Here is a 55,094-nt window from a genome sequence, read left to right as displayed (position 1 = left end):
GCACGCTGCCCACTCCGCCGTTGCGCGCCGCCGCTGCCGCGCTGCCCGGGACGTAACCGGAAGGCGCGTCGAGCTCGTGCAGGGCGCCGCCGTAACCCGCGACCCTGGCCAGGACCGCGGCGGCGTCCCGCAGCCGGACCGCGCGGCCGGTGCCGATGTTGATGGCGCCCTGTGCGGCGGAGAGCGAGGCGGCGTGCACGGCGCGCGCCACATCGCGTACGTCGACGAAGTCGCGCTGTACGCCGAGGCCGCTGAGCTTCAGCTCGCCGTCCCCGGACTGCATCGCGCGGCGCATCGCCTCGGCGAGCCGCCCGAGCGGCGAGCCGGCGGGCGTTCCGGGGCCGACCGGCGAGAAGACCCGGAGCACGACGGCGTCGAGCCCGGAGCCGAGCACCAGCTCCGTGGCGGCGAGCTTGCTCACGCCGTACGGGCCGCCGGGGCGGGGCACGGCGTCCTCGGCGGTGGACGACCCCGGCTGCGAGGGCCCGTACTCGGCGGCACACCCGAGCTGCACGAGCCGCGCTCCGCAGCCGCTGCGGCGCAGGGCCTCGCAGACGGTCGCGACGGCGACGGTGTTGTGCCGGGTCAGGTCGCGGGCGCCGCCGCGGGTGGCGCCGGCGCAGTTGATGACGACTCCGGGGTGTACGGCGTTCAGGAAGCGCGTCAGCGCGCCGGGACTGCCGGTGGCGAGGTCGAACCGTACGTCGGCGTCGTCGCCCCGCCCGAGGGCGGTGAGCTGGACGGCCGGGTCGGCGAGCAGGCGGTCGGCGACGAAGCGGCCGAGATATCCGTTGGCACCCAGCAGCAGCACCCTCATCGCGCGTCCCCTCGGTGCCGACCGGCTGAAGTTGGGGGTTGGGGGGTCATGTTCACGTTCTCCTTCGGGATGGGGCGGTGATGCGGCGAGTGCTGCGGTGTACGCCCGCTGCGTCGGCTCCGCGGGAGGCTGAGGCGGATCGGTGCGGTCAGTGCGGCCCGGGCGGCCCGGGCGGCGCCGGCGCCTTCGTCTGCGCCTTGTGGGGGTCGGCGGCCCCGGTCCGGCCGGCGTGGGCCGAGGCGCGGGAGAGCGCCGCGGTGGCGTGGACGAGCAGGGCGAGCGCGGCCACGGCGCAGGCGACGGCGGGGACGGCGCCCGCGCCGCCGGCCTCCACGAGGTACTCGACGGGCGAGGCGACGAAGCCGCAGCCGGGCAGGCGGGCCGCGAGTACGGCGCAGAGCGTGGCGGCCTGGAGGGCGGCCGCGGTGGCGAGCCCGGCGGACGCGGACCGGTGGAAGCCGTGGACGGTGAGCAGCCGGGCGAGGAAGAGGAGGGCGCCGAGGGCGACCCCGGCCGCCAGGTCGGCAGCCCGGCCGCTGCCACCGGTCGCGCTTCCCACCGCGATCTGGAGGCAGAGGAGTACGCCCACGAACAGCCCGGTGACGCCGAGCAGGAGGGGGCGGGCCGCCGCCGCGAACTCCTCTGTGCCACGGCTCGCGGTGAGTTTGCGCCGCGCGTGTACGGCGAGGAGGTACGCGCACCAGGCGGCGGGCGCGAGCGCCGCGGCGAGGGCCACCAGCGTGGTGGTCTCCATCGGCCAGGCCCCGTCCGGACCCCCGGCGATCACCTCCCCGAGCAGCCCGTCCCCGAAGGCGGCGTACCCGAGCAGCCAGCACACCCACAGGCGCGCGGCGGGAGCGGTACGCCCCTCGGCGCGCAGGGGCCCGTGGCGCAGGCACAGGGCGAGCGCGACCGCGACAACCAGCATCCCGGTCAAGCCGATCGCCAACCGCCCACGCCCGCCGGCGAGTTCGAGCCCGGCAACCGTAACGACGCACGCGACGCCGGGCAGCAGCGCGTACGCGACCCAGCGGGCGCGCGGGGAGTCCTCGCGCGCCGGGGCCCGCCCGGCGCTGTCACCGACGCGCGGCACGCGTGCGTACAGCTCCTCGGCGAGCGCGAAGACGTCCCGGTGACGGAACCGCGCGGCGGTCCTGTCGGTCACCCCGTGCGCTTCGAGCCCGGCGGCGATCTCCAGCGGATCGACGGCCCGCTCGCACAACTCCCGGTGCCGGTGCATGAGTGCCCGCACCGGGTCGGCGGGCCCCCGGCGCGCCGGGGCGGCAGCCTCGGCTCGTCCGGACACGGCGGGCGCGAGCGCCGCCGGTGGCTCGTCGTCCCACCCGCCGGGACTCGCGGGAGTACGGGGCGCGTCCCAAGCGCCCCCACGGGGAACAGCCGGCGTACGGGATGCGCTCATCGACCTGCCTCCTGCACTGACGGTCGTAACTGCCGTAACTGCGCTCCTGACCTCGGCCGCCGGGATCGCGGTCGCTGCGGCCCTCATCCCGGCCACAGCCGGCCCGGCCGGGGCCCCGATCGCCTCGGCCACGGGCGGCGCAGCCGTCACGGCACTGCTCGCCGCCGCCTCAGCCGCTGCGCCGCTGGTCGCCGCAGTCGTGGTCGCCGAGTCGCTCGCGGTCGCTGTCTCGATCGCGGTGGTGGTCGCCACCGTGGTCACCGACCGTCTTGCCGGGTCCTGCCGGCTGCGTCGCTCAGGCATGGCGTTCTCCCAGCCCGGCGCCCGCGCCCACCGTTTGCGACGGAGTTTGCGACGGATCCGCGGCAGCCGTCCCCGCCCAGCTCGGCCCGGACGGCCCGCTGCCCGAACCGCCCCCCGCCCACCGCCCCGGCACATGCGTCTCCGCCGGGTTGGCGAAGAGCAGGGGTTCGCCGTCGAGGCCCACGGGCTCGCGGCGCACCGGGCAGTGCGAGATCAGCTCCAGGTAAATGCCTCGAAATGCCGCGAGGTTCTGCTCGACGGTGAAGAGTTCCAGCGCGCGAGCCCGCGCCGCCGCGCCCAGCCGATCCCGTCGCTGCGGATCGCGCATCAGCGCCACGCACGCGTCGGCCAGTGCGCGGGGATTGCGCGGCGGGACCACCAGGCCCGTACCGCCGATGACTTCGACGACCGCGCCGACGTCCGTCGATACCGTGGCGCGCCCGCAGAACATCGCCTCGACCAGGCTGATCGGGAAGCCCTCGACGACGCTGGAGAGGACGACCACACTCCCCGCGGCGTACGCGTCCGTCAGGTCCGGCACCTCGGGGCCGCCGATCTCCTCGAAGGAGACGGGGTTTTCGCCGACGGCGTGCGCGTCGGCGGCTTCGTCGGGGAAGAGCTGGGCGGCGAGCGCCTTGCAGTGCGCGAGGTAGGCGGCGGCCTCGGTGGCCTGCCCGGGCTGCTGGTTGTGCACGATCCGCAGCCGGGCCTGCGGCTCGTCCTTGCGGACCTCCGCGAAGGCGTGCAGCAGCGAGATCAAGTCCTTGGCGGGCTCCACGCGGCCGACCCAGACCAGCGTGCGGGGGTCGCCGCCGTCGTCCCCCTCCCCCAGGGCCGCGAAACGCTCGGCGTCCATGCCGGGGTAGACCGTACGCAGCTTCGCGCGATCGGCGCCGCACCGCTCCTGCCAGCGCCTGGCGTGCGTATTGCCCGGCGTGATGAGCGTGGCCCGGTCGTACACCTCGGCGGCGAGCTTGCCGTGGAAGGCGGCCAGCAGCGCCCGCACCGGCGAGCTCCGGGCGGTGTCGCCCGCGGCCAGGTACTGCGCCCGCAGATGTACGCCGTACTCGGTGACCAGCAGCGGTACGCCGAAGAAGCGTTTGCCCAGCAGCCCCGGCAGGGCGGCGGACCCGCCGGAGGCCGCGTGACACAGGTCGACGGCGCCAAGGCCCTCGGCGCCGTCGTACCAGTCCAGCGAAAGGGGCCGCAGGGCGCGCTCCAGCAGGTCGACGAATTCGAGGTAGTCGGGGACCTTCGCCGCGTGTACGGCGCGGCCGGCGCCGGGGGCACGGCAGGCGGATTCCAGCACGCGCACGGCGATTTCCGAGCGCAGGGCGGCATACAGCCCGCCGCACTCCCCCGCCAGCTCCGCGAGCCCGTAGAGACCGGCGGCGAAGCGGCCGCCCGCGCCTTCCTCGTCCGGTGCGCAGATCGCGCCGGCCAGCTCCCCGAAGTGCCCGGCGAAGCGGCGCCGTTCGCGCCGGCCGTACGTACGACCGTCGTCCGCCGGCGCCCACAGCGGCGCGGTACGCACCCGCCGCACCTGCGGCGGCAGCTGGAGCCGGCCCTGCGCCTCCTGGCGGGCGCTGCGGCTCAGGGCGTAAATGTCGAATTCGTACTGTGCGAGCCCGCGCACGAGCCGGTCGCACCACACCCTGGACTCACCGGTCGCATAGGGATAGCCACCCTCCGTAAGCAGTCCGATCCGCACGAGCGCACCCCCGATCTCCCTTGTGGGCGGCCGCCGTTGGTCCGGCGACTCCAGCGGGACCGACCGTATGCGGACATGCCGGTGACGCGACGGACGGTTGTCCATCGCGCCACCAAAAGGGGTGAACACGCGTAACTTTCGCCGCGCGGTAGCGTTCTGTCGCGCTAAGGAGCTTTTCGGTTACGTTCTGTCAGGCTGCGGCCAGCGCGCCGCAGAGCCTCAACTGCCGGGAAACACCCACGCGTTGGGCTTGCACCTGACGCCGCCGATGTCCAGCGACTTCGTCTGCTGCTGCATGATCGGCGCCAGCTCGCCCGGGGTCTCGCAGTTCTTGTGACCGTGCCCGAGCCGGTGGCCCACCTCGTGGTTGATGAGCATCTGCCGGTACGTGAACATCTTGTCCTTGCCGAACGTCTCGGCCCCCTGCGCCCACCGGTACGCGTTGATCATCACGCGCTCGGTCGCCGCCGAATCGCACGAGACATTGCCCGAGAGCGTGTCGAGACCTGACTTCGCACACCACACACCGGTGGTGCCCGGGCTCGCGAGCGTGACGACGAAGTCGGGCCGGCCGGAGGAGATCCGCTCGAACGTCATGGCGCCGTTGTGGGCCCAGCTCCGGTCGTCGTTGAGGGTCTCCTGCACGGCACGGGCGAAGACAGCGCCGTCGAGGCCGAGCCCCTTCTCGACATCCACCCGGTACACATACTTCTGCCCCTTGCCCGGGGCCTTGTCGAACCCGCCGATCGCCTGGAAGTCGCCCCGGCCCGTCAGCTTCGGGTCGATCGGGTACGTCCTGGCCATCTGCTGCTCGTACGTCGCCGGGGCGGCCGCCACTCCCCGCGACGGCGTCGGCCGGGAGTCCGAGCGCGAGGCGTCGCTCTCACCGGTGTTCCTGTCCCCGGCGGCCGGGGAGGCCACGGGGTCCTTGTCGCCCTGAGCGACCTGCCCGGCCACGACAACGGCGAGCACGGTGGTCACCGCGGCCGCGGCGATCCCGGTGAAGGCCCGCCCCTTGCCGCCTTTGGCAGGGGCGTCGCGAACGTCACCGCCATCGCCGTCATGAGCGTCATCAGCGGTCTCGTCGCGTTGCCCGTCGGTGACCGAGCCGGACGGACCGGCCGCGGACGGAAACCTGGGCGGAGCGTCGAACGCCTCGACGAACTCCTGCCGCGGTCCCGGTATCCGGGCTCCGGCCGCCGCGTACCGCGCCTGAGATTGCGCCTGCGCCTGCGGCCCCGGCCCCTGCGGCGCACGAGGCGCCCCCTGCCAGTCGCCGTACCTGCCGTCGGGCGCTACGCCCCAGCCGCCGCCGGACTCCCGCTGCTCGGGGTGCCCGCCGCGCACGTGCGGCACCCCATGAGCCGGAGTGCCGCCGTACTGCTGATGCTGCTGGGGGCGCTGTCTGCGCCGTACGCCCGCCGCGTCCGGACCTGCCGCGACTCCCTCACCCGGGCCCGGTATGGCGGGTTTTTCGGCAGCCCCCTTGGGTGCGGGGCCTCGGCGACTATGACGTCCCACGCGCCGGATCAGCTCCTACCGCAGTCATCGATCAGTTCCCGGACAGCGCTGGCGACCGCCTCCGGATATTCCATCATCGCCACGTGCCCGGCGTCGGGCAGGGTCAGCAGCCGCGAATCGCGGAACGCCGCCGCCGCCCTGCGCGCCATACGGTACGACACGAGCTGATCCCGCCCTCCGTACACCAGCAGCGTCGGCGCGAGCACCCGCTCCGCCTGCCGCCACAGACCGTGCTGTCCGCCCAGTGTGTACGCGTCGACGATCCCCCGCGCCGAACGCGTCATCGCGTCCCAGAAGTACGGCAGTTCCAGCCGCCGCTCCATTTCCTCCACGGCGTGCCGGAATGCCTCGGGCGTAACCGCCTGCGGATCGCCGTAACAGAGCGCCATCACGCCGCGCGTGCGCTGCTCGGCCGTCCAGTCCTTGCTGAGCCGGGCGAACAGCGAGGCGATCCCCGGCAGCGCGAGCAGCGCCGTCGGCACCGCCGTGCGCTGCACCCGGAGCTCCGGGAGGGCCGGCGAGACGAGCGTGAGCGTGCGCACCAGGTCGGGCCTGACGGCCGCGATGCGCGTGGCGACCGTGCCGCCCAGCGAGTTGCCGAAGAGGTGCACCGGTCCGCGCCCGCTCGCGTCGAGCAGCCGGATGCAGGCGCGCGCCTGCCCGCTGACCGAATAGTTGCCGTCGTCCGGTGGCGGGGAGTCCCCGAAACCGGGCAGGTCCACCGCCTCGCCGTCCAGGCGGTCGGCGAGCAGCGGCATCAGGGCCGACCAGTTCTGCGAGGACCCGCCGAGACCGTGCACGTACAGCGCGGGCGGGAGCCCGGTACGCGCCGGAGGCCGGGTGCGTACGTTCAGCGTCAGCCCGGGCAGGCTGACGGAGCGCAGCTTCTCCCCGTCGGCGACCCGCACGGCACTGACCCGTGGCACCGCGGTGGCGGCGGCGAGGCTGGGCCCGGGCAGCTCGGTCGAAGACATGCGGCAATGTTACGAGACGATCACGCACTGAATCGTGTGTTCGCCGTCACAGATCTACCCTCGGAGCAAAGGGGCGTACGCGCCGGCTCGAGTTCTCACTCTGAAAGGCAGCCACGCATGTCTGTCGATCCGACCGACCCGGACACCTTCGCAGCGGAGGAACCGTTCGACAACAACCAAGAACCCGACGAACTCGACAGCGACGCCTCCGAGGCGGACGCCGCGGAGCAGCGCACGGAGTGGCAGGAGACTCACGACGCTCCTCCGACCGGCATCGACCGCGGGGAGGCGACCGACGGCGACGCCGCGGAACAAGCCCGCGTCGTAGCCCTTGACGAGGACGACTACCGCTGATCCGACGCTACTGAAGGCGCTGGTCAGCCCCCGATCGGCCTTCCGCAGGCGTCCGGTCCGTGAAATTCTCCGTCCGCACCGCGCGCACCCGGGTTACCCAAAAGTACGATGGCGGGCGCGGCGCACACGGCGCACGGAACGGCCGTGCTGTTGAAAGGTCGCGAAACTGAAAGACATGGGAGGCGGCGTGACAGCCACCGAGCAGACAGAGGCGGCACGCCCACGCGGCACACGCCTGCCCCGCCGAGCCCGACGCAATCAACTTCTGGGCGCGGCGCAGGAGGTCTTCGTCGCGCAGGGGTACCACGCGGCGGCGATGGACGACATCGCCGAGCGGGCCGGCGTGAGCAAGCCGGTCCTGTACCAGCACTTCCCGGGAAAGCTGGAGCTGTACCTGGCCCTCCTGGACCAGCACTGCGAGTCGCTGCTCCAGGCGGTACGTACGGCCCTCGCCTCGACCACGGACAATAAGCTGCGCGTGGCCGCGACGATGGACGCCTATTTCGCGTACGTCGAGGACGAGGGCGGCGCGTTCCGTCTGGTCTTCGAGTCGGACCTGACGAACGAGCCGGCCGTGCGCGAGCGCGTCGACCGCGTGTCGCTCCAGTGCGCCGAGGCGATCAGTGAGGTCATCGCCGAGGACACCGGACTGTCCAAGGACGAGTCGATGCTGCTGGCCGTCGGTCTCGGCGGCGTGTCGCAGGTCGTCGCGCGCTACTGGCTCTCCAGCGGCAGCACGATTCCGCGCGACACGGCGGTGCAGCTGCTGACGTCGCTCGCCTGGCGCGGCATCGCGGGCTTCCCGCTGCACGGCAGCGAGCACTGACGCGGCGCGTGCTCGCGGAATGTGTTCCCGGCGCGTGTTCGCTTCCGGCATGCGTCGTCGGCGCGTTCCGTGTCCCCTCACCGGGCTAATGTGTGCTGCGTACAGCGCGGCTGACCGCGCACCGCAGCACTGGATGACCGTCGGAGGGACATAGCCGTGGAGGTCAAGATCGGCGTGCAGCACGCGCCCCGGGAGATCGTTCTGGAGAGCGGGCAGTCCACCGAGGAGGTCGAGCGCGCGGTTTCCGACGCGCTGGCCGGCAAGGCGCAGCTGCTCAGCCTCAAGGACGACAAGGGCCGTACGGTCCTCGTTCCCGCTGACCGGATCGCCTACGTAGAAATCGGCGAGCCGACGACGCGCAGGGTGGGCTTCGGCGCGCTGTAGGCGTCGGCAGCACCGCAGCACAGCAAACGGAACCGGCCCGGTGGGATCTCCCACCGGGCCGGTTCCGTTTGTTCATTTCGCAGGCCCGTTCGCAGGACCCGGGGAGGGTTGCCTTCCGCGAGGCGGGGGTAGTACGGGCTACGACCCATTTGCACCCTGGCTGCGCGGGAGGAAACCACGTGATCTTGGAAGCTCTCGGCTCCATTGCCCTCGGCTTCGCCCTTGCCTGGGCGGCTGCCCACCGGCTCGCGGACCGGCTGCCCTCACGGCGCCTGGTCCTGGCCGCGGGCCCGCTCGGGGCCCTGTTCGGTGCGTACGTCACGCATTCCGCACTGGGGCCCGGTCATGTCGTCGCGACACTGATCGGCGCGGTGGCGGTGGGAGCGGTCCTGCTGTCGCTCCTCATCCGCCCCAGGGGTCACATCCGCCGTTCGGCGGCGGCGTAACGCCCGGTCGCTCCGTCGGTCCGTCGGTCCGTCGGTCCGTCGGTCCGTCTGCGGGGTTACGCCGCCAACCCGAGCGCCGCCATGCGCTTGGTGTGAGCCTCGGTGATCCGGGAGAACATCCGCCCCACCTCCGCCAGGTCGAAACCGTCGGCGACGCCGCCCACGAGCATCGTGGACAGCGCGTCGCGGTCCGCCACGACCCGCTGCGCCTGCGAGAGCGCCTCACCCATCAGCCTGCGTGCCCAGAGCGCGAGCCGGCCGCCGCAGCGCGGGTCGGCCTCGATCGCGGCGCGTACCTTCTCCACCGCGAAGTTCCCGTGCCCCGTGTCGTCGAGCACGGCGAGCACGAGCCCGCGCGTGTCCGAGTCGAGCCGCTCCGCGACCTCGCGGTAGAAATCACTGGCGATCGAGTCGCCGACGTACGCCTTGACCAGCCCTTCGAGCCAGTCCGACGGCGCCGTCTGGCGGTGGAAGTCGTCCAGGGCCTTCGCGAAGGGCTCCATCGCCGCCGTCGGCTCCTCGTCGATCGCGGTCAGCCGGTCCCGCAGCCGCTCGAAGTGGTGGAACTCCGCCGACGCCATCTTCGCCAGCTCCGCCTTGTCGGCGAGCGTCGGGGCGAGCTTCGCGTCCTCGGCGAGGCGCTCGAAGGCCGCCAGCTCTCCGTACGCGAGCGCGCCCAGCAGGTCCACGACCGCGGCGTGGTAATTCGGCTCGGTGGACGCCGTCGCCCAGTCCTGGGCGGCGATACCGGTCCGGGGCGTCTCTTCGGGTGCAGTGGCGTTGTCAGGCGTCTCCATGAACCGCACAATAGCCCGCTCTGTGCGGTGCGTAAGGGCCTGGTCAGCCACTCATGTCACACCGATCCGGGAAATCCTCCCAACACACATGCGCGAATCCGGGGTACAGTGGTAATGCGCCTCGCAGAGTGCCCATGGCATTACGCGGCGCATTTGAATGAGGATGCCCGGTCGGTGGCCCGATCGGCTCCGACCCGACAGCCCTCCACGCGGGGCGTACCAAGGCGTACGACCGCAAGATGAGGGGCCCCCTCAGCGGCACGAGCGCTTGAGCGATGGCACGTGGTCCCGCGCCTCCCGGCCCATTTTTTGGCCGGACGAACACCAGGCACGGTACGACCCCCTTCGTTCGCGTCGCGTCGCGTCTCACAGAAGAGGCAGCACCCTGACTACGTTCCGAGACCTCGGGATCCTTTCCGAGACCGCCGAAGCCCTTGAGGCCGTCGGCATCATGTCCCCCTTCCCCATCCAGGAGATGACGCTCCCCGTCGCGCTCTCCGGCAGTGACGTCATCGGCCAGGCCAAGACCGGCACCGGCAAGACGCTCGGCTTCGGCCTTCCGCTGCTCGAGCGCGTCACCGTCCCCGCGGACGTCGAGGCCGGCCGGGCAGCGCCCGAGAAGCTGACCGAGGCCCCGCAGGCGCTCGTCGTCGTACCGACCCGTGAGCTGTGCCAGCAGGTCACCAACGACCTGCTGACCGCCGGCAAGGTCCGTAACGTCCGCGTGCTCGCCATTTACGGCGGCCGTGCGTACGAGCCCCAGGTGGAGGCGCTCAAGAAGGGCGTCGACATCGTCGTCGGTACGCCCGGGCGTCTGCTCGACCTGGCCGGCCAGAAGAAGCTCGACCTTTCTCATGTACGTTCGCTCGTCCTCGACGAGGCCGACGAGATGCTCGACCTGGGCTTCCTGCCCGACGTCGAGAAGATCATGAAGATGCTGCCGCCGAAGCGCCAGACGATGCTGTTCTCGGCGACCATGCCGGGCGCCGTCATCGGCCTCGCCCGCAAGTACATGTCGCAGCCGACGCACATCAGCGCCACGTCGCCCGACGACGAGGGCGCGACCGTCGCGAACATCACGCAGCACGTCTTCCGCGCGCACAACATGGACAAGCCGGAGCTCGTCTCCCGCATCCTCCAGGCCGACGGCCGCGGACTCGCGATGATCTTCTGCCGTACGAAGCGCACCGCCGCGGACATCGCCGAGCAGCTCGAGAAGCGCGGCTTCGCCTCCGGCGCGGTCCACGGTGACCTCGGCCAGGGCGCGCGTGAGCAGGCGCTGCGCGCGTTCCGCAACGGCAAGGTCGACGTGCTGGTCTGCACCGACGTCGCCGCGCGCGGTATCGACGTCGAGGGTGTGACCCACGTCATCAACTACCAGACGCCCGAGGACGAGAAGACCTACCTGCACCGCGTCGGCCGCACCGGCCGCGCGGGCGCGAAGGGCATCGCCGTCACCCTGGTCGACTGGGACGACATCCCGCGCTGGAAGCTCATCAACAAGGCGCTGGACCTGCCGTTCGACGAACCGGAGGAGACGTACTCCACGTCTGCTCACCTGTACGAGATCCTGTGCATCCCCGTCGGTACGAAGGGCATACTGCCCCGGGCCGACCGGACGCGTGCGGGTCTGCGCGCGGAGCAGGTCGAGGACCTCGGCGAGACGGGTGGCCGCGGGCGCAAGTCCGCACCGGCCGCTGCGGCTGCCGCGCCGGCCGTCGTTGAGGAGCGTGCCCCGCGTACGCCGCGTCAGCGTCGTCGTACGCGCAATGGGGCGCCGCTTTCGGCGGACGAGGCGACGGTTACTGCGGGTTCGGCGCCCGTTGAGGCGCCGGAGGCCGCTACGGCCACCGACGCTCCTGCCGAGCCGCGCACTCCCCGCCGCCGTCGCCGTACCCGTGCGGCCGACGCCGTCGTGGAGACGGTGGAGGCCCTGGTTCCCGCCCCCGCGGCGGAGCCCGAGGCTCCGACGAAGCCCCGTCGCCGTACGCGCGCCGCGAAGCCGGTCGAGGCCGCCTCCGAGGCAACCGCCGAGGCAACCGCGACCGCTGAGGCCGAGGTGGAGGCCGCTCCGGCCAAGGCACCGCGCCGCCGCACCCGCGCGGCCGTTGCCGTCGACACCACCGAGTTCCAGATCGCCCCCGCGGCGGAGCCGGAGGCTCCCCGTCGCCGTACGCGCACCGCCAAGACGGCCGAGGTCACGGTGGACGCTTCCGCCGAGGCCGAGGCCGCCCCGGCCAAGGCACCGCGTCGCCGCACCCGCGCCGCCGCCGTGGACACCGCCGAGGCCCAGGTCCCCGCCCCCGCGACGGAGACCGAGGCCCCGAAGGCGCCCCGACGCCGTACCCGCGCCGCCAAGCCGGCCGAGGTCACGGTGGACGCCTCCGCCGAGGCGGAGGCCGAGGCCGCTCCGGTGAAGGCACCGCGCCGCCGCACCCGCGCGGCCGTTGCCGCCCAGCCGGAGAGCTGAGCGAACCACTCCTGATGGCCCGGTCCCCGTTCGCGGGGGCCGGGCCATCAGCCGTTAGCCTCGTCGCATGAGCAGGCCGCCGACGTTCACCCCGCCCCCCGGTACCCGCGCGCTCCCCCTGCGCACGTCGCGCGGCGTATTCGCCGCCCTCGAAGCGCGGCCACCACGCGCGGAGCCCAGGGGTACCGCGCTCCTGCTGCCCGGCTACACCGGGAGCAAGGAAGACTTCATCGCGATGCTGGTGCCGCTCGCGGACGCCGGCTACCGGGTCGTCGCGGTCGACGGGCGCGGGCAGTACGAGTCCGAGGGCCCGGACGGCCAAGAGGCTTACGCACAGCGGCAGTTGGCGCTCGATGTCCTCGCGCAGGCAGAAGCTGTCGGTACGCCCGTACACCTCGTCGGGCACTCCCTCGGCGGTCAGGTCTCCCGTGCGGCCGTACTCATCGACGCCTCGCCGTTCGCGTCGCTGACCCTCATCTCGTCGGGCCCAGCCGAGGTTTCGCCCGCACAGCAGCAGAAGATCGCACTGCTGACACAGGCCCTCGGCGCCATGACCATGGCGCAGGTGTGGGAGGCCATGCAGCAGCTCGACCCGCCGGAGGACGCCGACCTCGACAGCAGCCCCCTGCGCGCACGCTGGCTGCGACACGCCCCCGCGCAGCTCGTCGCCACCGGCAGGCAGTTGACCGGCGAGCCGGACCGTGTGGACGAACTCGCCGCGGTGGGACTGCCGGTGCACGTGGTGTCGGGGGCTGTGGACGACACCTGGCCCGTGCCGCTGATCGACGCGATGGCCGAGCGGCTGGGCGCGTACCGGACCGTGATCGAGGGCGCCCAGCACTCACCGAACACCGACCGCCCGGAGGAGACCGCCAAGGCGCTGGCGGGGTTCTGGGACGCTCTTTAGCCTGTCCGTCAGCCCCGTCGCAGGCTCAGTACTGCGCCTGGAGGTGCTGCCAGAAGCCGTCCCGCAGCGCTCGGCGCAGGTCCGCGTGGCCGCGCAGGGATCGCTGGAGCAGCCGCTCCGCCTCCACCAGGAGCTCCTGGTCCACCGATCCCGGCAGGTAGGGGTGGCCAGGCAGCAGGTCGGCCAGCGATTCGCGGCCCCGCGCTCCCAGCCACGCCGCCGCGATCTGCGCGCCGATGAAGCGGACGTCCTCGCGGGTCGGCCGCGGGGTGCCCTCGTTCTCGTACGTCGTCACCGGGCGCCGCGTGACGTACGGCTTGCAGAAGTCACGGTCGAAGGTGCGCTGGCTGTCGACCTCCCACAGGAGCGGTTCGGCCTGGTTGCGGCCCTCGCCCGCCTCAATGCCCCACAGGTGGACGCGTGCGCCGTACCCCTGGGCCGCCTCGACCGCCGACACCAGGTCCTCGTCCCCGCCCACCAGTGCCGCGTCGCTGATCGCGCGGTGCCTGGCCAGCGATTCCAGGTCCGTACGGATCAGGGAGTCGACACCCTTCTGCTGGTTGTTGGCGTTGAGGTTGCCGAGGCGGACCTTGACGTCGGGCAGCTCGGCGATCGTCTGCTGCTCGGGGGTGTGGATGCGCCGCCTGGCCCCGTCGTACCAGTACACCCGCAGCAGCCTGCTGTCCGCGAAGATCGTGCGGGCCTTGTCGATGAAGGCCTCGATGATCCCTTCCGCGTCGAGGTCGAAGGACCTGCGGTCCTCGGTCCCGGTCACCAGCAGGCCCGCCGCCGCGTACACATACCCGGCGTCGACGAAGATCGCATGGGTGGAGGGGGTCTTCGCCACCTCGGCGAGCATGCGCTGGAGCAGCTCGTTGGTGCGTTCCAGGCGGGCGGTGACCCTGGCCAGTTCAGTGGGGCCCGAAGGCTGTGCGTCGTCCATACGGCTCTCATTGTCCGTGGCGTGAGCGAGCGGGCACAACCGGTCCCGCTACCAGTGAGTATTTAGAGAGCCGAAAGTTTTCTTTAGCGTAGGGAATGACTGTGGCGTGCACACCGTTGTAACCCATAGAGAACGCGGGGCGCCTAGCCTCGCGTTCCCACACATAGTTCTCCAGCAGGAGGATCAGACGAAGGGAGAAGCCTTGCGCTTCGAAATCATGCGCCTGGACGACGTCGACGGCTCCGCCGTTGACAGCACCGTCGTGGACGCCGCCTCCGTCAACCGGATCGTGCAGCAGGCCGCCTCTGTCGGCCAGCGCATCTATATCCGCCCGGCCGAGACCTCGGCTTCATAACACTCAGCAGTAGTGGTTTCAGTGAGAGGTAAGCGCCCCCGTACACCGTGTACGGGGGCGCTCGTGCGTCAGGGGCGGCCCGTCAGCTGCCCTGGATCACCTGGGTGACTCCGTTGATGATCTGCTGCACCGCGATCGCGGACAGCATCATGCCCGCGAGCCGCGTCACCAGGACCACGCCGCCGTCCTTGATCACGCGGATGATCAGCAGCGAGTAGCGCATGGTCAGCCACAGGACCACGTGCATCACGACGATCGCCGCCCACACCGAGACCTGCGCCTTGACGCTCTCCGCGTGCTGTACGGCGAGGATCACCGAGACGATCGCACCCGGACCCGCCAGCAGCGGCATCCCCAGCGGTACGAGCGCGACATTGACGTCCTTGGTCTGCGTCGGCTCGTCGGTCTTGCCGGTGAGCAGGTCGAGCGCGATCAGAAGCAGCAGCAGACCACCCGCGATCATCAGCGCGGGAACGGAGACATGCAGGTAGTCGAGGATCTGCTGGCCGAGGACGCCGAAGACGGCGATCACGCCGAAGGCGACAGCGACGGCCTGCCAGGCCATCCTGCGCTGCACCTTGGCAGGCCGCCCCGAAGTCAGGCCGAGGAAGATCGGCGTGATCCCAGGGGGGTCCATAATCACAAAAAGGGTGAGAAAGAGGGATCCGAAAACGGCAAAGTCGAGCACAGTGAGGCCTTGCGAGAAGAGGGGTCGTACGAGGGAGGAGTCACGGCGTACGGACTGACGGACTGACGGACTTACGGAAGGAGACTTCCGCCCGCGCCCGGCACCGGGAACGCGCCGGTCGCCCGCCGCGTGATCTCGCCGTAGATCTCGGGGTCCGTGGTGAACTCACCGAGCCGCACGGTCTTCCGGCTGCCGTGGTAGTCGCTGGACCCGGTCGTCAGCAGCCCCAGATCGGCGGCGAGGCCGCGCATGCGCGCGCGGGTGGGCTCGTCGTGGTCCATGTGGTCGACCTCGATCCCGTCGAGGCCCGCGGCGGCGAGCGCCGCTATCGCGCTCTCGGGAACGGTGTCGCCACGCTTGGCGGCGCCGGGGTGCGCGAAGACGGTGACTCCGCCGGCCGCCTTGACGAGGCGGATCGCGTCGAAGGGGTCGAGTTCGTGCTTCTCGACGTACGCCCGGCCGCCGTTGGCCAGCCAGTCGGGCGTAAAGGCGTCCGAGACGCTCTCGACGACACCCAGTTCCATCAGCGCGGACGCGATGTGCGGGCGGCCGACCGAGCCGTCTCCGGCGATACGGGCGACCTGGTCCCACTCGATCGGTACGCCCAGCTCGCGCAGCTTGCCGACCATGCCCTGCGCACGCGGCACCCGGTCGTCCCGTACCAGCTCACGCTCACGCGCCAGCTCGGGCTCGTCGGGATCGAAGAGGTACGCCAGCATGTGCAGCCCGATGCCGTCGAGACGGCAGGAGAGCTCGGCGCCGGTGACGAGGGTCAGCCCGGCCGGAAGCGCGGCGATCGCCTCGGCGTGGCCGCGCGTCGAGTCGTGGTCGGTGAGCGCCACGACGTCGAGTCCGGCGGCCGCGGCGTTACGCACCAGCTCGGCGGGGGTGTCCGTGCCGTCCGAAGCCGTGGAGTGGGTGTGCAGGTCGATGCGCACGACGCTTGGCTCCGGGGCTCGGCGGGACGGGGGACCGGTCAAGGATAGCCGGGAATCGAACGCCCCCGGTTCCGCCCGCGTTCTCTCCGGAAGCCCCCGGTCTCACGACAGGAGCCGCGGCGACAGCGCGCCGCACGGCACGAGGTCCACCTCCGCGCCCGCATCGCGCAGATCGGTCAGTATCAGTTCGTCGTACATCATCAGGCCCGACTGCTCCGGCCAGACGATCGCCCACAGCCACAGCCCGCACGCCTCGCCCGCGAAGACCGCGCGGTCGTCCGGGACGCCGGAGAGATGCCACAGCGGGGTGGGCCGCCCTGCCGCCATGAGCTTGGCCTGGGGCGGGCTGTCCATATTGATGTACGCCCCGGGATCGGGCCCTTCCACGCCCGCGTACCGCGCGCCGAGGCCGACGCCCAGCTCCTCCGCGACCAGCAGCATCTCGCCGAGGCCGCCGAGCGGCCCGGGCCCCGAGCAGGCGACGACCGTGGCGCGGGAGCCACTGCGGTCGTCCCCCGCGCAGGCCACCCCCGTGAACAGCCAGCCGACGGGCAGGGGCCACGGCATCCACACCGGGACCTTGGCCCGCTTCACCGCGACGGTGAGTGCCTCGACGCTGGGCGGGATCACGGGCTGCAGCGGGTGCACCACCCCGTGCACATCACACTGCCAGGAGTCGGCAAAGAGACCGGGCGCCCTGACCCGGCCACCGCACTTCGGGCAACTGGGTTCGCCCCTCATAGGCCCCAACGGTCCTCCCCGGCCGTCCCCGCGTCAAGGACGATCACCCGTCCGGCGCCGAATCCACGCGTCGGACGGTCAGTCGAGAGGCACCGACGCCCGCAGCGGGTCGCGCAGGTTCGTGCCGTGGGACAGCCAGCGCTCCTGGAGCTCCTGCGCGCCCTTGACCCGCTTCCACGCCGCCTCGTTCGGCGTCATGGGCAGCAGAGGAAGGAAGCGGACGGGGTCCATCGGGTCGTCCAGCTCCAGGTCCTCGACGAGGCCGCCGGACTCCGCGACCAGTACGGAGCTGAAGGGCGCCCCCGGCCACAGCGGTTCCCCCAGGTCCAGCGAGGCGCCCGGGGCCACGATCACGCCCTCGACCTGCGGGGACGCCGCGAGGACCGCGAGCGGGCGCAGCACCTTGTCGGTGTCGGCGAGGCCGGCCCGTACCGACAGGACCAGTTCGGCGCGCGGGCCCTTCACCTGATCGGCGAGGACGGCGGTCGGGTCGGCCATCGGCTGGGCCGACATGCCGAGGGTGGCGTAGCGGATGACGTCACCGTCCACAAAGCGCAGTACCTCCATACGGTCCGTACCGAGGAACGTGACGGCGGCGCGCGCGTCCGGTTCACCCAGCGTCGTACGCAACCGGGCTTCCACCAGCGCAAGAACATCTCCCATGCCCGCGAGCATAAGTCGCGTAGGGAACGGGCAGAGGGAGAGCCTTGACACAACAGTGGGCTGATACTCTTGGCCGCTGGTCAGGGCAGCACGCAGAAGCGTGGCTTTCGAGCCCCGACATCACGTCATCCCCCACGGGGGACCGGCCGGAGGAGGTGGGGCTGCGGTGGATCGAAGTCGTCCCGGCAGTACCAACCGCTCTTCCGCACCGTCAGCGTTCCCAACGTTCCCAGTGTTCACCAAGGTTTCTCACGGGGCTTGAAGCCCTTCGTACCCGGTCGCCAGCCGGTGAAACCAACGGGGCTCACGGCACTTCGCGCGACGGAAGCGACGGAAGAGCACTTCGTTTTTGCCTGATCCGTGTCTGAGCGAACGCCGTCACCGCGTCCCTGCGGTGCCGCCCGCTTTGCCGACGTACGGCCGCCCCGATGCCGTGGCCCGCACGTCTCCATTCCGGGCAGTGCCACGCCTCGCAGACGGCTTCTCCGTGAAGGAGCCCGCCATGTCGATGATCCGTGACCTGCGCGCAGCGGTCCGTCCGTCCCTGCGCAAGAGCAGCGCCGTGTACAGCAGTTACGACACCACCCGGGACCCGTCCGCGAGCAGCGCGGTCGTGGACTGCGCGGTCTACCGCGACGGGCGACGGCTGAACGGCCGCCGCGTGAAGGACACTGAATGCCTCACTCCGCACGAGGCGATGACCCGCGTCCGGGAGGGCGGCGGCTTCGCGTGGATCGGTCTGCACGAGCCGACCGAGGCCGAATTCGCCGGTATCGCCGCCGAGTTCGGGCTGCACCCGCTGGCCGTCGAGGACGCCGTACACGCGCATCAGCGGCCCAAGCTGGAGCGGTACGACGACACGCTCTTCACCGTCTTCAAGACGATCCACTACGTCGACCACACCGAACTCACCGCCACCAGTGAGGTCGTGGAGACCGGTGAGGTGATGTGCTTCACCGGCAAGGACTTCGTCATCACCGTGCGGCACGGCGGCAAGGGCTCGCTGCGGGCGCTGCGCCACCGGCTCCAGGACGATCCGGAGCTGCTGGCCAAAGGGCCTTCGGCGGTGCTGCACTCGATCGCCGACCATGTCGTCGACGGGTACATCGCGGTCGCGGCCGCCGTGCAGGACGACATCGACGAGGTCGAGATCGATGTCTTCTCCGCGCCCGCAAAAGGGAGTCCGCGCGGTTCGGACGCCGGACGGATCTACCAGCTCAAGAGGGAAGTCCTGGAGTTCAAGCGGGCGGTGGCCCCGCTGCTTCGCCCGATGCAGCAGCTCAGTGAGCGGCCGATGCGGCTCGTCGACCCGGACATCCAGAAGTACTTCCGCGACGTCGCGGACCACCTCGCGCGCGTGCACGAAGAGGTCGTCGGCTTCGACGAGCTGCTGAACTCGATCCTCCAGGCGAACCTCGCGCAGGCGACGGTCGCCCAGAACGAGGACATGCGAAAGATCACCTCCTGGGCGGCGATCGTGGCCGTACCGACGATGATCTGCGGCGTGTACGGCATGAACTTCGACCACATGCCGGAGCTGCACTGGCGGTACGGCTATCCACTCGTCCTGGGCTCGATCGTGGTGGTCTGTGTGTCCATCCACCGCACCCTCAAGCGAAACGGCTGGCTCTGACGACGAGCGCGAGGCGCCAGGATCACGCTGGAGCTCCGCCCCAGAGGACAGCCCCGCAGGGCACGGGGCCTAGGCTTGCCCGCATGACGCAGACCTTGCTCGACCAGGCCCTCGTCGAGGAGGCCACCAAGAAGTCCGGACTCATCTGGGTCCGCGGCACCGGCCCCGCCCGATCGCTCTGGCACGTGTGGCACGACGGCGCCGCCTACGTAGTAGGAGACGGCCCCGGGGAGCAGCCGCTCCCCGGGCTCGCCGACGGCGGAAGCGCCGAGGTGACCGTACGCAGCAAGGACAAGGGCGGCCGGCTCGTCACCTGGACAGCCACCGTCACCGAGCACCCCGCCGGGACCGACGCCTGGGACGCGGCCGTCGCCGAGCTCAAGGGCAAGCGGCTGAACGCTCCCGACGCCGAGCAGATGACCGAGCGCTGGGCCCGCGAATGCCGCGTACTGCGCCTGGAGCCGCAGAGCTCGACCACCGATCTCCCGGACGGGTCGCTCGCCGCGGCCCCGCTGCCGACGAGCGCCACGACGCGGCTGCCCGTACCGGCAGGGCTGCCGCGGCTCCTCATGAAGCGCAAGAAAAAGCAGCAGAAGGACTAGGACGGGTCCGACGTCTTGGGAAGCTGGCCGCCGTAGTCAACGGTCTCGTCCTTGCCCGGCGCCTCCAGCGCGAACTCCTGGTCCCAGTCGGCCAGCCTGACCACGCCCGCCCCGCCCGCCCGCTCCAGCTTCAGCGGGTACGGCGTGCCCATCAGCGACACGGCCAGGCTCCCGCCGACGCCCTTGCCGCCGGTGACCTCGATCGTACGGACGCCGCCGACCACCTCGCGCTCGCCCTTGGTCAGCTTGCCGTGCAGCCCGAGCAGGCCGTCGAGCAGTACGTCCTTGTCCGTGAAGCCGCGCAGCTGGTCGTACGCCGGGTCGCCGTCCGGGACCTTGACGTACTTGTCCTCCAGCTTGCCGGCGGCCGCCTCGTCGGACTTCGAGGGCTGCCCCGTCCCGTGGTCCCAGAAGTCGGCGCCGGCCTTCATGAAGAGCTCGTCGTCGATGCGCAGCAGCTCGAACGTGCTGCCCTTGGAGGTCACGGACCCCGTGCCACCGTCCTCCTTGAGCCGCATGTCCAGCTTGTACGAGCGTCCCTTGCTGACGACGGTGCCCGAGAGCCGCACCGACTCCGCGTCACGCGCCGCGTTCCGCGCCTTGGCCTCGATGGCCGATGCCGAGAGTCTGCCCACCCCGTTCGTCCCCTTGTCCGGGTCCGGCTTCGGTTCCTCACCGCAGGCGGTGAGCGCCGCGGTCAGCCCGACGCACACGACGCCGAGTAGGGCAGCCCGGCGGGCTCGGGCGGCCGGGGGAAATGCAGTCACAAGCGCACTGCCTCTCATGCGGGTGTCCGGGGTGGCAGCAGGCAGCGTACCTGTGCCGTCTACGCCGTCCGGCAGAGAGCCGTCCGGACGGCCCCTTGGGAGCGGTGCGGGCCGGCACGGGCTAGCCTGATGCCGTTATCGGCCCCGTTTTGTCCACAAAGGGAGGCGCACCACATGGCATCAGGCGCCCCCAGGGTCTTCGTCTCGCACCTCGCGGGCATCGCCGTGTTCGACCCGAACGGTGACCAGGTCGGCCGGGTCCGCGACCTGGTGGCGATGCTTCGCGTCGGCAACAGGCCACCGCGCCTGCTCGGCATGGTCGTCGAGGTGGTGAGCCGGCGCCGGATCTTCGTCCCCATGACCCGCGTGACGGGTGTCGAGTCCGGACAGGTCATCACGACGGGCGTGGTCAACATGCGCCGCTTCGAGCAGCGTCCGACCGAGCGGCTGATCCTCGGCGAACTGCTCGACCGCCGGGTGCACCTGGTGGACACCGGCGAGGAGGTCACGGTCCTCGACGTGTCGATCGTGCAGCTGCCGGCCCGCCGCGACTGGGAGATCGACAAGGTCTTCGTACGCAAGGGCAAGGGCGGGGCACTGCGGCGCCGCGGGGAGACGCTGACGGTGGAGTGGTCAGCGGTCACCGGCTTCTCCCTGGAGGAGCACGGACAGGGCGCGGAGAGCCTCCTGGCCACCTTCGAGCAGCTGCGCCCGGCCGACCTCGCCAACGCCCTGCACCACCTGACGCCCAAGCGCCGCGCCGAGGTGGCCGCCGCGCTCGACGACGACCGGCTCGCCGACGTACTGGAAGAGCTGCCCGACGACGACCAGGTGGAGATCCTCGGCAAGCTGAAGGAGGAGCGGGCGGCCGACGTCCTGGAGGCGATGGATCCGGACGACGCCGCCGACCTGCTGTCCGAGCTGCCCGAGGAGGACAAGGAGCGGCTGCTGATGCTGATGCGACCGGACGACGCGGCCGACGTACGGCGGCTGCTCGCGTACGAGGAGCGGACGGCCGGTGGCCTGATGACGACCGAGCCGATCGTGCTGCGGCCGGACGCGACGGTCGCGGACGCCCTGGCGCGCGTGCGGCAGCAGGACCTCTCCCCCGCGCTGGCCGCGCAGGCGTACGTCTGCCGGCCGCCGGACGAGACGCCGACGGGCAAGTACCTCGGGACGGTGCACTTCCAGCGGATGCTGCGCGAGCCGCCGGGCACGTTGGTCGGCTCGGTCGTGGAGTCCGACCTGCCGCCGCTGTCGCCGGGCACGCCACTGCCCGCCGTGACGAGCTACCTGGCGGCGTACAACATGGTCGCCGCCCCGGTCGTGGACGCGAGCGGCTCGCTGCTCGGCGCCGTGACCGTCGACGACGTACTCGACCACCTGCTGCCCGACGACTGGCGCGAGACGGAGTTCCACGAGCCGCCGTCGGCGCCGGGGGTCGCGCGACACGGGAGGACCGCCCGTGGGCAGTGACAGGAACGCCGAGCCGAGGGAGCGGGGCCGGACCGCGACGGGCGCCGGCGCGCTGCCGCGGGCGGCGTCCCGGGTGCGCCTGGACCAGCCGCGCCCGGCGCGCAAGCGGCTGCTGCCGGAGTACGACCCGGAGGCCTTCGGCCGGTTCTCGGAGCGCATCGCGCGCTTCCTGGGCACGGGCCGCTTCCTCGTCTGGATGACCCTGACCATCCTGCTGTGGGTGGCGTGGAACATCTTCGCGCCGCCCGCCCTGCGCTGGGACGAGTACCCGTTCATCTTCCTGACGCTGATGCTGTCGCTCCAGGCGTCGTACGCCGCACCCCTGATCCTCCTCGCGCAGAACCGCCAGGACGACCGGGACCGCGTCACCCACGAGCAGGACCGCAAGCAGAACGAGCGGTCCATCGCGGACACCGAGTACCTCACACGGGAGGTCGCGGCGCTGCGGATGGGGCTCGGCGAGGTGGCCACCCGGGACTGGATCCGCTCGGAATTCGTCGACCTGGTCAAGGAGATGGAGGATCGTCGCTCCGTATTCCCGCCCGAACCCGCTTCCGAGAGTGACGAAGCCGACCGCTGACAGGGCTTTCCCCGTGTGGCGGTATCCGCCGTACCATCGGCGTATGGCTATGGAAGACGCGGTGCGCGAAGCACTGGCGACGGTGAACGACCCCGAGATCCACAAACCGATCACTGACCTCGGCATGGTCAAGTCGGTCGAGATCGGGGCGGACGGCGCGGTTGCCGTCGCGGTCTATCTCACCGTCTCCGGCTGCCCGATGCGCGAGACCATCACCAACAACGTGCGCGAGGCGGTCGAGCGCGTCGAGGGTGTGACAAGCGTCTCCGTCGAGCTCGACGTGATGAGCGACGAGCAGCGCAAGGAGCTCGCGGGCGCCCTGCGCGGCGGCACCGCCGAGCGCGAGGTGCCCTTCGCCCAGCCCGGCTCGCTGACCCGCGTGTACGCGGTGGCGTCCGGCAAGGGCGGCGTCGGCAAATCCTCGGTGACGGTCAACCTGGCCGCGGCGATGGCGGCGGACGGCCTGAAGGTCGGCGTCGTCGACGCGGACATCTACGGCCACAGCGTGCCGCGCATGCTGGGCGTGGACGGCAAGCCCACCCAGGTCGAGAACATGATCATGCCGCCGTCGGCGCACGGCGTGAAGGTCATCTCGATCGGCATGTTCACCCCGGGCAACGCTCCCGTGGTGTGGCGCGGGCCGATGCTGCACCGGGCGCTCCAGCAGTTCCTCGCGGACGTGTACTGGGGCGACCTCGACGTGCTGCTGCTCGACCTGCCGCCGGGCACCGGTGACATCGCCATCTCGGTGGCGCAGCTCGTGCCGAACGCCGAGATCCTTGTCGTGACGACGCCTCAGCAGGCGGCGGCCGAGGTCGCGGAGCGGGCCGGCTCCATCGCCGTACAGACCCACCAGAAGATCGTCGGCGTCGTCGAGAACATGTCGGGCCTGCCGTGCCCGCACTGCGACGAGATCGTCGACGTCTTCGGCACCGGCGGCGGCCAGAGGGTCGCCGAGGGGCTGACCAAGACGACCGGTACGAACGTGCCGGTGCTGGGCTCCATCCCCATCGACGTACGGCTGCGCGAAGGCGGCGACGAGGGCAAGCCCGTCGTGCTGAGCGACCCGGACTCGGCGGCGGGCGCGGCGCTGCGCACGATCGCGGGCAAGCTGGGCGGCCGCGCACGCGGCCTGTCGGGCATGTCGCTGGGCATCACCCCGCGCAACAAGTTCTGACGCGTCCGAAGGGGGGCGCCGCTCCGAGCGAGCGGCGCCCCCCTTCGTCGTGCCTGCGTCGTGCCTGCGTCGGCTGCTAGCCCTGGTCGTACGTCGTGATGTCCTTGACCACCGAGAACCCCAGCCCGTACGCGCTCATCCCGCGCCCGTACGCCCCGAGGATCACGCCGTCCTCCCCGGCCCCCGCCAGCACCCAGCCGTACTCCGACTCGCGGTAGTGGAAGGGCGTCGGTACGCCGTCCACCGGCAGCGACAGCGACGACCAGGCCGGCCCAGACAGGTCGTCGGCCAGCTCGAAGGCCGTCTCGGTCTGCTGGTCCAGCCAGTCGTCGCGCAGCGAGTGGTCCAGCTGGGCGGGCCAGGTGGACAGCAGCAGGCCCGAACCGGCCAGCCAGGCTGCGGAGGAGACCGAAGTGGCCTCCAGTACGCCCGTACCGTCGCCGCTGCGCCGCACGGGGCTGCTGGCGACGGTGACGACCACCGCGAAGCGTTCCTTCTCCTGGCCGTCCTCGGCGGCGGCGGGCCGTATCGACGGCTCCTCGCCGTGACCCGTGGAACCGTGCTGCACCGTGCCGTCCGCCGCCGTGCCGACCTGCATCAGCCAGCGGGGCCCGGTGAACGCGTCATCCAGCCCGTACCAGGGGAAAGGTGCCCGCAGATAGCCGTCGACCGTACGCCGGGCTGCTGGCACCCCCTCCGCTGTGGACGTGCTGGGCGTCAGGGGTGCTCCCTGCGCTCCGACCCGACTCGTGGTCTCCATCTATCCGGCCGCCTCCTTGTTCCGTGGCGTCCGGATACGGCCCGCCCCCCTCGGGCGTCCTCACATCCGGACAGATGGAGGATAGCCACCTTGGCGCGGCTCGTAGGGAAGGGCAGGGCTCAGGTGGCGTCGGCGTCGAACGGCGACCGCTCGGCCTGAGCGGGCGTTTCGCGCTTCTTGAGCAGGTCGGGGGTGCCGGTGGAGTCCTTCGACAGGTTCGCCTTGCCGGCCGAACCGTTCGAACCGATCGCCGATCCGGCCGACGAGCCGCTGTCGCGCCCGTGCACCGCGTCCGCGACCTCGGCCATCTCACTCTTGAGGTCGAAGCTGCTGCGGATCTCCTTGAGCCCGAGGTCGTCGTTGTCCATCAGCTGCTTGCGGACGAAGGTCTTGGGATTCAGGTCCTCGAAGTCGAAGTCCTTGAACTCAGGGCCCAGCTCGGAGCGGATGTCCTGCTTGGCGCTCTCGGAGAACTCACGGAGCTTACGGATCATCGCCGAGGCGTCCTGGATAAGCTTCGGCAGCTTCTCCGGCCCGAAGACAAGTACGCCGAGAACCACGAGCGTCACCAGCTCGAGTGCGCCTATGTCACTGAACACCTTGTTGCTCCTCGGTTGCTCCTCGGGTCTCCGCGCCCGCGGGTCGGCGGGCCTCCCCGCCGCAGGCAGAGGACCGGTCCGGGCCCGGTCCACGGTACCCGCCCAATCTGTCCGGACGGTACCTTCACGTAACAGTCGTGCGGACGCGTGTGTGCCCGTCCCTCAGTTGCCGTTCGCCGAGCCGAGCGTCACGGGTACCGTGCGCTCCTTGCCCGCGCGCACCACGGTCAGTTCCAGCCGGTCACCGGGGCGGTGGGCGCGGATCTTGACGATCAGCTCCTGCCCGTTGTGCACCTTCTGGCCGTTGACCTCGGTGATGATGTCGCGGGGCTTGATCCCGGCGCGGGCGCCCGGACCGCCGGGCGTGACCGACGGGCCTTCGGCGCCCTTGGTGCCGACGCGGGCGCCGTCGCCCGCGTACTTCATGTCCAGCGTGACACCGATCACCGGGTGTGTCGCCTTCCCGGTGTTGATGAGCTCCTCGGCGACGCGCTTGCCCTGGTTGATGGGGATCGCGAAGCCCAGGCCGATGCTGCCGCCCTGGCTGCCTTCGAGGCCCGCGCTGTTGTCCGCCGCGCGTATGGCGCTGTTGATGCCGATGACCCGGGCCTGGGCGTCCACCAGCGGGCCGCCGGAGTTGCCCGGGTTTATCGGGGCGTCGGTCTGGAGCGCGTTCACATAGCTGACGTCGCTGCCGTCGCCCTTCTCGCCGCCCGCGGTGATGGGGCGCTCCTTGGCGCTGATGATCCCGGAGGTCACGGTGTTCTGTAGGTCGAACGGCGCGCCGATGGCCACCACCGGGTCACCCACCTGGACGTTCTCCGAGTTCCCCAGGGGCAGCGGCTTCAGGCCGTCGACCCCGAGCACGCGGACGACGGCGAGGTCGTAGCCGCTGTCCTTGCCGACGAGCTTCGCCTTCGCGGTCTGGCCGCCGCTGAAGGTGATGTTGATGGTGCCGTCGGCTCCGGCGGGCTCCACGACGTGGTCGTTGGTGAGGATGTGGCCCTTGGCGTCGAGCACGAAGCCGGTGCCCGTGCCCTGCTCGCCGGCCCCGCTGACGTGCAGGGTGACGACGCTCGGCAGGGCGCTGGCCGCGATGCCCGCGACGCTGTCCGGGGCGCGGCCCTTACCGGCCTCCTGCTGCGCCTGCGGCAGTTCGACGCGGGTGATGCCGCCGTTGCGTTCGATGTACGCCCCGACGCCGCCGCCGATGCCGCCGGCCACGAGGGCGACCAGCAGCGCTCCGATGAGCAGCGTGCCCCGGCTGCCCTTCTTCGGCCGGCTGCCGGCCGCGGGGTCACCGGGGTGGGTCAGCGGCTGCTGGGGCACGCCCCAGGGGTCGTACTGCAGCCACTGCGAGGGCTGGGGCTGCTGGGGCGGTGGCTGAAGCTGCTGGGGCGGTGCCATGGGCACACCGGCCCCGTTCGTCACAGGGGCTCCGTGCGCTCCCGGTGCTCCCGGTGCTCCCGGTGGTACGAACGTGCCGTGCGGCGGGGTCGGCACCGGGCGCTGCACGGGCGGCGCGGGCGCCCAGGGGCCTGGGCCTCCGTACGGCGGCGTGGCGTACGGATCAGGGTCGTGCAGGGGCTGCGGACGCGGCTGCGGGACAGGCACGGGGACTTCGGCCGCGCGCACCGAACCTGAATCCGCATCCGAATCCACCGCGACCCGCGCCGGCTCCCGCTCCGATTCCGGCTCCGGCACCCCGTGAACAGGTGCGGGACGACTCCACCACTTTGCCTTCGGCCCGGCGGGCTTGCCCTCGTCCATGCTCTCCCCGCAACCCCACGAGCACGCCCGTTGGGCCGTGCCACCTCGTTGTCCGTGCCCCCAAGGGAGCACCCTCCCAGGATTCAACCAGTCTCAGGGAGAAACGGGCAGTCCGGGCTGTGAAGGAGTGGCCGGCTGAAGCGGCGGCAGCGACAGCGACGGCGGCACGGTCACCGACGGACGGTGGCCGGGGGCGTACGCCAGCGCCAGGGCAGAGCCCGACCGGTGTATCAGCGGCAGGGGGCTCTGACCGGTGAGCGTGGGCGCCGAGAACGGCTGCGTGAGGGCGTGCCCCTGCGCGCCGCCCTGCCCTGTTCCCGTTCCGAGGAGCCTGGACGGCACAGTGGCGTTGGTACCGGCATGGGTACCGGCACTGGCACTGGCTGCGAGGAGTCCGTTGCCCGTGGTGCGGCGGCGGTTGTTCTCCGCGACGACACCGCTCGGGCTCGGCGCGCGCTGCGGCGTGACGTTGTTGCCCGAGCCGCCGCCCCTCGCGGTGGGTTCGCCGGTGGATCCGACCGGCATGGCGCCGCCGAGCGCGAACGCCGCGAGCGACACGGCGCTCGCCGCCGCGAAGGCCAGCCGCCTCCCGCGCCCGCCGGAACGCTCCGCCTCGGCGCGGCCCACGTCATGGATGCGGAAGCCACGCCCGGGCGCGGCGCCGGGAAGCACGCCGATGTGCCCGGCGGTCGGTGCGTACTCGAAGGAGAAGTTGTTGCCGGGGCTGCCGGGTCTGCCGGGTCTCGCTCGCGGGGTGTCGGAGCCGAAGACTCCGTTTCCGAAGCCTCCCTGCCCGAACGGCCTTGGGCCGTCGCTGTCGTCACCCCCGGGGCCGCCTCCGGGCAGTCCCTGGAGCCGGGCCAGCAGACCCTCGGAAGGCGGCGGCGGCGCGGTCGTCGAGAAGACGCTCTTCAGGCGACGCTGTTCGTCGGCCTCGGCCTTGCACTTGGCGCAGGTCGCCAGGTGCGACAGGACCCGCTCGCGGACGTCATGGCTCAGCTCGCCGTCCACCAGGGCGGCCAGCCGGTCCCCCAGGTGCTGTTCGGCAGAGGTCGGTCGGGTGCCACTCACTCTGCTCCGCCCTCTCCGCCCGCCACTGTGACGCCGCTGCCCACGCTCGCGAGCGAGCGCTGCTCGGCGCGGGCCTCCGGAGACCGGTGCTGCAGAGCCTTGCGCAGGTGGGAGCGACCACGGTGGATCCGGCTGCGTACGGTCCCGAGCTTGACGCCCAGCGTCGCGGCGATCTCCTCGTACGACAGGCCTTCGATGTCACAGAGCACGACCGCCGCACGGAACTCGGGCGCCAGCGTGTCCAGCGCCTGCTGCACGTCCGCGTCGAAGTGGGTGTCGTTGAAGACCTGCTGAGGGGACGGCTCACGGCTCGGCAGCCGCTCGGCCGCGTCGTCGCCGAGCGCGTCGAAGCGGATGCGCTGCTTGCGGCGGACCATGTCCAGGAACAGGTTGGTCGTGATGCGGTGCAGCCAGCCCTCGAAGGTGCCGGGCGTGTACGTCGACAACGAGCGGAAGACGCGGACGAAGACCTCTTGGGTGAGATCCTCGGCGTCGTGCTGATTGCCGGTCAGGCGGTAGGCAAGGCGGTAGACGCGACCACTGTGCGTGCTGACGATCTCCTCCCAGGTGGGAGGGGTCCACGCCTGAGATTCCGCATCTGAGGCGAACGTCGCGGTCTGCGCGGAGTACGTGGAAGGCGTGCGGTCAGCAATGTCGGTCACGGATTTCGGCTCACCCGCCGACCTGAGAAAGCGCCGCAGCACTCCTCCCCGATCCACAGGCGCAGCCGCACCTCCCCTATCGGCTCTGGTGGTGTCCAGTGGAGCCCCTACCATAGCCACCTCGCCCGTTAGCTCCGGATAAGCATCTTTACGCGAATTTGGAAGCCGCATGCGGTCCTGATCCATGTCTCCCCCTGTCCTCTTTCAACGCCCGGTCCCATCTGCGGGTTCCCGACGTCAGCGGATACAGTCACGGGTGCGCCAACTACGGGGACAGGAGAGGGCCATTACCGCCAACCGGCAGACGAACTGGGCGTTCGCCGACGCCTATGTCGCCGAGGACGAAGCCCTGCACTGGGCGCGTGATCGGGCCCGGGAGGCGGGACTCCGCGCGGTGTCACCGGGAACCGGTGCCGCGCTGCGGCTTCTCGCTGCCACCGCGGACGCCAAGGCGGTGGCCGAAATCGGTACGGGCACGGGCGTCAGCGGCATCTATCTGCTCGACGGGATGCGGCCCGACGGCGTACTCACCACGGTGGACCCGGAACCGGAGTGGCAGCAGTTCGCCCGTGAGGCGTTCCGCGCGGCCGGCTACGCCGCGAACCGCGCGCGTTTCATCCCCGGGCACGCCCTCGACGTACTCCCCCGCCTCGCCGACGGCGGGTACGACATCGTCTTCTGCGACGGCGATCGTCTTGAGTACATGGACTACCTCGCTGAATCGTTGCGCCTGCTGAAGCCCGGCGGAATCGTCGTGTTCGAGGGCGTTTTCGCCGACGGCCGCACGGTCGACTCCGCGGCGCAGCCGCCGGAGGTCCTGCGCCTGCGCGAGCTGCTGCGCGAGGTGCGCGAGAGCCACCGGCTCGTCCCGACGCTGCTCCCGGTGGGCGACGGCCTGCTCTGCGGAGTACGCCGCAGCTGACCGGGCGCATTCGCCCCGTCCACCCCCGCGCATAGCACTGCCCCGGCACGCTTGCGGCGTACCGGGGCAGTGGAAAGTTCAGGCGCTTCCGCGTCAGCCGACGACCTTCTTCAGAGCGTCGCCGAGCGCATCGGCCTCATCCGGAGTCAGCTCGACGACAAGTCGTCCGCCGCCTTCGAGCGGAACGCGCATGACGATGCCCCGCCCCTCCTTGGTCACCTCGAGCGGGCCGTCGCCCGTTCGCGGCTTCATGGCCGCCATGCTCGTTCCCCTTCCTGAAACCAGCTCATCGCAGCCGGCGGCCCCGTGTCGGGCAGCTGTGTCACCGGCATCGAACACATTGCTTCCAGGTCATTATCCCGCATGGCGGACCCCAAAGACCAACATCGCTCGGCATCGCTTGTGCAACGCGCTCTCTCAAAACCACTCAATTCGGCGGTCCGCCTGCGATACTTCGCCGCCGCCGGGCCCCCACCGGCCTGACTTTGTTAGACGCAGGTCACATGTGCAGCCCCGGTGATCTCCGCCATGCTGGGCACAACATGCCTGCCCGAGCCGCAAAAGGGGACCCATCAATGGCCGACACCGTGCTCTACGAGGTGACCGACGGACTCGCGACGATCACGATCAATCGTCCCGACGCCATGAACGCCATGAACACCGAGGCCAAGGTCGCCCTGAGGGACGCGGTGCAGGCCGCGGCCGCCGATCCGGCGGTACGGGCGGTCCTGCTGACCGCCACCGGCAGGGCGTTCTGCGTGGGCCAGGACCTCAAGGAGCACATCTCGTCACTCGCCGCCGACCGTGAGTCGGGCACCGGCCAGACCATGAGCACGGTGCGCGAGCACTACAACCCCATCGTGCGGGCCCTGACCGAGATGCCGAAGCCCGTTGTCGCGGGAGTCAACGGCGTCGCCGCGGGCGCCGGAGCGGGCTTCGCGTTCGCCGCCGACTACCGGGTCGTCGCCGACACGGCCGCCTTCAACACGTCCTTCGCCGGGGTCGCGCTGACCGCCGACTCGGGCGTCTCGTGGACGCTGCCGCGCCTGATCGGCCAGAGCCGCGCCGCCGACCTGCTGCTTTTCCCGCGCTCGATCTCCGCGCAGGAGGCGTTCGACCTGGGCATCGCCAACAAGCTGGTGCCCGCCGCCGACCTGGCCGCCGAGGCCGCCAAGGTCGCCCGCACCCTCGCCGCGGGCCCCACACTCGCGTACGCCGCGCTGAAGGAGTCCCTGGCGTACGGCGCGGGCCACACCCTCGGCGAGACCCTCGAAAAGGAGGACGAACTCCAGGCGAAGGCGGGCGCGTCGCAGGACCACACCATCGCGGTGCAGGCGTTCATCGCGAAGGAGAAGCCGCAGTACGTCGGCCGATGACAGCCCGGTGACAGCCCGGTGACAGCCCGCTAGTGCCGGGCCGGCCCGCCGCGCGCCACGCACTGAGCGAGGTGGTCGTCGACCAGACCGCACGCCTGCATCAGGGCGTACGCCGTCGTCGGACCGACGAAACGTATGCCGCGCTTCTTGAGCGCCTTGGACAGCGCGACGGACTCCGGAGTGATCGCGGGAACGTCCGAGATCGTCTGCGGGGCCGGGCGCGTCGCGGGGTCCGGGGCGTACGACCAGATCAGGGTGTCCAGCTCGCCGGCCTGCCAGCCGGCGAGCGTCCTGGCGTTGGCGAGGGTCGCCTCGATCTTCGCGCGGTTGCGGATGATCCCCGGGTCGGCGAGCAGGCGCGCGGCGTCCTCGTCGGTGAAGGCCGACACCGAAGCGATCTTGAAATCGGCGAAGGCGGTACGGAAACCCTCGCGCCGGCGCAGGATCGTCAGCCAGGACAGACCGGACTGGAAGGCCTCCAGGCACAGGCGTTCATACAGTGCGTCGTCGCCGTGGACCGGGCGGCCCCACTCCTCGTCGTGGTACGCGACGTATTCCTCGGTGGCCAGGCCCCAGGGGCAGCGCAGACCGCCGTCCGGGCCCGGCTCGGCTCCGCCGATCATGACTGCGGCCCCTCGTCCGGCTCGTTCCCGAGGCGGTCGTCCTTGAAGAGGTCCGCGCCGCCGACCGCCCTGGCCTGGACACCGGCCAGCGCGGCCTCCAGTTCGGCGATCCGCGCGTCCCGCTCGGCCAGCTCGGCGCCGAGGCGGCCGAGCACGTCGTCGACGTCTGCCATCCGGTAGCCGCGCGGGGCCAGCGGCAGGCGCAGCGCCTCGACATCGGCGCGGCCCACCGGGCGCGTCGCGGGCAGCGGGTCCACCAGGTGTTCGGGCGCCGCTTCGGGCAGCACCCCGCCGCTGTCGCTGCCGCCTCCGCCGACCACGGCGAGGGTGACCGCGGCGACCACGACCACCATCGCCACAACCAAGAACAAGAACACGAGGTCTCCCCGGGGCACGCGCAAAGCGGAAACTGTCCAGTCCCGATCGTGCCATGCGGCACTGACAGTTAAGGTCGCAGGCGACCGACGCGAGGAGGAAACACGGTGCTCAGGCTGGGACAGCGCGAGTTCGGAGCGCACGAACCGGTGATCATGGCGATCGTGAACCGGACCCCGGATTCGTTCTACGACCAGGGGGCGACGTTCCACGACGAGCCCGCTCTCGCCCGCGTCGAGCAGGCTGTCGCGGAGGGCGCCGCGATCATCGACATCGGCGGCGTGAAAGCCGGCCCGGGCGAAGAAGTGAGCGCCGCCGAGGAGGCGCGGCGCACGGTCGGTTTCGTCGCAGAGGTGCGCAGGCGGCACCCGGACGTGGTGATCAGCGTCGACACGTGGCGGCACGAGGTGGGCGAGGCGGTCTGCGAGGTGGGGGCGGACCTGCTGAACGACGCGTGGGGCGGCGTCGATCCGCGGCTGGCCGAGGTGGCGGCCCGTTATGACGTGGGCCTGGTGTGTACGCACGCGGGCGGCGCGGAGCCGCGGACGCGGCCGCACCGGGTCACGTACGAGGACGTGATGGCGGACATCCTCGACGTGACCGTCGGGCTGGCGGAACGGGCGGAGAAGCTGGGCGTACGGCGCGACGCGATCCTAATCGACCCGGGGCACGACTTCGGCAAGAGCACCCGGCACAGCCTTGAGGCGACGCGGCGGCTGGGCGAGATGGTGGCGACGGGCCGCCCTGTCCTGGTCTCGCTGTCCAACAAGGACTTCGTCGGCGAGACGCTCGACCGGCCGGTGAAGGAGCGGGTGGTGGGGACGCTCGCGACGACGGCGGTTTCGGCGTGGCTGGGGGCGCAGGTCTATCGGGTGCACGAGGTGGCGGAGACGCGGCAGGTACTGGACATGGTGGCGTCGATCGCCGGACACCGGCCTCCGGCGGTGGCGCGGCGCGGGCTGGCCTGAGCGGGCGGGTTACGGGGGCCGGGCGCGGGCCGCTGCGCGGGGCCGAACTGGGGCGCCGCCCCAGACCCCGCTCCTCAAACGCCGGAGGGCTGGAGTTGCCCGGCAGGGGCGAGTTTCGCGGCCCCGGCCGCAAAACTCGCCCGTCCGGGGTCTGGGACTTGCCCCAGCCGCTACCTCTCCGACTCCTTCGACACCAGCGCCACCGCTTCCTTCACGCTGTCCGTCACGTGGAACAGCAGCAAGTCCCGCTCCGACGCCTTCCCCTGCGCGATCACCGTGTCGCGCAGCCAGTCCACCAGCCCGCCCCAGTACGCCGAACCGAACAGCACGATCGGGAAGCGCGTGACCTTGCGGGTCTGGACCAGCGTCAGGGCCTCGAAGAGCTCGTCCATCGTGCCGAGGCCACCCGGCAGGACCACGAAGCCGTGCGCGTACTTCACAAACATGATTTTTCGGACGAAGAAGTAGCGGAAGTTCACGCCGATGTCGACGTGCGGGTTGATGCCCTGCTCGAAGGGCAGCTCGATCCCCAGGCCGACCGAGATGCCCTTGGCATCCCGCGCCCCCTTGTTCGCCGCCTCCATCGCGCCCGGACCACCGCCCGTGATCACCGCGAACCCGGCTTCCGCCAGCCCCCTGCCGAGTTCCACGCCCGCTTCGTAGTCGGGCGTACCGGGCCGCGTGCGCGCCGAACCGAAGACGCTGATGGCGGGCGGCAGTTCGGCGAGGGCGCCGAAACCGTCCACCAGCTCCGCCTGCATCCGCATGACCCGCCACGGGTCCGTGTGCACCCAACTGGTATCGCCGTTGGAGTCCAGCAGTCGCTGGTCGGTCGTGCCCGGCTGGATCTGGTCGCCGCGGCGCACCACAGGCCCCAGACGCTGCTCTTCCGGTACCCGCTCCTCTTCAGGAATCGCCATGCCGTACTCCCTCCGTGCCGAACATTGTCCGGACAGCGTAGGTCCACACACGTGACGAACAGTGAAATTCAGGCGGTCAGCCAGGCGCGAAGTCGCTCCTCGCAGTGCGTGATTCGCTCGACGGCCACGTGCTCGTCCCGCTTGTGCGCGAGAAGCGGGTTCCCCGGACCGTAATTGACCGCCGGAACCCCGACCGCGCTGAAGCGCGAGACGTCGGTCCAGCCGAACTTGGGCTGCGCGGTGCCGCCCACCGCCGCCATGAACGCCGCGGCGGCCGGATGCGAAAGGCCGGGCAGGGCGGCCCCGGAGTGGTCGTCCACGACGAACTCCGCGATGTCGCAGCCCGCGAAGACCTCGCGTACGTGCGCGAGCGCCTCCGCCTCGCTGCGGTCCGGCGCGTAACGGAAGTTGACCGTCACCGTGCACGCGTCGGGGATGACGTTACCCGCCACACCGCCCTCGATCGCGACGGCGTTGAGACCCTCGCGGTACTCCAGGCCGTCGATCACGGGCCGCCGGGGCTCGTACGCCGCCAGGCGGGCCAGGATCGGCGCCGCCGTGTGAATGGCGTTGGAGCCCATCCAGCTGCGCGCCGAGTGCGCCCGTTCCCCCGCCGTGCGCAGCAGCACCCGCAGCGTGCCCTGGCAGCCGCCCTCGACCTGCCCGTCGGACGGTTCGAGGAGTACGGCGAAGTCGCCCGTCAGCCAGTCGGGATGGGCGTCGGTGATGTGCCCGAGGCCGTTCAGGTGCGCGGCGACCTCTTCGTTGTCGTAGAAGACGAAGGTCAGGTCCCGATTGGGTTCGGGGACGGTCGCGGCGATACGCAGCTGAACGGCGACCCCGGACTTCATGTCGCTCGTACCGCAGCCCCACAGGATGCCGTTCTCGTCGAGCCTGGACGGCACGTTGTCGGCGATCGGGACGGTGTCGATGTGCCCGGCCAGCACGACCCGCTCGGCGCGCCCCAGGTTCGTACGGGCCACCACGTTGTTGCCGTACCGGTCGACGGTGAGGTGCGGCAGTGCGCGCAGCGCCTCCTCGATGGCGTCGGCGAGAGCCTTCTCGCTTCCGCTCACCGACGGGAAGTCGATGAGCCGGGCGGTCAGCGCGGGGGCGTCCTGGAAGAGGTCAAGCGGTGTTTCGGCCATGCCCACGAGCGTAACCGTCCCCGGCCGGAAGGCGACGGGGTCGTCCCCCGGGAAGGCCGGGAACGGCCTCCAGTACCTTAGGCAGCGTGCCTGAGTCCACCTCTTCCGTAACTCGCGGCCGCCCCCTGCGCATCGCGGCGGGCGTCGCCGTGCTGCTCGCGCTGGCCGGGTATCTGGTGGCGCAGTACGTGACCGGCGGCGGGGGCGCACCACGCTGCACCGTGCGCTCCGCCGAGGGCGACGGGTCGACGTACGAGCTCAGCCCCGAGCAGGCGGTCAACGCCGCGAAGATCTCCGCCGTCGGCACCTCGCGCGGGCTGCCGGAGCGGGCCGTGACGATCGCGCTCGCGACCGCGCTCCAGGAGTCGGCGCTGCGCAACATCAAGTACGGCGACCGCGACTCGCTCGGCCTCTTCCAGCAGCGTCCGTCGCAGGGCTGGGGCACCCAGAAGCAGATCCTCGATCCCGGTTACGCGTCCGAGAAGTTCTACGAGCACTTGGAGAAGGTCCCCGGTTACTCCCGGCTGCCGCTGACCGTCGCCGCCCAGCGCGTCCAACGCAGTGGTTTCCCGCAGGCGTACGCGAAGCACGAGCCGGACGCGGCGCTGCTGGCCGCCGCGCTCACCGGGCGGGCGCCCGCGTCGCTGACCTGCTCGGCGCCGCGCGACGCACAGGCGGGGAAGCCGGACGACGTACGGGCCGCGCTGATACGGGACTTCGGGCCCGACGTACTGCCCAAGGCCCAGGCCGCCGGCCCCCAGGACGAACCGGACACCGCGGGCACAACCGGTGCGAGCGCGAAGCTCGGCAGCTCCCCGGCGGCCGCGACCGTGACCGTGCCCGTACCCGCCGCGCAGGCAGCGGCCGCCGGCAGTACCGCCGGCGACCGGCGCGGCTGGGAGCTGGCGCACTGGGCCGTCGCCCACGCCTCCGAGCTCCGCATCGAAGAGGTCGCCTACGCCGACCGCGTGTGGGCCACCGGGGATTCCGGACAGGCATGGCAGTCCCAAAAGGCGCAGAACGGCTCCGCAGAGGTACGGATCACCACCGCGCAATAGTGCGGACGATCACCCGAAAGCGGTAAGCGGACCCCGCCGCAGCACCGTTGCGCACACGCCTGCGGACCGTCACCCCTCCATTCCCCAATTCCCTGGAGAACAAAGGGAACCGACCCTCCCGCGCCCCTTTGCGGAACGGATCATTTGCCCGGGTTCATCCGGAGCCGATAATGCGACGCATTGCAAACTCTTTACCTTGGCGCACCGCAACCTCTCCCGCCCCTTCAGCGGTTGTCATGGCGTCTGATCGTCGGACAGACCGTCTCCATCAACGTCTCTCCCGCCTAAGGAGCACCATGTCTCTCCCCCTGACCCGCCGGATCGCCCGCGCCGCACTGCTTGTCGCGGCCGGCGCAACCTCCGTGGTCGGTGCCGCCGGCGCCGCGAGCGCCGCTGACCTTCCCACCGCCGCCCCGAACCTGGGCGGCCTGACCGCCCTGGACGGCGCCGGTCTCGGCGACTCCGTCGACAGCGCGGCGCAGAAGGGCTCCCAGGCAGCGGGTGACACGGGCAGCAAGGCCGTCAAGAAGGCTGTCCCGACCGCAGGCAAGACCGTCGGCAAGGCCGGCAAGACGGCCACCCCCGCCGCGCAGAAGGCTGCCGGTGACGTCGCCGGAAGCGCCGGCGAGGTCCTCGGCGACACCACCAAGACCGCGACCGGCGAGGGCCTCCCGGCGGCCGGTGGCGGCCTGCCCACGGACGCCCTGCCCGCCGGCGGCAGCCTGCCGACCAGCTCCCTGCCCAGCACTGGACTGCCGATCGGCTAGTCCGTACGCAAGCACAAGGGGCCCCGGGGAGTTCGTACTCCCCGGGGCCCCTTCCGCGTACACCGTCCGTCAGCCGCCGAGGCGCTTGACCGCCGCCGCGACGCGCTCGTCGGTGGCCGTGAACGCCACCCGTACGAAACGGCCGCCGGCGGGCCCGTAGAAGTCGCCAGGAGCCGCCAGGATCCCCAGCTCCGCCAGGTAGGCCACCGTCTCCCAGCACGGCTCGTCGCGCGTCGCCCAGAGGTACAGGCTCGCCTCGCTGTGCTCGATCCGGAAGCCGTGCCCCTCCAGCGCGCCGCGCAGCGCCGCCCGCCGGGCCGCGTACCGCTCCCGCTGCTCGGCCACGTGCGTGTCGTCGCCGAGCGCCGCGACCGTCGCCGCCTGGACCGGCGCCGGCGTCATCATGCCGCCGTGCTTGCGGATCTCCAGCAGGTCGCCGAGGACAGCCGCGTCGCCCGCCAGGAACGCCGCGCGGTACCCGGCCAGGTTGGAACGCTTGGAGAGCGAGTGGACGGCGACGAGGCCCTCGAACGTACCGCCGCACACATCCGGATGCAGTACGGAGACGGGCTCGGCCTCCCAGCCCAGCTCCAGGTAGCACTCGTCGCTGAACACCAGCACGCCGTGCTCGCGCGCCCACGCCACGATCCGGATCAGCTCGTCCTTGGCCAGGACGCGGCCCGTCGGGTTCGACGGCGAGTTGAGCCAGAACAGCTTGACGCGCGCGGGGTCGAGGTCCGTCACCGGATCGTCGTACGCGACCGGCTCGGCGCGCGCCAGCCGTGCGCCCACCTCGTACGTCGGGTAGGCGAGCCGCGGGTACGCCACCTGGTCACCGGCGCCGAGACCGAGCTGCGTCGGCAGCCAGGCCACCAGCTCCTTCGAACCGACGACCGGCAGGACATTGGTGTGCGCCACACCGCGCGCGCCGAGGCGCCGCTCGACCCACCCCGTGAGCGCGTCCCGCAGCGCGACCGTGCCCCACACCGTCGGATAGCCCGGGGAGTCCGCCGCCGCGACGAGAGCCTGCTGGATCAGCGCGGGGACCGGGTCGACGGGCGTGCCGACGGAGAGGTCCACGATGCCGTCCGGGTGGGCGGCCGCGGTCGCCTTGTACGGCTCCAGCTTGTCCCAGGGGAAGGTGGGCAGACGGTCAGTGACTGCGGACACGGTGGATCGCTTTCTCGTCTATCTCTGGCTCTGGCTCTGGAAACGCCTCGGTCCCGTACGGCGGAAAAGGCCGTACGGGACCGGGGCGGCGCACTTGCCTCGCCGCTTACTGGTTCTGCGGCGGGAGCGCTGCGATGAAGGGGTGGTCGCGCTCGATCAGACCGAGCTTGGAAGCACCACCGGGCGAGCCGAGCTCGTCGAAGAACTCCACGTTCGCCTTGTAGTAGTCCTTCCACTCCTCCGGGGTGTCGTCCTCGTAGAAGATGGCCTCGACCGGGCAGACCGGCTCACAGGCACCACAGTCGACGCATTCGTCCGGGTGGATGTACAAGGACCTGGAGCCCTCGTAGATGCAGTCGACCGGGCACTCCTCGATGCACGCCTTGTCCTTGACGTCGACACAAGGCTGCGCGATGACGTAGGTCACGCTGTCGTTCCTCCTCGATAGGGCGCGGCGGGCCGATCTGCGGCTCCGTCCACGTGGCGCGCGGGAGCGCGGCGTCGTCGATGCCCGCCTCTAGTATCTCCGTTCCCGGGCACGATCCGAACAGGAGGGGCGGGCAGAACTGTGGAATTCACTACCGGCGGACGACTCGAGGTCCGTATTTCGCCTGATGACGTGGGCAAACGTGTATCAGTCAGGCGCCTGGACGAAGCCGGAGTGCCGGGGGCGAAGTTCACTGACACGGTTGGTGTTCTCACATCCTGGGACAGCGGTGTGCTGTCGATCACACGGCGCGACGGCGAGTCCGTCCGCATCGCGGAATCCGCCCTGGTCGCGGGCAAGGTCGTGCCGTCCGCCCCGGCCCGGCGGCGCGGTCCCGCGGCGACCTTCGAGGAGCTCGCGCGGGTCTGCGCACGCGCCTGGCAGCCCGTCGAGAGCGAGCCGCTCGGCGAGTGGCTGCTGCGCGCCGCCGGAGGCTTCACGCGGCGCGCCAACTCGGCCCTGCCGCTCGGTGATCCCGGGATGCCGCTCGGCGCGGCGCTGGAGCGCGTACGGGAGTGGTACGCGGCCCGTGGGCTTCCCGCGTACGTCCAGGTCTCCACCGGGGCCGAGGGCACCCAGGAACGTCTCGCCGCGGAGCTGGAGCGGCTCGGGTGGACGCGCGAAGTCACCGCCGAGGTACGGATCGCCGCGCTCGCACCGATCGCGGACATGGACGTCGACGTGTCCCGGGTGCGGCTGGAGCGGGCGTGCGATGCGCAGTGGCTCGCGCGGTATCAGCGGTTCGGGGAGCCGGGGCCGCACGTGATGAAGGTCCTGGAGAGCGGCCCTTCTGTGTGGTTCGCGTCCGTCCCCGGCGTCCCCGGCCTCCCCGGTGAAGGGGAAGCGCCCGCCGCGATAGGGCGGTGTGTCGTCGACGGGCGGTGGGCCGGTTTCCTGGCGGTCGAGGTGGATCCGGCGTACCGGCGCCAGGGGCTCGCCAGTGCGGTGATGGCGGCGCTGGCCCGCAAGGCGCTGGAGGAGGGCGCGTCGGCCGCGTGGCTCCAGGTCGAGGCGGACAACGACGGCGCGCGGGCGCTGTACGACGACATGGGCTTCGCCACCCACCACAGCTACTCCCACTTCCGACCGGCCTAGGCGGGTAAAGAGCGCGTATGGGACGACCCACCGAACACGAACTGCGTCAGCGGTTCGCCGAGGAGGCCCGCGCCGAGCGGCCGGACCTCGCGCTGCTGTGCCTGCTGGTGGGCGCGGAGGCGGATGCTTCGCTGGACGAGGCCGGGATGGACGCGGCCGAGATCGAACTCGACCGCCTGGCGGGCCTGCTGCCCTTTCGCCCCGGCGGGGCGCGGGGGTGGGCGTCCGCCGTCTCCGAACTGCTGGGGGCGAGGTGCGGGTTCGGGGGGACGCCGGGGGATTACCAGCGGCTGGAGTCCTCGCTGCTGCACGAGGTGCTGCGGCGGCGGCGCGGACTGCCGATCCTGTTGTCGGTGGTGTGGATCGAGGTGGCCCGGCGGGCGGGTGCGCCGGTGTACGGGGTCGCTCTGCCGGGGCACTTCGTCGTGGGCTTCGGCTCGCGGGAGGAGCAGGTGCTGGTCGACCCGTTCGACGGGGGGCGGCTGCTGACGGGGGCGGACGCGGAGCTGCTGGTGGCGGGGGCGACGGGGGAACCACTCGACCCCTCGATGCTGGCGCCGGCGGATCCGCTGGAGATCGTGCTGCGGATCCTGAACAACATCCGGGCGTGGGCGTCGGCCCGCCCTGAGCGTACGGACGTACAGCTGTGGGCGGTGGAGCTGTCCCTGCTGCTGCCGTCGCATGCGGCGCGGCTGCGGTTCGAGCGGGCGCAGTTGCTGGTGCAGCGGGGGGATTTCCTGGGCGGGGCGGCCGAAATGGAGGCGTACGCGGAGGTGGTGGCGGCGGTGGACCCCACGTCGGCGGAGGCGATCCTGCGGCGGGCGCGGGCGGCTCGGGCGCGGTTGAACTGACGCGGGTGCGGGGCGTGCCGCCGCCTCCGGGGGCCGGTTTCTGGTGCCGGGGGCGTGCCGCCGCCTCCGGGGGCCGGTTTCTGGTGCCGGGAGCGTGCCGCTCCGGGGGCGGTGTTCGGGACTGCATGATTTAGCCGCCCAGCAGCGCCCTTTGTACGAAGCCCACTCCCTGCGCACAAATCACGCTCTACGTCCCGAACACCACCCCCTGCGCGACCCGCCCCCTCCCGCCGGTGGACAAACCTCGGGTGGCGCCCCGCCCCGGCCGGTTCGGCCGGGGGTCCGGGGGTTGTCCCCCGGGAAAACACAGCGTCCCGAATGCCGTTCCCGTAGGGCCCGGCACTAGGAACTATCACGCCGTGGCTAGCTCGGGTTGAGGCTGATCTCCTGGACTCGCTCCGCCGGGGTCTTGCCCACGAGTGCCGCCCGCATGGCGAAAGCCACGTCGTCCACCGTGACCGGGTGCTTCTTTCCATCGCCCTTGGTGATCTGGACGCCGTCGAACACGCCCTCCAGAAGCTGCTCGATCGCCGGCTTGTTGTAGACCTCGACCAGGCGGCCGTCGATCGGCTTCATCGAGAGGATCTTCGGCAGGGACCTGGCCGGGCCGAACTGGATCTGCTTGCCGCCCGCCTTGATCGTGATCAGGCCGGACATCGCGGGCTTCGCGAAGTCCCTCATGGCCCGGTCGAGCTCGGCCTGGCCGATCGTCGGGGCCTTCGTGGCGACCGGCAGCTCCACCGTGTTCGGCTTGCCGGTCTCCACCTGGGCGCGGTACGCGTCCTTGACCCGGATCATCGAGCGGGCCACGTCGAGCTGCTTGCCCGCCTTGCCGGGTACGGCGATCGCCTTGCCGGGTACGAACTTGATCGTGCCCTCGCTGGCCGTGCCCGAGGTGCCCGCCAGGTCGGCCAGCGCGACGCTCAGCTTCTCTTCGTCGACCAGGATCACCGGCTCGGCGACGCGCTCGCCACCGAAGAGTGAGCCGATCACGGAGGCGGGGTTGTAGTCGCTGCCCGCGGCGCCGCGCACGGTTTCCTGGCTGTCCAGGGAGAGACCGGCCTTTGACGGAGCGAGCTGCGTCTGCTTGCCGTCGACGGTGAGCACCAAGGGGGTGGCAGCGCTCTTGCCCAGGGCGTCCTCAAGCTTGCCGACCGCCTCCTCCTTTGTGCCGCCGCCGATGTCGACACCGAGGACAGTCGTGCCCTTCGGTACGTCGGAGTGGTTCATCAGGAGTCCCGCGCCGTACGCCACTCCGGCCAGGCCCACGACCGCCACGGCCAGAAGGACCAGCTTCGAGCGGCCCTTCTTGGCGGGGGCGGAGGGCGAGGAGGAAACCGGCGGCGCGGCCGGGCCCGGGGCCGGAGCTGTCGGGTCGCCCGGGAGGTGGGGCGTCAGGTCCGGTACGAAGCGGGCGTCGGCCTGCGGCGGCGCGAACGGCGAGTGCCGGTCGGCCGGCTGGACCACGGGGATGCCACTGGTCAGCGTGTCGCCGGAGACGTTGCCGCCGGTGGGGGGACCGGCGGCCGGGTTCTGCGGGGTCAGTACCGCCGTGTCGTCGGTCATCCGCGGCGGGCCCGGGACCGGACCGGGGAACGGCGAGCTGCCGATCGTCGGCCCGGGGAAGGTGGAGCTGCCGGTCGCCGGTCCGGTGGTCGGGCCCGAGGGGCCAACGGAGCCCAGGGGGCCGGCGGGACCCGAAGGGCCGACCGGCCGCGGGCCCGCGCCGAGACCGTTGCCGTTCGCGGCCGGGGCGCCGGGCGAGCTGCCGGGGCTGCGGCGCGGCAGGGGTGCGGTGGCGCCCTGGCGCTGCGGCTCTTCCGGCGTGAAGTAGGGGAGGTCGGGGCGCTGCCCGCCGCCCTGCGACGGGGCGGGCGAGGCCGGGGCCGGTGCGGCGGGGGCGGCCGGCGGGGTGGGCCCGGCCGACGACTTCCGCGGCGCGAACCAGTCGCTGGCCGGCGGCTTGTCCTCGCCGGAGCCCGAGCCGGAGCCGGAGCCCGAGCCAGAGCCGGATCCCGGCGCTGAGCCCGGCTCGTCCCGCAGCGCCGTCGCCGCGGTGTCCCGCGAAGGCTCGGGCGGGCGCGGCGTACTGCCGGTGCGCTCGCCGTTCGCGGGCGAGGAGGGCGGCTCCACGTCGCCCATGGGCGTACGCATGACGACCGGCGGGATCGGCCGCGACCCGGGGATGTTGATCCGGATGCGCGTGGTCAGCGTGGTCTCGGTCCTGGGCTCGTCCGGTTCCACCGGTCCGGCGGCATCGGCGGTGCCCTGCGGACCGTCCTGCCCGGGGTGCGACGACGGATACTGGCGGGATCCGTACGGCGGCGTGCCCGAGGGGTACGCGGCTCCGCCACGCCCCTGGGGGCCGGAGGACGAACTGTCAGTTTCACGACTCAAGGCAGGTTCTCCCGGTTAGCTCCGCTCGCCCGCTCTTACCTGGTACTGCGGGCGGCTCGGCGGCGCGCACCACCATACTGGCCGCCGCCGACAGGCGCCCCGCACCCTTGGCAGCCGGGTTGCGACGGCCGTGCGGACGCGGTCGATTCACGGACTCAAGTGGTACGTCATTTGCCAAGTCGGGCGCCCACCGTGCCCGGTTGCGGCAGTTGCAGCATCGTGGCGCAGATCACAGCGATGGCCATTCCGCCCAGCATGTAGGCGTACGAGACGGAGCTGCCGCCGATGAGCAGGTCACCCTCGGGGCGGCTGACGGTCAGCAGGACGATGGCCACGAGCCATCCGGCGGCGGACGCGCCGACCCCGGACCTGGTGCCCGTGGCGTACATGCCCCCGTAGAAGAGGCCGGTCGTCGCGAGCAGCGCCAGCAGCAGGCCGCCGGGGAACCACGCCGCGTGGACGAGGACGCCCGCCGCGCCGGTGATGGCGCCGAGGAGGACGAGGAGGGCGTACGCGCCGATACGGGCCGGGGTCAGGGTCATGACGTCACTCCCGCGAAGAGGTCGGTTTCGCGGCTGCCGGCGGACCCGGCGCGGTCGCCCGGTGACGGTTCACCTCGTACCAACTCGTAGAACTCCGTCGTGAGGACGGGCTGTCCGAGGTTGTTGGAGAGGGCGAAGAAGTCGCCCTCCACCGCGATCTGGGTGGCGTGGGCGCGCATCGCCGCGATCTTGGCCGCTGCGTACGCCGTGCCGTCGATCTCCGTGGTGATCGCCGTGTCGTCGACCACTCCGGGGATGTCGTCCACGGAGCCGGTTCCGGGGAAGGTCACCGGGGCCGCGCTCAGGCGGGCGAAGCCGTCTTGCGCGTACGAGCGCGGCACGCGGTTCCAGTAGATCTTGGCGATGGTGTGCGGTGCCCCGAGGTCCGGGCGGAAGTCCGGGTCGGCCGCGAGGTCCGCCGCGCGCATCGCGACGCGGTGGGCCTGGATGTGGTCCGGGTGGCCGTAGCCGCCGTCCGGGTCGTACGTGACGAGGACCTGTGGGCGTACGGAACGGATCACCTCGACGAGGTACGCCGCCGCCTCGTCCACCGGCGCGGCCCAGAAGGCGCCTTCGCGGTGGTTCTGCGGGGCGCCCATCATCCCGGAGTCGCGGAACCGGCCGGGGCCGCCGAGGAAGCGGTGGTCGGTGACCCCCAGTTCCTTCATCGCGGCGGCAAGTTCGGCGATGCGGTGGGCGCCGAGGGTGTCGTCGCGGTCGGCGGCCAGGTGCGCGAGGGCGGGCGGGATGACCTCGCCCTCCTCACCGAGGGTGCAGGTCACCAAAGTGACCCCGGCGCCCTCGGCGGCGTACTTGGCCATGGTGGCGCCGTTGTTGATCGACTCGTCGTCGGGGTGCGCGTGCACCAGAAGCAGACGACGGGCTGGGTGGTCCTGGTCCGTCATGGGACCACCCTACGAGGCGCCGCTCAGAACTTGATGCCCCCGATCATCCCGGCCACGTTCGTGGTCAGTTCGCTGATTGTGGGGGCGATGGAGGAGCTGGCGAGGTAGAAGCCGAGCAGTACGCAAACCACCGCGTGTCCGGCTTTGAGACCTGATTTCCGGACCATCAGGATGACGATGATCGCCAACAGCACTACCGCCGAAATCGAGAGTGCCACGGCGGTTCACCTCCACTTACTCAGGTCGAAAACGGGCATGCGGACAGTCGCCAGCAGGTTCATACCCACCAAGCGCTACGGATCATAACTATCCGTGCGTACGCATTGATCGGTGCACGGCAGCACGAGGGGCGCATGGACTTGCCACTGAGCGGTAGCTTCGGGCATATGACGTCGAATCAGCTCTCCTTCCCCCGGCAGCACGCCAGGACGCAGCGCTTCACCCTGGGGGCGCCGCGCGCGTTCACGGTGTCGCCCGACGGGACGCGTGTGGTCTTCCTCCGCTCCTCCTCCGGCACCGATCGGGCAAACCGGCTCTGGGTGCTCGATCTTGAGGGGGGCGCGCAGGAGCGCGTCGCTGCGGATCCCGGGGAGCTGCTCGGCGGCGCGGCCGAGCAGCTGTCGGCCGAGGAGAGGGCGCGGCGCGAGCGCAGCCGGGAAGGGTCCGCCGGGATTGTCGGCTACGCGGTGGACGCGGCGGTCGAGTTGGCGGCGTTCACGCTGTCGGGGCGGCTTTTCGCGGCCGAGCTGCGGGCCGGTACGGCGCGGGAGCTGCCGGCGGCGGGGCCGGTTCTCGACCCCCGGCCGTCGCCCGACGGGCTGCGTGTCGCGTACGTCGCCGGGGGCGCCCTGCGGGTGATCGGCGCGGAGGGCGAAGGTGACCGGGCGCTCGCCGAGCCGGAGGACGAGAACACGACGTACGGTCTGGCGGAATTCGTCGCGGCGGAGGAGATGGCGCGCTCGCGCGGCTTCTGGTGGTCGCCGGAATCGGACCGGCTGCTGGTCGCCCGCGCCGACGACACGGCCGTGTCGCGCTGGTGGATCTCGGACCCGGCACAGCCGGAGCGCGAGCCGGCGCGGGTCGCGTACCCGGCGGCGGGGACGCACAATGCCGAGGTGCGGCTCTTCCTGTACGGGGTCGAGGAGGGCGGCGAGCGTACGGAGGTGGTGTGGGACCGGGCCCGCTTCCCGTATCTGGCGCGGGTGCACTGGTCGAAGGCGGGGGCGCCGCTGCTGCTCGTGCAGGCGCGGGATCAGCGGAGCCAGGTCTATCTCGCGGTGGACGCCGAGACCGGTGCGACGCGGACCGTGCACGTGGACGAGGACCCGGTGTGGCTGGACCTTTTCGACGGGGTGCCGGTCTGGGCGCCGGACGGCCGGCTCGTACGGATCGCGGACGAGGGCGGGGCGCGGGTGCTGGCGGTCGGCGACCGGGCGCTGACCGGGCCGCAGTTGCAGGTGCGGGCGGTGCTGGACGTATCGGACGATGACGTGCTGATCTCCGCTTCGGCGGGGGCGGAGGCGGCTGTTCCGGAGACCGGTGAGGTGCATGTCTACCGGGTCAACGAGCTGGGCGTGGAGCGCCTTTCGGAGGGGCCCGGGGTGCATTCCGCGGTCCGGTCGGGCGGGGTGACGGTGCTGGCTTCGGCGTGTCCGGAAAGCAGCGGCACGGTGGTGCAGGTGCTGCGGGACGGCAAGCGGGAGACGGTGGTGGCTTCGTACGCCGAGGAGCCGGTGCTGCGGGCGCGGGTGCGGCTCGTGGAGGGGGGCGCGCGGCGCATTCCGTGCGCCGTTCTGCTCCCGGCGGGTTATGAGGAGGGGGACGGGCCGCTTCCGGTCCTGATGGACCCGTACGGAGGGCCGCACGCGCGGCGCGTCGTTGCCGCCCACAATGCCCACCTCACCTCGCAGTGGTTCGCCAACCAGGGGTTCGCGGTGGTCGTCGCGGACGGGCGCGGTACGCCGGGGCGCTCGCCCGGGTGGGAGAAGGAGATCCGGGACGCGTTTGTGCTCACGCTCGACGATCAGGTGGAAGCGCTGCACGCGCTGGCGGAGGACTTTCCGCTGGATCTGGGGCGGGTCGCGATCCGTGGCTGGTCGTACGGGGGGTACTTGGCGGGGCTGGCGGTGCTGCGGCGCCCCGATGTGTTCCATGCGGGGATCGCGGGCGCGCCGGTGACCGACTGGCGGCTGTACGACACGCACTACACGGAGCGGTACCTGGGGGACCCGGGCGCGCAGCCGGAGGTGTACGCCGCGAACTCTCTTGTCACGGACGACGGGTTGTCACAGCCGGCCGATGAGCACCGGCCGCTGATGATCATCCACGGGCTGGCGGACGACAATGTGGTGATGGCGCACTCACTGCGGCTGTCGTCGGCGCTGCTGGCTGCGGGGCGGCCGCATGAGGTGCTGCCGTTGTCGGGGGTTACGCACATGACTCCCCAGGAGCAGGTGGCGGAGAACTTGCTGCTGCTCCAGGTGGACTTCCTGCGGAGGTCACTGGCGTTGAGCTAACCCGGGAGAAATCCAGCCCCTCCGGCGATTGAGGAGCGGGGTCCGGGGCGGAGCCCCGAGGCGTGACCACCTGGCCGGGGACGACATGGCGCGCCCCCGGCCAGGCAACGGCACCCGCACGGCCGTACGCTGTTCAGCATGGCGCGTTCGTATATCGGAGTTGCGTCAGTCAAGTTGCTTACGCGTTAACGAAATTGATGGACATTAATGGGGAGCTCAAGACGTGCTCTGACCCATAGGTCACAGCGGGCGGTTCCAGTTCTCGATGTACTTGCGGACAATCGACAAGGGCGCGCGCCCGACCGGTCCGGCGAAGTACGACCCGAGCCAGAACCTGTTGGCCCAGAGTGACGACCAGTTCAAATGCTCTACGGGACAGCCATAAACAAACTGTCGTACGGTCATCGGCATGCAGCTGCGTTACCAATACCCCGCCTACCCTCGCCGTGGTCAGCGCATCGCGTTGGCCCAAGTACCTGCGCAGGACCGAGAGGAAGCTCAAGAAGCAGCAGCGTGAACTCTCCCGCAAACAGAGGGGATCAACGAACCGGGACAAGGCCCGCATCAAGGTCGCCCGCGCCCACGCATCCGTGGCCGACGCGCGCCGCAACTTCCACCACCAGTGGTCTTCGAAGCTGACCCGCGAGAACCAAGCCGGTTACGCGGAGACCCTGAATGTGCGTGGACTGGCGCGCGGGCTCCACTCCAAGAGCGTGCACAACGCGGGATGGTCCCAGTTTCTCGGCCTGCTGGAATACAAGGCAGCACGGTACGGGCGCACCTTCATCAAGGTCGACCGCCGCTTTCCCTCCTCCCAGCTCTGTTCCGCCTGCGGCTTCCGGGACGGGCCCAAGCCGCTGCACATCAGGCAGTGGACCTGCCCAAACTGCGGCACGCTGCATGACCGGGTCTGGAACGCCGGGAAGAACGTCCGGTACGAAGGCCGCCGCGTCCTGGCGGCCCAGCAGACATAACCGCCCACCCCGCTAGCCGCCGGGTCCCTCCCCCGCCGGAACCACCCGCTTCTCCCCCGCGAAGTGGCACGCCGAATCGTGGGCCGCCAGCGAGTCCACGCCCCGGAAAACCGCCGGCACCGCCAGCACCGGCACCTCCATCGCGCACCGCTCCCGCGCCTCCCAGCAGCGCGTGCGGAACCGGCAGCCGGAAGGGATGTTCGCGGGCGACGGGACATCCCCCGACAGCAGGATCCGCTCGCGGTGCTCGCGCGCCGTCGGGTCCGGAACCGGCACGGCGGACAGCAGCGCCTGCGTGTACGGGTGCGTCGGGTGGTCGTAGATCTCGGCGTCCGTGCCGATCTCCACGATCCGCCCGAGATACATCACGCCCACCCGGTCCGAGATGTGCCGCACGATCGACAGGTCGTGCGCGATGAAGACATAGCTCAGGCTGAACACCTTCTGGAGCTTGTCCAGCAGGTTGACGACCTGCGCCTGCACCGAGACGTCCAGCGCCGACACCGGCTCGTCAGCCACGATGATCTCCGGCCGGAGCGCGAGCCCCCGCGCGATGCCGATGCGCTGGCGCTGGCCGCCCGAGAACTGGTGCGGGTACCGGTTGATGTACTCCGGGTTGAGCCCGACCACATCCAGCAGCTCCTGGACCTTCCTCCGCCGGTCGCCCTTCGGCGCCACCTCGGGATGGATCTCGTACGGCTCACCAACGATGTCACCCACCGTCATCCGGGGGTTCAAGGACGTGTACGGGTCCTGGAACACCATCTGGATATTCCTCCGCACCGCCTTCAGCGCCCGCCCCGACAGCCGAGTGATGTCCTCGCCCTTGTAAAGGATCACCCCGGCCGTCGGCCGCTCCAGATGAACCAGCAGCCTGGCGAGCGTCGACTTGCCGCACCCCGACTCCCCCACGATGCCGAGTGTCTCCCCCGCCACCAGGTCGAGGTCGACACCGTCGACCGCCCTGACCGCGCCGACCTGCTTCCTGAAGACCACGCCCCGCGTGAGCGGATAGTGCTTGTGCAGCCCGCGCACTTGAAGAATCGGCTCAGCCATTGAGCGCCTCCTGCCAGAAATGGCACGCGCTCCCGCGCTCCCGCGACACCTCGTACAGCGGCGGGACGTCCGTGCGGCACACGTCACGGGCCAGCGGGCAGCGCGGATGGAAGGCGCAGCCGGGCGGGATCCGCGTGAGGTTCGGTGGCAGGCCCTTGATCGCGTACAGCTCCTGGCCCTTCTGGTCCAGGCGCGGGATCGAGTCCAGCAGACCTCGCGTGTACGGGTGGGCCGGCGCCTTGTAGATGTCGTGGACCGGCGCCTCCTCCACAATCCGTCCCGCGTACATCACAGCGATCTTGTCCGCGACGTCCGCCACCACACCCAAATCATGGGTGATGAGGATGAGCCCCATGTCGAGCTCGCGCCGCAACTCCGCGAGCAGGTCCATGACCTGCGCCTGTACGGTCACGTCCAGCGCGGTCGTCGGCTCGTCCGCGATGATCAGCGAAGGTTCCAGGGCCAGCGCCATCGCGATCATGATGCGCTGGCGCATGCCGCCGGAGAACTGGTGCGGGTACTGCCCGACCCGCTCCCGGGCCGCCGGGATGCGCACCCGGTCCATGAGCTCGACGGCCTTCGCCTTCGCGTCCTTCCTGGACATCCCCCGGTGTACGACGAACATCTCGCCCAGCTGTTCCCCCACCGTGAGCACGGGGTTCAGCGACGACAGCGCGTCCTGGAAGATCATGGCCATCTCCCGGCCCCTGACCTTCCGCCGCTCGTCCTCCTTGAGCTTCAGCAGATCGCGCCCCTGGAACATGATTTCGCCGCCCGCGATCTTCCCCGGCGGCATGTCGAGGATGCCCATGACCGCCTGCGCGGTGACGGACTTCCCGGAGCCGGACTCGCCGAGTACGGCGAGCGTCTCGCCCTCCGCGACGGAGTAGTTGACGCCGTTCACGGCCTTGGCGACCCCGTCGCGCGTACGGAATTCGACGTACAGGTCGCGCACATCCAGCAGCATCGCGGGGCTCCTCAGCGCAGCTTGGGATCGAGGGCGTCGCGCACCGCGTCGCCGAGCATGATGAACGCCAGCACCGTGACCGCGAGCGCCCCCGCCGGCCAGAGCAGCATGTGCGGGGCGTTGCGGACGTACTGCGAGGCGGCGGAGATGTCGATGCCCCAGGACACGGCGGGCGGCTTCAGGCCGACGCCGAGGTACGAGAGGGTCGCTTCCAGCGAGATGTACGTACCGAGGGCGATGGTCGCCACGACGATGACCGGGGCGATGGCGTTGGGCGTGACGTGCCGCAGCAGCATCCGCGAGTTGCTCGCGCCGAGCGCCCGCGCCGCCTGTACGTAGTCGTTCTGTTTGGCGGTGATGACCGAGCCGCGCGCGATACGGGCGATCTGCGGCCACCCGAGCAGCACGATGAAGCCGATCACCGGCCAGACGGTGGTGCTGGTGATGACGGAAAGGAACACCAGCCCGCCGAGGACGACCGGGATGCCGAAGAAGACATCGGTGATACGGGAAAGCAGCGCGTCCCACGCTCCACCGAAGAAGCCGGCGAGCCCGCCGAGGACGCTACCCAGTAGAGCCACCCCGAGGGTGGAACAGACGCCGACCGTCACCGAGGTCCTGGCGCCGTAGACGGTCCGTGTGTAGACGTCGCAGCCCTGCCGGTCGAAGCCGAAGGGGTGGCCGGGCCGGTACCCCTGCTGGGCCTTGCCCAGGTCGCACTGGAGCGGATTGCCGCTCGCGATGAGCGACGGCCAGAGCGAGATCACGACGAGGAAGGCGATGACGACCCCGGAGACGATGAAGACCGGGTTGCGGCGCAGATCGCGCCAGGCGTCGGACCACAGGCTGCGCGGCTTGTCGGCGGGTCCCGTGCTCTGCGGGCCGCCCGGGGGCCTCTCCGGCGTCTCGCCCTCGCCCTTGCCCTCGCCCTGGCCCATGGCGAGGCCCGCGCCGCCGCCGGCGCCGGTCGCCGCGATGGCTCCCCCGTCGTCGTACTTCGGCTCAGGCATAGCGGATCCTCGGGTCGAGTACGGCGTACAAGAGGTCGACGATCAGGTTCGCCAGCAGGAAGACCAGCACCAGGACGGTCACGAAGCCGACGACGGTCTGGGAGCTCTGCCGGACGATGCCCTGGTACAGCTGGAAACCGACGCCGTGGATGTTGAAGATCCGCTCGGTGACGATCGCACCGCCCATCAGCGCGCCCACGTCCGTACCGATGAAGGTGACGACGGGGATGAGTGAATTGCGCAGCAGGTGACGGGAGATGACGCGGCGCCTCGGCAGGCCCTTGGCCACGGCGGTACGGACGTAGTCGGCGCGGGAATTCTCGGCGACCGAGGTCCGGGTGAGGCGGGTGACGTACGCCAGCGAGACCGAGGCCAGGACCAGCCCGGGGATCAGCAGCTCGTCGACCGTGGCACTGGGCGAGACAGCCGGCCTGATGACCCCCCACTTCACGCCGAGCAGCAGCTGGAGCAGCAGACCGGTGACGAAGGTCGGGATCGAGATGACCACGAGCGTGAGGAGCAGAACTCCGGTGTCGACGGGACGCCCGCGGCGCAGCCCGGTGAGTACGCCCAAGCTGATGCCGATAACAACCTCGAAGACGATGGCGACGACCGTCAGCCGGATGGTGACGGGGAAGGCGGTCCCCATGAGCTCGGTGACCTTCTGGCCATTGAAGGCGGTGCCGAAGTCACCGGTGAAGACGTTGCCCATGTACGTGAGGTATTGCTGCCACACGGGCTTGTCGAGGCCGAACTCCGCGCGCAGCCGGGCGGCGGTCGCGGGCTCGCACTGCCGGTCGCCGCACAGTCCCGCGATGGGATCGCCCATCACGTTCACCATGAGGAAGATCAGCAGCGTGGCGCCGAAGAAGACCGGGATCATCTGCAGCAGACGCCGGATCACATAACGTCCCATGGTGGGCTCCCGGGCTTCCCTCGCGTCAGTTGACCTTGATCTCGTTGTAGACGGGGACGCTGAAGGGGTTCAGGGCCACGTTGGAGATCCTCTCGGAGTAGCCGGCGCTGCCGTTCTGGTACCAGAGCGGGATGGCGGCCATCTCGTCGCGTACGACCCTCTCCGCGTCCCGGAACTTCGCGAGCGCCTTCGCCACGTCGCTCTCGGCGTTGGCCTCGTCGGTGAGCCTGTCGAACTCCTTGCTGGACCACTTGCCGTCGTTGGACGAGGCGTTCGTGTAGTAGAGCGGCTGGAGGAAGTTCTGGGTCAGCGGGTAGTCCATCTGCCAGCCGGCCCGGAAAGGCCCGGTCATCTTCCGGCCGGTGATCTGATTGCGGTAGTCGGCGAAGGTGCCGACCGGGTTGCCCGTGCACGCCTTGTCCTTGCCCAGCGCGTTGTTGATGCTGTTGCAGACGGCGTCGACCCACTCCTTGTGCGAGCCGGTGTCCGCGTTGTACGTGATCTTCAGCCTGCCGCCGGGGATGCCGCCGCCCTCCGCGACCAGTTTCTTCGCCTCGGCCGCGTCGAATTCGCACGCCTCGCCGCACAGCGTGTCATCGAAGCCGCCCTCCCCCTTGAGGACTGGGGAGGTCCAGTCCTTGGCGGGAATGCGGGTCTTCTGGAAGATCGTGTCGGTGATCTGCTGCCGGTTGATCGCCATGGAAAGCCCCCTGCGGACCTTCTCCACCCCCTTGGCCTTCCACCGGTCGTCGTAGAAGGGGAAGGCGAGGGTCTGGATGATGCCGGCCGGGGTGTTGATGTACCGGTCGCCGAGGTCGGTCCGGACGTTCTTGAGCTGGGAGGCCGGTACGTCGTCGACGAGGTCGAGGTTGCCCGCGGTGAGGTCGGTGTAGGCGGTGTTGTTGTCGGTGTAGACCTTGAGGTCCACGCCGTCGTTCCGAGCCTTGTCGGGCCCGGGGTACTGCTCCCACTTGCGCATGCTCATCTGTGAGCCCTTGACGTACGACTCGACGGTGTACGGCCCGTTGCCGACGGGCTTGGCGAGCCAGGCGTCGTGGTCGTCGAAGAAGGCCCTGGGGAGCGGGGCGAAGGCGGCGTAACCGAGGGTCTTGGGCCAGGTGGAGAACTTCTGGGTCAGCTTGACGGTAAAGGTCCTGTCGTCCTTCACCCTCAAGCCGGAGAGAGTTTCGGCGGTGGCCTTGCCCTTCTCGGGGTGGACCTTGTCGTAGCCCTCGATGTAGCCGAAGAAGTAGGCGTTGCGCTGGTTGTTCTTGAGGTGCGCGCCGTAGTTCCAGGCGTCGACGAAGGACTTGGCGGTGACCTTCTCGCCGTTGCTGAACGTCCAGCCGTCCTTGATGGTGACGGTGAAGTTCTGCGCGTCCGTGGTGTCGATCTTCTCGGCGAGCATGTCCTCGGCTTCGCCGGTCTTCGAGTCGTACCGCTTGAGGCCACGGAAGAGCATGTCGAGGACCTTGCCGCCCTGCACCTCGTTGGTGTTCGAGGGTTCCAGCGGGTTCGGCGGATCGCCCCAGGACGAACTGACCACCCCGGACGCGCCGCCACCGCCGCAGGCTGTCGCCGCGAGGGCGACAGCCACGACGCATGTCGCCCACTTAGCGTGCGTGGCTCCGGGCATGGGGGTCCCTCCTGGGTCCTGAGCATCACTTAGGCCCAAATATCACCCCATAACGAGCACCAGTGCATTATCTCTGCGTCCGTCCGCGCGTCGCCCGTCCCCGTGCGACGCCGGCAAGGAGGACGCGCCGACCGGCCCACTGGTGCACGCCCCTACGGCCGGGCAACACCCCTGAACCCCACCCCCGCCTTGATGCGGCACAGCAGGGCGCGGAGAGCGGCGGGGGTGGTAGTCAAAACGGTGGCGGGGTTGTCGCTCTCGCGGAGGTGGGGGGCGTGGGTGGGGGGTGCGGCAGCGACCTCTATGCAGTTCGCGGCCCCGCCTTCGCTGAAGCTGGACTTCTGCCACCTGAACTCGGACATGTGCGCCTTCCTAGAGCAAGGGATACAGGAGCCGCTGGATCAGCCCCAGCGAGTCCTTGGTCGCATGGGGCTGCGGCGATGCCTCCGCGTCGACAGGAGGAAGCGCCACTTCTGCCAAGCTGGCGAACCAGCCCCGGTACTTGGCCATTGTGTCGGCTCCGTCCAAGTACAAGGACTGCTCGATGTGGGAGACGATCACCGTGCTCAGCTCCGGGGCCTGCGGCTCGATCATCACGAAGCCGGTACCGAATGCGACTGGGCCGTCGAACGGCAGAACCTGAATGGTCACGTGCGGCAGTCGCGAGACCTCGATCAGGTGGAGCAACTGACCTCGCATCACTTCTCGCTCGCCCAACGAGCCGCTGAGGGCGGCCTCATGGATGATCGCGTGCGTGCGTGGAGGTCGCTCACCGGTCAGCACCACCTGCCGCTGCACGCGAAAGTCAACAGCGGCCAGCTGCTCAGCCTCCGTCGCCTGGCGGTAGCCGCCGCGATGAATGGCTGCGGCGTACTCCCGCGTCTGCAACAAACCGGGGACGAACATCGGCTCGTAGGTGCTCACCACGTGGGCGGCATCCTCCAGCTCGGCCAGATCCAGGTGCGCGGCTCCCAGGACGTGCCGGTACTCGCTCCACCAACCCTTGCCCGAGCGCTGACCCATATCGATCAGGGCGTCCACGTAGGTTCGAGAAATTGAACCGACAGTTCGAGCCAAGAGCTGTACGCGCTCGGCCGACAGCCCGGTCCTCCCGGATTCGATACTGCTGAGCTGCGGCTGCCTCATGCCCAACAGCGAGGCAGCGTCCTGCGCCGACAAGTCGGCCTGCTCGCGCAGTCGACGCAACTCGGCGCCGAATCGGCGCTGTCGATACGTGGGATTGGCCCTCAGCCCCATCCAGTCCTCCCCTCACCGACCTGCACAGTGTCACCCCGCACCACTAGGCAAGTCCACAACGTAACTCCCCTACCCGGGAAGAAGGTTGAAAATATCGCACCCGAACCCTTACCGTGAGTGTGGGCCCAGTCACAGCACGCACTCACAAACTGGAGGCTGCCACATGGACATGCCCGAACAACCTTGGTCGTACGGTCTGTTCATCCCCCACGACCCGCGCGCGGTCGGCGTCGTAAGGGCCACCATTCGTAGCGTGCTCGCAGCCGCCCGTCTGGACTGCATCGTCGACACCGTGGAGTTGCTCGCCTCGGAGTTGGTAACCAACGCATACCGCTACAGCGATGCCGACGCCTACGTGAGCATGGACTGGGAGCCGGGAGACTTCCGCGTCTCCGTTTGGGACCACGGCGGCGGTAGCCCAAAACCACGGTCGGCAGACGCGGACGACGAGCAGGGACGAGGGCTGGCGCTGGTCGAAAGCTGCGCCGACGAGTGGGGCGTACGGGACTACCCGAACGGCAAGAACGTCTGGTTCCGCCTAGCCACGAAGCGGGAGGGCTGAGCGGGGTGACGGTGGCGGGCCTCGGGCGGCCCGGAGCGTTGATCGCTTCTGCGATGGGGGCCGCCACATGTAAGTGTGGCGTGGGAGGCCCGCCCCTCAAGGGCGCTCCTGCGTCGCGTCGCCTACGGCGATTGCGCTGCGCTCCTCCCTTGACAGTGAGGATGGGGGTGGCGCTGCTTGGGGGGTGTGACTCGTCCCTTGACTGACGTTGTGGTTGTCCTTCGGCGGAATCGTCGGCCGT

58 protein-coding genes (1 of these 58 running past the window's edge) are annotated in these 55,094 nt (G+C 70.8%); 22 read left to right on the top strand and 36 right to left on the bottom strand.

From position 1 onward, the window contains the following. The 5 genes from ABZX79_RS31570 to ABZX79_RS31550 form a co-directional block, all read right to left on the bottom strand. Positions 1–817 carry the 5' portion of an NAD-dependent epimerase/dehydratase family protein gene (locus ABZX79_RS31570; RefSeq protein WP_215130453.1) on the bottom strand. The gene continues 194 nt to the left of window position 1, outside the view, so only the first 817 of its 1,011 coding nucleotides appear in the window; it begins with the start codon at positions 815–817; the stop codon falls past the left edge of the window. Between the two features lie 148 nt (positions 818–965). Then, complete coding sequence (locus tag ABZX79_RS31565) at positions 966–2,540, bottom strand: hypothetical protein (protein ID WP_355265320.1); 1,575 nt, start codon at positions 2,538–2,540, stop codon at positions 966–968. Further along, positions 2,533–4,251, bottom strand: a complete 1,719-nt coding sequence (pelF, locus tag ABZX79_RS31560) for a GT4 family glycosyltransferase PelF (RefSeq protein ID WP_355265317.1) — start codon at positions 4,249–4,251, stop codon at positions 2,533–2,535. Before pelF ends, ABZX79_RS31565 begins: the two co-directional genes overlap by 8 nt. Positions 4,252–4,470: 219 nt before the next feature. Next, positions 4,471–5,772, bottom strand: a complete 1,302-nt coding sequence (locus tag ABZX79_RS31555; protein WP_355265314.1) for a DUF3152 domain-containing protein — start codon at positions 5,770–5,772, stop codon at positions 4,471–4,473. Positions 5,773–5,780: 8 nt separating this feature from the next. Continuing rightward, a complete protein-coding gene (locus ABZX79_RS31550) occupies positions 5,781–6,746 on the bottom strand; it encodes an alpha/beta hydrolase (RefSeq protein ID WP_355265311.1) in 966 nt (321 codons plus the stop codon). Between the two features lie 117 nt (positions 6,747–6,863). Between ABZX79_RS31550 and ABZX79_RS31545 the strand changes: the two genes are divergently transcribed. From ABZX79_RS31545 to ABZX79_RS31530, 4 genes are all read left to right on the top strand, one after another. Then, positions 6,864–7,100: a hypothetical protein gene (locus tag ABZX79_RS31545; protein ID WP_355265308.1), complete on the top strand. Its 237-nt coding sequence runs from the start codon at positions 6,864–6,866 to the stop codon at positions 7,098–7,100. A gap of 187 nt (positions 7,101–7,287) precedes the next feature. Further along, complete coding sequence (locus ABZX79_RS31540; protein WP_214978069.1) at positions 7,288–7,926, top strand: TetR/AcrR family transcriptional regulator; 639 nt, start codon at positions 7,288–7,290, stop codon at positions 7,924–7,926. Between the two features lie 156 nt (positions 7,927–8,082). After that, a complete protein-coding gene (locus ABZX79_RS31535) occupies positions 8,083–8,310 on the top strand; it encodes a DUF3107 domain-containing protein (RefSeq protein ID WP_028811791.1) in 228 nt (75 codons plus the stop codon). A gap of 179 nt (positions 8,311–8,489) precedes the next feature. Next, the gene (locus tag ABZX79_RS31530) at positions 8,490–8,756 is read left to right on the top strand and encodes a hypothetical protein (RefSeq protein WP_355265303.1); all 267 of its coding nucleotides are present in this window, start codon (positions 8,490–8,492) and stop codon (positions 8,754–8,756) included. A gap of 56 nt (positions 8,757–8,812) precedes the next feature. Here the strand turns inward: ABZX79_RS31530 and ABZX79_RS31525 are convergent, their stop codons facing one another. Next, a complete protein-coding gene (locus ABZX79_RS31525; RefSeq protein WP_214975350.1) occupies positions 8,813–9,553 on the bottom strand; it encodes a ferritin-like fold-containing protein in 741 nt (246 codons plus the stop codon). Between the two features lie 451 nt (positions 9,554–10,004). Here ABZX79_RS31525 and ABZX79_RS31520 point away from each other — a divergent pair, with 451 nt between their 5' ends. Then, on the top strand, positions 10,005–12,023 hold the full coding sequence (locus tag ABZX79_RS31520) for a DEAD/DEAH box helicase (RefSeq protein ID WP_355265300.1): 2,019 nt from the start codon (positions 10,005–10,007) through the stop codon (positions 12,021–12,023). Between the two features lie 67 nt (positions 12,024–12,090). Then, complete coding sequence (locus ABZX79_RS31515; RefSeq protein ID WP_355265297.1) at positions 12,091–12,930, top strand: alpha/beta hydrolase; 840 nt, start codon at positions 12,091–12,093, stop codon at positions 12,928–12,930. Between the two features lie 25 nt (positions 12,931–12,955). Here the strand turns inward: ABZX79_RS31515 and ABZX79_RS31510 are convergent, their stop codons facing one another. Continuing rightward, positions 12,956–13,873 (bottom strand): NYN domain-containing protein, encoded by a 918-nt coding sequence (locus ABZX79_RS31510; RefSeq protein ID WP_355265294.1) that lies wholly within the window; start codon positions 13,871–13,873, stop codon positions 12,956–12,958. Positions 13,874–14,075: 202 nt separating this feature from the next. On the opposite strand from ABZX79_RS31510, the gene ABZX79_RS31505 reads away from it, so the two are divergent. After that, positions 14,076–14,228: a hypothetical protein gene (locus ABZX79_RS31505; protein WP_093799180.1), complete on the top strand. Its 153-nt coding sequence runs from the start codon at positions 14,076–14,078 to the stop codon at positions 14,226–14,228. Between the two features lie 82 nt (positions 14,229–14,310). On the opposite strand, the gene ABZX79_RS31500 is transcribed toward ABZX79_RS31505, so the two are convergent. The 4 genes from ABZX79_RS31500 to ABZX79_RS31485 all read right to left on the bottom strand — a co-directional run bounded on the left by ABZX79_RS31500 (position 14,311) and on the right by ABZX79_RS31485 (position 17,258). Beyond that, positions 14,311–14,916, bottom strand: coding sequence for a MarC family protein (locus tag ABZX79_RS31500; protein ID WP_214975342.1), 606 nt, complete (start codon positions 14,914–14,916; stop codon positions 14,311–14,313). Positions 14,917–14,987: 71 nt separating this feature from the next. Beyond that, a complete protein-coding gene (locus tag ABZX79_RS31495) occupies positions 14,988–15,854 on the bottom strand; it encodes a PHP domain-containing protein (protein ID WP_355265289.1) in 867 nt (288 codons plus the stop codon). 102 nt (positions 15,855–15,956) lie between these two features. Next, positions 15,957–16,595: a DUF6758 family protein gene (locus ABZX79_RS31490; protein WP_355265286.1), complete on the bottom strand. Its 639-nt coding sequence runs from the start codon at positions 16,593–16,595 to the stop codon at positions 15,957–15,959. Positions 16,596–16,673: 78 nt separating this feature from the next. After that, on the bottom strand, positions 16,674–17,258 hold the full coding sequence (locus ABZX79_RS31485; protein WP_355265283.1) for a suppressor of fused domain protein: 585 nt from the start codon (positions 17,256–17,258) through the stop codon (positions 16,674–16,676). A 502-nt stretch (positions 17,259–17,760) separates the two neighbouring features. Here ABZX79_RS31485 and ABZX79_RS31480 point away from each other — a divergent pair. Then, positions 17,761–18,891 carry a magnesium and cobalt transport protein CorA gene (locus ABZX79_RS31480; protein WP_355265280.1) on the top strand — a complete coding sequence of 377 codons (1,131 nt, stop codon included), beginning with the start codon at positions 17,761–17,763 and terminating at the stop codon, positions 18,889–18,891. An 83-nt stretch (positions 18,892–18,974) separates the two neighbouring features. After that, entirely contained in the window at positions 18,975–19,493 is a 519-nt protein-coding gene (locus tag ABZX79_RS31475) for a hypothetical protein (RefSeq protein WP_355265277.1), read from the top strand. Here ABZX79_RS31475 and ABZX79_RS31470 read toward each other — a convergent pair. Further along, on the bottom strand, positions 19,490–20,260 hold the full coding sequence (locus tag ABZX79_RS31470) for a hypothetical protein (RefSeq protein WP_355265274.1): 771 nt from the start codon (positions 20,258–20,260) through the stop codon (positions 19,490–19,492). The two genes, ABZX79_RS31475 and ABZX79_RS31470, sit on opposite strands and share 4 nt — an antisense overlap. A 174-nt stretch (positions 20,261–20,434) precedes the next feature. Here ABZX79_RS31470 and ABZX79_RS31465 point away from each other — a divergent pair, with 174 nt between their 5' ends. From ABZX79_RS31465 to ABZX79_RS31455, 3 genes are read left to right on the top strand one after another with little or no spacing between them, the layout of a single operon-like run. Continuing rightward, positions 20,435–21,736, top strand: a complete 1,302-nt coding sequence (locus ABZX79_RS31465; protein WP_355265271.1) for a CBS domain-containing protein — start codon at positions 20,435–20,437, stop codon at positions 21,734–21,736. A 52-nt stretch (positions 21,737–21,788) separates the two neighbouring features. Beyond that, positions 21,789–22,316: a DUF1003 domain-containing protein gene (locus ABZX79_RS31460; protein ID WP_355265416.1), complete on the top strand. Its 528-nt coding sequence runs from the start codon at positions 21,789–21,791 to the stop codon at positions 22,314–22,316. A gap of 43 nt (positions 22,317–22,359) precedes the next feature. Further along, positions 22,360–23,493, top strand: a complete 1,134-nt coding sequence (locus ABZX79_RS31455; RefSeq protein ID WP_355265268.1) for an Mrp/NBP35 family ATP-binding protein — start codon at positions 22,360–22,362, stop codon at positions 23,491–23,493. A 76-nt stretch (positions 23,494–23,569) separates the two neighbouring features. Here the strand turns inward: ABZX79_RS31455 and ABZX79_RS31450 are convergent, their stop codons facing one another. From ABZX79_RS31450 to sigE, 5 genes are all read right to left on the bottom strand, one after another. Then, on the bottom strand, positions 23,570–24,253 hold the full coding sequence (locus tag ABZX79_RS31450) for a hypothetical protein (protein WP_355265265.1): 684 nt from the start codon (positions 24,251–24,253) through the stop codon (positions 23,570–23,572). A gap of 119 nt (positions 24,254–24,372) precedes the next feature. Further along, positions 24,373–24,852 carry a sec-independent translocase gene (locus ABZX79_RS31445; protein ID WP_355265262.1) on the bottom strand — a complete coding sequence of 160 codons (480 nt, stop codon included), beginning with the start codon at positions 24,850–24,852 and terminating at the stop codon, positions 24,373–24,375. Between the two features lie 162 nt (positions 24,853–25,014). After that, positions 25,015–26,622 (bottom strand): trypsin-like peptidase domain-containing protein, encoded by a 1,608-nt coding sequence (locus ABZX79_RS31440; RefSeq protein WP_355265259.1) that lies wholly within the window; start codon positions 26,620–26,622, stop codon positions 25,015–25,017. A gap of 93 nt (positions 26,623–26,715) precedes the next feature. Then, entirely contained in the window at positions 26,716–27,693 is a 978-nt protein-coding gene (locus tag ABZX79_RS31435; RefSeq protein ID WP_355265256.1) for a zf-HC2 domain-containing protein, read from the bottom strand. Continuing rightward, positions 27,690–28,469, bottom strand: coding sequence for an RNA polymerase sigma factor SigE (gene sigE, locus ABZX79_RS31430; RefSeq protein WP_355265413.1), 780 nt, complete (start codon positions 28,467–28,469; stop codon positions 27,690–27,692). Before sigE ends, ABZX79_RS31435 begins: the two co-directional genes overlap by 4 nt. A gap of 142 nt (positions 28,470–28,611) precedes the next feature. On the opposite strand from sigE, the gene ABZX79_RS31425 reads away from it, so the two are divergent. After that, on the top strand, positions 28,612–29,277 hold the full coding sequence (locus ABZX79_RS31425; RefSeq protein WP_355265253.1) for an O-methyltransferase: 666 nt from the start codon (positions 28,612–28,614) through the stop codon (positions 29,275–29,277). A gap of 93 nt (positions 29,278–29,370) precedes the next feature. Here ABZX79_RS31425 and ABZX79_RS31420 read toward each other — a convergent pair whose 3' ends face one another. Then, on the bottom strand, positions 29,371–29,538 hold the full coding sequence (locus ABZX79_RS31420) for a DUF3117 domain-containing protein (RefSeq protein ID WP_003966491.1): 168 nt from the start codon (positions 29,536–29,538) through the stop codon (positions 29,371–29,373). 314 nt (positions 29,539–29,852) lie between these two features. Between ABZX79_RS31420 and ABZX79_RS31415 the strand changes: the two genes are divergently transcribed. Further along, the gene (locus ABZX79_RS31415) at positions 29,853–30,653 is read left to right on the top strand and encodes an enoyl-CoA hydratase-related protein (protein ID WP_355265250.1); all 801 of its coding nucleotides are present in this window, start codon (positions 29,853–29,855) and stop codon (positions 30,651–30,653) included. Positions 30,654–30,682: 29 nt separating this feature from the next. Here the strand turns inward: ABZX79_RS31415 and ABZX79_RS31410 are convergent, their stop codons facing one another. Both ABZX79_RS31410 and ABZX79_RS31405 read right to left on the bottom strand, forming a co-directional pair. Further along, a complete protein-coding gene (locus tag ABZX79_RS31410; protein WP_355265248.1) occupies positions 30,683–31,276 on the bottom strand; it encodes a DNA-3-methyladenine glycosylase I in 594 nt (197 codons plus the stop codon). Next, positions 31,273–31,653, bottom strand: coding sequence for a hypothetical protein (locus tag ABZX79_RS31405; protein ID WP_355265245.1), 381 nt, complete (start codon positions 31,651–31,653; stop codon positions 31,273–31,275). Before ABZX79_RS31405 ends, ABZX79_RS31410 begins: the two co-directional genes overlap by 4 nt. Positions 31,654–31,758: 105 nt before the next feature. Here ABZX79_RS31405 and folP point away from each other — a divergent pair, with 105 nt between their 5' ends. Next, positions 31,759–32,619, top strand: a complete 861-nt coding sequence (gene folP, locus ABZX79_RS31400; RefSeq protein ID WP_355265243.1) for a dihydropteroate synthase — start codon at positions 31,759–31,761, stop codon at positions 32,617–32,619. 170 nt (positions 32,620–32,789) lie between these two features. Here folP and ABZX79_RS31395 read toward each other — a convergent pair whose 3' ends face one another. Both ABZX79_RS31395 and dapE read right to left on the bottom strand, forming a co-directional pair. Further along, positions 32,790–33,539, bottom strand: a complete 750-nt coding sequence (locus tag ABZX79_RS31395; RefSeq protein WP_355265240.1) for a TIGR00730 family Rossman fold protein — start codon at positions 33,537–33,539, stop codon at positions 32,790–32,792. A 68-nt stretch (positions 33,540–33,607) separates the two neighbouring features. After that, positions 33,608–34,687 (bottom strand): succinyl-diaminopimelate desuccinylase, encoded by a 1,080-nt coding sequence (gene dapE / locus ABZX79_RS31390; RefSeq protein ID WP_355265237.1) that lies wholly within the window; start codon positions 34,685–34,687, stop codon positions 33,608–33,610. Between the two features lie 86 nt (positions 34,688–34,773). Between dapE and ABZX79_RS31385 the strand changes: the two genes are divergently transcribed. Both ABZX79_RS31385 and ABZX79_RS31380 read left to right on the top strand, forming a co-directional pair. Continuing rightward, on the top strand, positions 34,774–35,745 hold the full coding sequence (locus ABZX79_RS31385; RefSeq protein WP_355265234.1) for a heavy metal transporter: 972 nt from the start codon (positions 34,774–34,776) through the stop codon (positions 35,743–35,745). 296 nt (positions 35,746–36,041) lie between these two features. Continuing rightward, positions 36,042–36,512 (top strand): ATP-binding protein, encoded by a 471-nt coding sequence (locus tag ABZX79_RS31380; protein ID WP_355265232.1) that lies wholly within the window; start codon positions 36,042–36,044, stop codon positions 36,510–36,512. Between the two features lie 69 nt (positions 36,513–36,581). Here the strand turns inward: ABZX79_RS31380 and dapC are convergent, their stop codons facing one another. Together dapC and fdxA are read right to left on the bottom strand one after the other, a co-directional pair. Next, positions 36,582–37,682: a succinyldiaminopimelate transaminase gene (gene dapC / locus ABZX79_RS31375; protein ID WP_355265229.1), complete on the bottom strand. Its 1,101-nt coding sequence runs from the start codon at positions 37,680–37,682 to the stop codon at positions 36,582–36,584. Between the two features lie 106 nt (positions 37,683–37,788). Then, a complete protein-coding gene (fdxA, locus tag ABZX79_RS31370) occupies positions 37,789–38,109 on the bottom strand; it encodes a ferredoxin (RefSeq protein ID WP_018089397.1) in 321 nt (106 codons plus the stop codon). A 141-nt stretch (positions 38,110–38,250) separates the two neighbouring features. Between fdxA and ABZX79_RS31365 the strand changes: the two genes are divergently transcribed. Together ABZX79_RS31365 and ABZX79_RS31360 are read left to right on the top strand one after the other, a co-directional pair. After that, a complete protein-coding gene (locus tag ABZX79_RS31365) occupies positions 38,251–39,264 on the top strand; it encodes a GNAT family N-acetyltransferase (RefSeq protein ID WP_355265226.1) in 1,014 nt (337 codons plus the stop codon). 17 nt (positions 39,265–39,281) lie between these two features. Further along, a complete protein-coding gene (locus ABZX79_RS31360) occupies positions 39,282–40,115 on the top strand; it encodes a transglutaminase-like domain-containing protein (protein ID WP_355265223.1) in 834 nt (277 codons plus the stop codon). Between the two features lie 363 nt (positions 40,116–40,478). Here the strand turns inward: ABZX79_RS31360 and ABZX79_RS31355 are convergent, their stop codons facing one another. The 4 genes from ABZX79_RS31355 to ABZX79_RS31340 form a co-directional block, all read right to left on the bottom strand. Continuing rightward, a complete protein-coding gene (locus ABZX79_RS31355) occupies positions 40,479–42,512 on the bottom strand; it encodes a hypothetical protein (protein WP_355265220.1) in 2,034 nt (677 codons plus the stop codon). A gap of 167 nt (positions 42,513–42,679) precedes the next feature. Then, complete coding sequence (locus tag ABZX79_RS31350) at positions 42,680–43,054, bottom strand: DUF6113 family protein (protein WP_355265217.1); 375 nt, start codon at positions 43,052–43,054, stop codon at positions 42,680–42,682. Next, positions 43,051–43,959 (bottom strand): N-acetyl-1-D-myo-inositol-2-amino-2-deoxy-alpha-D-glucopyranoside deacetylase, encoded by a 909-nt coding sequence (mshB, locus tag ABZX79_RS31345; RefSeq protein WP_355265214.1) that lies wholly within the window; start codon positions 43,957–43,959, stop codon positions 43,051–43,053. The genes ABZX79_RS31350 and mshB overlap by 4 nt, the downstream gene beginning before the upstream one ends. Before the next feature lie 23 nt (positions 43,960–43,982). Beyond that, complete coding sequence (locus tag ABZX79_RS31340; RefSeq protein ID WP_274561780.1) at positions 43,983–44,177, bottom strand: DUF2304 family protein; 195 nt, start codon at positions 44,175–44,177, stop codon at positions 43,983–43,985. A gap of 168 nt (positions 44,178–44,345) precedes the next feature. On the opposite strand from ABZX79_RS31340, the gene ABZX79_RS31335 reads away from it, so the two are divergent. After that, complete coding sequence (locus ABZX79_RS31335) at positions 44,346–46,475, top strand: prolyl oligopeptidase family serine peptidase (protein ID WP_355265210.1); 2,130 nt, start codon at positions 44,346–44,348, stop codon at positions 46,473–46,475. Between the two features lie 240 nt (positions 46,476–46,715). Here the strand turns inward: ABZX79_RS31335 and ABZX79_RS31330 are convergent, their stop codons facing one another. Beyond that, positions 46,716–46,880, bottom strand: a complete 165-nt coding sequence (locus tag ABZX79_RS31330) for a transposase (RefSeq protein ID WP_355265410.1) — start codon at positions 46,878–46,880, stop codon at positions 46,716–46,718. Between the two features lie 41 nt (positions 46,881–46,921). Here ABZX79_RS31330 and ABZX79_RS31325 point away from each other — a divergent pair, with 41 nt between their 5' ends. Then, complete coding sequence (locus ABZX79_RS31325; RefSeq protein ID WP_355265207.1) at positions 46,922–47,449, top strand: RNA-guided endonuclease TnpB family protein; 528 nt, start codon at positions 46,922–46,924, stop codon at positions 47,447–47,449. Between the two features lie 12 nt (positions 47,450–47,461). Here ABZX79_RS31325 and ABZX79_RS31320 read toward each other — a convergent pair whose 3' ends face one another. The 7 genes from ABZX79_RS31320 to ABZX79_RS31290 form a co-directional block, all read right to left on the bottom strand. Continuing rightward, on the bottom strand, positions 47,462–48,505 hold the full coding sequence (locus ABZX79_RS31320; protein ID WP_355265204.1) for a dipeptide ABC transporter ATP-binding protein: 1,044 nt from the start codon (positions 48,503–48,505) through the stop codon (positions 47,462–47,464). After that, a complete protein-coding gene (locus ABZX79_RS31315) occupies positions 48,498–49,472 on the bottom strand; it encodes an ABC transporter ATP-binding protein (protein ID WP_355265201.1) in 975 nt (324 codons plus the stop codon). Before ABZX79_RS31315 ends, ABZX79_RS31320 begins: the two co-directional genes overlap by 8 nt. A gap of 11 nt (positions 49,473–49,483) precedes the next feature. Then, a complete protein-coding gene (locus ABZX79_RS31310; protein ID WP_355265198.1) occupies positions 49,484–50,482 on the bottom strand; it encodes an ABC transporter permease in 999 nt (332 codons plus the stop codon). Continuing rightward, positions 50,475–51,398 carry an ABC transporter permease gene (locus ABZX79_RS31305; RefSeq protein WP_355265195.1) on the bottom strand — a complete coding sequence of 308 codons (924 nt, stop codon included), beginning with the start codon at positions 51,396–51,398 and terminating at the stop codon, positions 50,475–50,477. The genes ABZX79_RS31310 and ABZX79_RS31305 overlap by 8 nt, the downstream gene beginning before the upstream one ends. 25 nt (positions 51,399–51,423) lie before the next feature. Further along, on the bottom strand, positions 51,424–53,034 hold the full coding sequence (locus ABZX79_RS31300) for an ABC transporter substrate-binding protein (protein WP_355265192.1): 1,611 nt from the start codon (positions 53,032–53,034) through the stop codon (positions 51,424–51,426). Positions 53,035–53,186: 152 nt separating this feature from the next. Next, entirely contained in the window at positions 53,187–53,396 is a 210-nt protein-coding gene (locus ABZX79_RS31295) for a DUF397 domain-containing protein (RefSeq protein WP_355265189.1), read from the bottom strand. 10 nt (positions 53,397–53,406) lie between these two features. Beyond that, the gene (locus ABZX79_RS31290) at positions 53,407–54,291 is read right to left on the bottom strand and encodes a helix-turn-helix transcriptional regulator (RefSeq protein WP_355265186.1); all 885 of its coding nucleotides are present in this window, start codon (positions 54,289–54,291) and stop codon (positions 53,407–53,409) included. A gap of 169 nt (positions 54,292–54,460) precedes the next feature. Between ABZX79_RS31290 and ABZX79_RS31285 the strand changes: the two genes are divergently transcribed. Then, positions 54,461–54,853: an ATP-binding protein gene (locus tag ABZX79_RS31285; protein ID WP_355265184.1), complete on the top strand. Its 393-nt coding sequence runs from the start codon at positions 54,461–54,463 to the stop codon at positions 54,851–54,853. Positions 54,854–55,094 lie beyond the last annotated feature (241 nt).

The organism is Streptomyces sp. NPDC002994 (assembly GCF_040611155.1).
GTDB lineage: Bacteria > Actinomycetota > Actinomycetes > Streptomycetales > Streptomycetaceae > Streptomyces.
The sequence above is the reverse complement of the archived record's forward strand: the minus strand, read 5'-3'. Positions and strand labels throughout refer to the sequence as shown.

Coding starts and splice junctions, on each gene's coding strand:
- ABZX79_RS31440 (WP_355265259.1), bottom strand. CDS start 26,622: ATGGACGAGGGCAAGCCCGCCGGGCCGAAGGCAAAGTGGTGGAGTCGT.
- ABZX79_RS31520 (WP_355265300.1), top strand. CDS start 10,005: ATGTCCCCCTTCCCCATCCAGGAGATGACGCTCCCCGTCGCGCTCTCC.
- ABZX79_RS31360 (WP_355265223.1), top strand. CDS start 39,282: ATGGGACGACCCACCGAACACGAACTGCGTCAGCGGTTCGCCGAGGAG.
- ABZX79_RS31465 (WP_355265271.1), top strand. CDS start 20,435: ATGGCATCAGGCGCCCCCAGGGTCTTCGTCTCGCACCTCGCGGGCATC.
- ABZX79_RS31290 (WP_355265186.1), bottom strand. CDS start 54,291: ATGGGGCTGAGGGCCAATCCCACGTATCGACAGCGCCGATTCGGCGCC.
- ABZX79_RS31455 (WP_355265268.1), top strand. CDS start 22,360: ATGGCTATGGAAGACGCGGTGCGCGAAGCACTGGCGACGGTGAACGAC.
- ABZX79_RS31475 (WP_355265277.1), top strand. CDS start 18,975: ATGACGCAGACCTTGCTCGACCAGGCCCTCGTCGAGGAGGCCACCAAG.
- ABZX79_RS31485 (WP_355265283.1), bottom strand. CDS start 17,258: ATGGGAGATGTTCTTGCGCTGGTGGAAGCCCGGTTGCGTACGACGCTG.
- ABZX79_RS31410 (WP_355265248.1), bottom strand. CDS start 31,276: ATGATCGGCGGAGCCGAGCCGGGCCCGGACGGCGGTCTGCGCTGCCCC.
- ABZX79_RS31380 (WP_355265232.1), top strand. CDS start 36,042: ATGTCTCTCCCCCTGACCCGCCGGATCGCCCGCGCCGCACTGCTTGTC.
- ABZX79_RS31515 (WP_355265297.1), top strand. CDS start 12,091: ATGAGCAGGCCGCCGACGTTCACCCCGCCCCCCGGTACCCGCGCGCTC.
- ABZX79_RS31395 (WP_355265240.1), bottom strand. CDS start 33,539: ATGGCGATTCCTGAAGAGGAGCGGGTACCGGAAGAGCAGCGTCTGGGG.
- ABZX79_RS31330 (WP_355265410.1), bottom strand. CDS start 46,880: ATGACCGTACGACAGTTTGTTTATGGCTGTCCCGTAGAGCATTTGAAC.
- dapE (WP_355265237.1), bottom strand. CDS start 34,687: ATGGCCGAAACACCGCTTGACCTCTTCCAGGACGCCCCCGCGCTGACC.
- ABZX79_RS31295 (WP_355265189.1), bottom strand. CDS start 53,396: ATGTCCGAGTTCAGGTGGCAGAAGTCCAGCTTCAGCGAAGGCGGGGCC.
- ABZX79_RS31300 (WP_355265192.1), bottom strand. CDS start 53,034: ATGCCCGGAGCCACGCACGCTAAGTGGGCGACATGCGTCGTGGCTGTC.
- ABZX79_RS31550 (WP_355265311.1), bottom strand. CDS start 6,746: ATGTCTTCGACCGAGCTGCCCGGGCCCAGCCTCGCCGCCGCCACCGCG.
- ABZX79_RS31285 (WP_355265184.1), top strand. CDS start 54,461: ATGCCCGAACAACCTTGGTCGTACGGTCTGTTCATCCCCCACGACCCG.
- ABZX79_RS31420 (WP_003966491.1), bottom strand. CDS start 29,538: ATGGCGGCCATGAAGCCGCGAACGGGCGACGGCCCGCTCGAGGTGACC.
- mshB (WP_355265214.1), bottom strand. CDS start 43,959: ATGACGGACCAGGACCACCCAGCCCGTCGTCTGCTTCTGGTGCACGCG.
- ABZX79_RS31525 (WP_214975350.1), bottom strand. CDS start 9,553: ATGGAGACGCCTGACAACGCCACTGCACCCGAAGAGACGCCCCGGACC.
- ABZX79_RS31450 (WP_355265265.1), bottom strand. CDS start 24,253: ATGGAGACCACGAGTCGGGTCGGAGCGCAGGGAGCACCCCTGACGCCC.
- ABZX79_RS31315 (WP_355265201.1), bottom strand. CDS start 49,472: ATGCTGCTGGATGTGCGCGACCTGTACGTCGAATTCCGTACGCGCGAC.
- ABZX79_RS31310 (WP_355265198.1), bottom strand. CDS start 50,482: ATGCCTGAGCCGAAGTACGACGACGGGGGAGCCATCGCGGCGACCGGC.
- ABZX79_RS31305 (WP_355265195.1), bottom strand. CDS start 51,398: ATGGGACGTTATGTGATCCGGCGTCTGCTGCAGATGATCCCGGTCTTC.
- ABZX79_RS31490 (WP_355265286.1), bottom strand. CDS start 16,595: ATGAGGGGCGAACCCAGTTGCCCGAAGTGCGGTGGCCGGGTCAGGGCG.
- sigE (WP_355265413.1), bottom strand. CDS start 28,469: ATGGTAGGGGCTCCACTGGACACCACCAGAGCCGATAGGGGAGGTGCG.
- ABZX79_RS31545 (WP_355265308.1), top strand. CDS start 6,864: ATGTCTGTCGATCCGACCGACCCGGACACCTTCGCAGCGGAGGAACCG.
- ABZX79_RS31415 (WP_355265250.1), top strand. CDS start 29,853: ATGGCCGACACCGTGCTCTACGAGGTGACCGACGGACTCGCGACGATC.
- ABZX79_RS31320 (WP_355265204.1), bottom strand. CDS start 48,505: ATGGCTGAGCCGATTCTTCAAGTGCGCGGGCTGCACAAGCACTATCCG.
- ABZX79_RS31350 (WP_355265217.1), bottom strand. CDS start 43,054: ATGACCCTGACCCCGGCCCGTATCGGCGCGTACGCCCTCCTCGTCCTC.
- ABZX79_RS31335 (WP_355265210.1), top strand. CDS start 44,346: ATGACGTCGAATCAGCTCTCCTTCCCCCGGCAGCACGCCAGGACGCAG.
- ABZX79_RS31565 (WP_355265320.1), bottom strand. CDS start 2,540: ATGCCTGAGCGACGCAGCCGGCAGGACCCGGCAAGACGGTCGGTGACC.
- ABZX79_RS31480 (WP_355265280.1), top strand. CDS start 17,761: ATGTCGATGATCCGTGACCTGCGCGCAGCGGTCCGTCCGTCCCTGCGC.
- ABZX79_RS31510 (WP_355265294.1), bottom strand. CDS start 13,873: ATGGACGACGCACAGCCTTCGGGCCCCACTGAACTGGCCAGGGTCACC.